Below are 55,314 nucleotides of genomic sequence, written 5' to 3' on the forward strand. Positions count from 1 at the left end.
GCTCGGACACGGTCTCTGGCGACCTGGGATGACGAGGTACGCTGCCGCAACGCGAACATACAATATTCTCGCGCGATACACAGATAAGGATGACGAAGGAGAAGGGAGGGGGGTGGCGGAAAGAAAAACGGCGGGGCTTAGCCCCGCCGCCCCATTTGACGTGGCTTGGGAAAACTACTCCCGCTCGCCCGTCAGATTCAACAGCAGCTGGAAGATGTTGACGAAGTTGAGGTAGAGGGAGAGCGCGCCGAAGACGGCCATCTTCTGCTGGGATTCCTGGTCGATGTTCTCGGCATACTGCTCCTTGATGTTCTGCGTGTCCCAGGCGGTGAGGCCGACGAAGACGGCGATGCCGATCACCGAGATGGCGAACTGGAGTGCGGTCGAGCCGAGGAAGATGTTGACCACGGAGGCGATGACGACGCCGATGAGGCCCATCATCAGGAAGGAGCCGAACTGCGAGAGGTCACGCTTCGTCACGTAGCCGTAGAGGCTCGTCGTGCCGAACATGGTGGCGGCGATGAAGAAGGTGCGGGCGATGCTCGTGCCGGTGAAGACGAGGAACACCGAGGCGAGCGAGAGGCCCATGACGGCGCAGAAGGCCCAGAAGGTCATCTGCGCGGCGCTTGCCGACATCGTCTGGATCCTGAACGAGAAGAAGAAGACGAAGGCGAGCGGCGCCAGCATCACCACCCATTTGAGCGGCGAGGTGAAGATCGGCACGTAGAGCGCCGGCGTGGAGCCGACGACGAAGGCGACGAGGCCGGTGATGACGAGGCCGGCGCCCATGTAGTTGTAGATGCGCAGCATGTGCTGGCGCAGGCCCTCGTCGAAGAGGGCGGCCGACTGCGCCTGTGCGCCGTGGCCGTATCGCTGCTGGATGGGTTCCATGGTGGTTCTCCTTTGGAAGGGGGGATCAGTAGAGCGTGCGCAGGAGGTCCCGCGCGGTTCCGGCGAGGTCGTCGGCCTTGCGGCTTTCCGAGACCAGCGCATAGGCGACGTCGCCGATCTGCCAGTAGGCGGCGCGGGCATTGTCGGCGTGGAAGAGCAGGACCTGCTGCACGGCGAAGGAGCCGGGGCGCACGGCGAAGAGCGACAGGCGCTCGCCCTTTTCCGGCTCCAGTTCCAGCTCCACGCTCGGGCCGTAGACGGAGGGGTAGACCTGCGCGTCGATCACGCTCCAGCCCTCCGGCAGGTCCGGCAGGACGATGGCCGTCGCGGAGCGGATTTCCGCCGGGTCGAAGCCGTCGGTCTCCGGCTGCGATGCCATGGCGTCGCGCACGAGCGTGGTGCGGTGCGCGCGCACGGCCTCTTCCACGAAGGCGGGCGGCGGGGTGGAGGCGATGACCTCCGTGGCGCCGAACGGGCCGAAGGCGGCATGGGCCGCCCAGCCGGCGGCGACGAAGAGGGCGATGGTGGCGGCGCGGCGCAAGCCCGTGAAGACGCGGCGGCGCGACAGCGAACGCTCCAGGAGCCGCGCGGCCTCGCGCGTCGCCAGTCGGCCCGGCGTGCGGTGGTCGGCGAGCGCCAGGCGCAGTTCGTCGCGCACGCGCAGGTCCTTCATGATCTGCGCGGCGACCTCCGGCCGTTCCGAGAGATAGGCTTCCACCTCGATGCGCCGGCCGACGGCGAGCTGCTCGTCGACATAGGCGTTGAGGTCGGATTCGAGGATGGGATCATTGCTTGTCATCGCCAGTGCCTCCGACGAGTCTGAGATGGGTGCCCGGGCCGGCCCGCTCGCCCTGCTCGAAGGCGCGCAGGCGCTGGCGCGCGCGGGCGACGCGCGACATCAGCGTGCCGACGGGAATGCCGAGCGCCTCGGCCGCCTCCTGGTAGGAAAGCTCCTCGATGGCGACCAGGTGCAGGGCCGCGCGCTGCTCTTCCGGCAGGGCGAAGAAGGCGTTGCGGAGCTGCGTGAGGCGCACCGAGTGATCCTGCCCGGGCGGGGCCACGACCTCGGCGATCTCGGCGGCGGCATCGTGGCGGCGCTCCTGCGAGCGGCGCTGGCGCAGCCGGTCGACATGGGCATTGTGCAGGATCGACATCAGCCAGTTGCGCACATTGGCGCCGGTGCGGAAGGTTCCCTGCCGCTCATAGGCCTTCACGAGCGCGTCGTGCACGAGGTCTTCGGCCTCGTCCGCATTGCGCACGAGCGAGAGCGCATAGCGCCGAAGCGCGCCGAGCTGGCCGATCACGTTGAAGCCGGGTGTCTTTCCGTTCATGCCCCAGTATACGGAACCCGGGCCGCTTCCATTCCATCCCTATCGAGAAAAAATCGCATGGGGATTGCAAACGGGATCGACGGCCGGTCCTCAGGCGAGGGCCGGCCGTGCGATATGCCTTGGAGAATGGATCAGCAGAGCGGCGAGCGGTTCATCAGCATGATGTCGCTCGACGTCAGCGTGACGCGCGACGGCTCGTCGATCTGGTCGAGCACGGCATGCAATGCCTTGTCCAGGCAGAACTCGGCGACCTCCGCGTTCAGCGACTTTGCCGATTCCAGCGCGAAGGCGACAAGCCTTGCCAGCGCCATCAGTTCATGACTGCGGTCTTCACTCTCGATCGTATCGATGTCCATGTCCCTGCCCCCGGAGCGAACGCTCTTTTCTAGCCCTCGCGGCGAGTATAGGCGTGACACTTCCGCTTCGCGCGTGACTTGGGCGTGACACACGCGGAATGGGAAAACGCGCGTTCTTTCAGGTTTCCGGTTGATCTGCCGCCATGCGCCACAGAGATGTCGCCCGAAAGCGCCAGTCTCCCCGTTTTGCAGGGCTTTCCGTGCCGCAATCGCGAAGCGCGGCGAGGAGGGCGAGTGCATCTTCCCGCTTTCTGTCCACATTTTCTGCGAGGATAAGTTGTATCAATTCGGTGCGGTTTTCCGCAAGGCCAGCCCCGCTGAGGATCGCGGGCCAGGTCCGGTCCTTGTAGAAGAGGGCGCGGGCGGCGGTGCGAAGGCGTTCCAGGTCTTTTCCGCCGAGGCGTCCCAGCGTCTCCAGTCGGTCGAGCGTCGCTTCCACGTTGACGAGGGCGAGCGAGAGGGCGGGATAGCCGAGCTCGGCCGGCCCGTGCAGCAGCGCGACATCCGCGTCGTCGACACGGCGGCCGCTTGCATAATCCTCGTAGATGGCGCCGATGCCGATCATGCCGAAGGTGTCGCATTCGGCTGCCCGCAGCGCGCCCATGCTGGCCGCGCCGAAGACGGCGACACCCGCCTCCAGCGCATAGAGGATCTCCTTGTGCCAGACGGGCGCGACATGCTCGAAATTGCCGTCGACGATGCCGATGGCCGTTGCGCCTGCGCGCACCGCGGCAAGAACGTCGCCATGGGCGGCCGGCGGGCGGGCTTCGACCGCGCCGGCGCAAAGGCGGGGGGCATCGGGCAGGCTGGGGCCGGCGAAGAGGATCTTCATGGCGTTCCGAACACCATGCGGGACAGCGCGCGGGGGCCGACGGCATGGCGGCGTGCGCCTTCGGGATTTTCAAGGGCGGGCACGACCATCTTGACCACCGAGACGGGAAGGGAGGCATCGCCGAGCGGCACCGCGACGACCGGGCCGATGCCGGCCGCCGCCAGCCGCTCCAGGCACCAGGCGAGCAGCGCGGCCGCATCGCCCGACGGAGCGGGGTAGGCCTTCGCCGGCCGGGGCCGGGCCTCGAAGAGCGCGAGCGTCTCGGCCGGCAATGGCCGGGTGAAGGTCTCGGCGAAGAGGTCGTCGCGCGCCCCGCTGATGAAGGTCAGCCGCGACTGGGCGACCTCGGTGAGCGCGCGGATGGCGGCCCGGGCGGCGACGGGATGGGTACCGTAGCCGATCGTCGCATCGTGGAAGAGCGGGCGCTGCCGCTTCAGGATGCCGTTTTCGGCAAGCACGGCGGCATAGGTGGGAACGGCGAGGTCGCTGGTGATGTCGAAGAGGCGAAGGTCGAGGCCGCTGCCGTGGAAGCGGGCGGCAAGGTCGTTGACGACGGGACTGGCAAGGCTCGCGGGATCGATGGCGGCCGCGAGGCGGCTTTCGCGTGGCAGGAGGCGCCACAGCCGGTCGGCATCCCGCTCGATGCGCTCCAGCAGGCCGTGCAGCATGGCCTCCGTCTCGCAATTGCCCGAGGCGAGGCCGTCGGAGGATTGCCAGAAGCGCGGGGCCGTATCCGTGCGGTCGAGGCAGACGGCCTCCTGCGGCACCCAGACGCGCGCGCCCGTCACCACGTCGCGGCCGGCCAGCCAGTCGAGCGTCTCGCCCTCGCCGACGAAAGGCTGGCCGGCGGCGATGAAGACGTCGAGCGGAAGGCACGTTTCGCCCGTCGCGGCGAAGTCGCGCCGGGCGGCGGAACGGGCGGGAACGAGCGGATCGCCCGCCACTGCCCGCTCCAGCGCCTCCATGGCGGCGGAGACCTTGGCGTCGATATCCGTGATGCCCTTGCCCTGGTTGATGACGATCGAGCGGGCATTCGGGCTCACGGCGTTCCAGACGGGAATGCCGGGACGGTCGAGCCCCGTCAGGCGCGACAGCCGGGTGATGCCGAAGCGGGGCAGCAGCGCCGCGATCCGGCGCCAGGTCTCATCGGGGCCGCAGATGCGGTCCGAACAGGCTGCCGCCGTTTCCGCGGTGCCGCGGCTCATGTGTCCATGAAGCCGCCGGATACGTCCATGAACCCGCCGGACACGGCGTCCGCCGAGGAGGCGAGCGCGGCGAGATTGACGCCCTTGACCACAGACGCGCCGGCCTTGCGCAGGTCGTCCGCCGCCTTCAGCGCGCCGGTCGTCGGCGCGGCGATCTGCGTGACGGTGCCGGCATCGAGATCGGCGACCCAGAGGCCGTCATCGCCTTCGATCCCCAGAACTACAAGCCTTGCCATGTTCAGTCCTCCCTTGGAAAATCAGAAACCGGCCTTCTTCAGGCCCTCGTAATAGTGCGCGCGCTGCCACTCCTCCTTGAAAGGCACGATCGCCATCCAGGAGTCGAGGTCGAAATCGGGGTGCACCTCGTAGGTGCGGCGAATGAACTGCCGGGCCTTCTTCATGTCGCCGAGCATGCTCCAGCTCGCCGCCGAAAGGCGGTCGGCGGGCGTGCGGTCCTTCATGCGGCCGATATAGTCGAGCGCCTGGCTGTAGTGCCCGAGCGAATAGCTGGCGCCGGCGGCCGTCCAGAAATATTCGTCCGGCGGCAGGGGGTTGAGCTCGATCGCGTGCTCGATCTTCTGCAGGCCCACATCCGGCCGGGAGGCCTGCACGAGCGTGTCGGCATAGCTCGCGATCACATTGGCATAGTGCGGGCTCAGCGCCTCGGCCCGGTCGAGATAGGCCGCGCTGTCGTCGAACTGGCGGGCGTAGAGTTTCACGACGCCGAGTTCGCGGTAGCCGGCGGGCAGGCGCTCGTCGGCGCGGATGGCCATCTCCGCGTGCCGCTCGGCCTGGCGCAGGAGGTCGGCGTCGCCGCGGGCCGTCACCAGCCATTCGAGAAAATAGCTGCGGGCAAGGCCGCCGATGGCCGGGGCGAAGCCGGCATTGGCCTGCAGGGCCTCGCGGAAGCTCTTGCGGGCGCGGCGGATATCCGGCAGCGCCAGGTTCTTCAAGTGCCCCTGGCCGATCAGGAAGCTGCGATAGGCATCCGCATCGCGCTCGTAGTCGCCGCGCACCAGCTCGTTGCGCTCGATCTGCGTGGCGATGGCGCCGGCGACATGCTGGGCGATCATCTGGCGGGAGCGCGCAAGGCCTTCCGCCGAGATCGGGAAGCGGTCGGCCCAGATGACCTCGTCGCTGCCGAAGAAGATGAGCTGGGCGAAGAGCGTATGTCCTTCGCCCTCGTCGCGCAGCCGCGTCTCCAGGATATAGCTGATCTTGTGGCGTTCGTAGGTGGCGGCGCGGTCGGCCTGCAGCGAGATCTGCGCGGCGGTGTGCGGCGCGATGATGGAGATGGAGCGCAGCGCGCAAAGGCCGATCGTCACGTCCTCGATCAGCGCTTCGGAAAAGCGGACCGCCGCACGCGAGGCAAGGCTGGTGACGGGCGGCAGGAGGACGAGGCGCGGCGGGTTGCGGCGCGGCGGCGGCGCCTCCCCGGTCGGCGGCAGGAGGATCTGTGCCGGCGGCTCCCGCGTCATCAGGCCGACGGCCGCCGGGCGCCCGATGAGGAGCGCGCGCACCTCGTCGTCGTCGGGCGTCCTTTCCAGAAGGCGGAGGGCGGCGGCGGAGCGGACCTGCCGCGGGGCGCCGTCTTCCCCGCCGTCGACAAGGGCCCGGCGCAGAAGCGCCATGTGGCCTGCGCGCTGCAGGGCGATCCAGTTTTCGAGGCTTCGGTTGCGGGGTTTTGCCGATTTCAGGAAATCCTCGGCGAGAAGCTCGACCAGAAGGCCGAGACCGGCGCCCTCGCGGACCTGCTCGACGTCGCATTCCACGGGCTCGCGCCCAAGGGCGATGGCGCTTTCGGTGAAGGCGAGATAGGCCCGGCCGAGCTCGTTCTGGCGTTTCTGCACGCGCGAGACGGTCTGGCGGAGGCTGGCGAAGGCGGCGGGGCTCGCCTCGTCCCAGAAGAGGCCGGCCGCATCGGCGCGCGACATTTCGGAAAGGCCGCGCGTGCGAAGGTAGCAGAGGATCAGCAGCGCCTTTTCGGGAAAGGCGACGTCGTTTCCGCCCTCATCGAGCAGGCGCAGCTGGCCGAACGTCTGCAGCCGTGCCGGCATTTTGGGTCAGATCCGCAGTTCCGGAGCGTTTTCCGCGCGGTCGCCGGCTTCGGTGGCGCTGGCCCGCGAAAGGGCGGTGGCGAGCTGGATGATCGACTTGCGCACGCCAGCATCCTCGATCTTCAGGAAGGCGCGGTTGAGGTCGAGGCCCTCCTTGGAGGAGACGAAGGTGGAGACGTCGCCGGTTTCCTGCCCGACGGCCGTGCTCGGCCCGGCGCTCTCGTCGTCCTGGAAGAAGAAGCTCGGCGGCACGCGGAAGACGTCGGAGATCGCCTGCAGGCGGCTGGCGCTGATGCGGTTGGTGCCCTTCTCGTATTTCTGCACCTGCTGGAAGGTCACGCCCAGCCGGTCGGCGAGCGCTTCCTGGCTCATGCCGACCATGAGGCGGCGAAGGCGGACGCGGGAGCCGACGAAAACGTCGATCGGATTGGGTGTTTTCTTGGTCATGAGGCTTTCTCCCCTGAAGGCATGCCGGGGCATGGCGGGACACGAACACGCCGTCACTGTGCTTGAATCGCCCGGATGATGCAACTGCCGCGACCCGTATTTTCACCGTGCCGCGGCATCCGGCGGCCTAGATGTCGTAACTCTGGGGCGCGCTGAGGGACGCGATGAACCTCTTCGTGCGCTCGCGTTCGGGCATGGTGAAGATGGCGCGCGGCGGCCCTTCTTCGACGACCACGCCACCGTCGAGGAAGACGACGGCGTCGGCGACGCGCGAGGCAAGGCGCAGGTCGTGCGTCGCCATCACCATGGTCGTGCCCTCGCGCGCAAGGCGGCTCAGCACCTCGACGACTTCCTCGGCGAGCTCCGGATCGAGCGCGGAGGTCGGCTCGTCGCAGAGCAGCACGCGCGGCGAGGGGGCGAGCGCACGGGCAATCGCCACGCGCTGCTGCTGGCCGCCGGACAGCGTCGCCGGCCAGGCTTCGGCCTTGTGCGCCATGCCCACTTTCTCCAGCAGCTCCATGGCGCGGGCGCGCGCCTTGCCGGCCGGCCATTTGAGGACGGTCACGAGGCCTTCCATGACGTTGCCGATGGCCGTCTGGTGCGGGAAGAGCTGGAAATTCTGGAAGACCATGCCGGTCTGGCGGCGCAGCTTCTGGATCGCCTCCCAGCCGACCTTGCGGCCGGGGGCGAACTCGATCCGCTCCTCGCCGAGCCGGATGGCACCGGAGGTCGGCACTTCCAGGAGGTTGATACAGCGCAGGAGCGTGCTCTTGCCGCCGCCGGACGGGCCGACCAGCGCGGTCACGGTGCCTTCGGCCAGCGTGAGGCTGATGTCGCGCAGCACATGGTTGTCGCCGAAGCGCTTTTCGATATGGGACAGCTCGATCATGTGCGGGCCTCCAGGAAGCCGCCGTAGCGGGCGAAGCGCCGCTCGAGTCGCACCTGCAGCGACGAGAGCACCGAGCTCAGCGCGAGATAGATCAGCGCCGCCTCGATATAGAGGATCAGCGGCTCGTAGGTGGTGGCGACGATGCGCTGAGCGGTCTGGAAGAGCTCCGGCACGGTGACGGCGGCGGCGAGCGAGGTGTCCTTCACCAGCGAGATGAAGGTGTTGGAGAGCGGCGGGATGGCGACGCGTGTCGCCTGCGGCAGGACGGTGCGGCGCATGGCCTGCGACCAGCTCATGCCGATGGAGTAGGCCGCTTCCCACTGGCCGCGCGGCACGGCGGAGATGGCCGCCCGCACGATCTCGGAGGAATAGGCGCCGACATTGAGCGTGAAGCCGATCAGCGCCGCCGGGAAGGCGTCGAGCAGGATGCCGAGGCTCGGCAGGCCGTAGAAGATGACGAAGAGCTGCACGAGCAGCGGCGTGCCGCGGATCACCCAGACATAGAAGCGGGCGATATCGGAGAGCGGCCGCGGGGCGAAGAGCCGCGCGACGGCGGTCAGGAGGCCGAGCGCAAGGCCGAGCACGAAGGAGGCAAGGGTCAGCGGAATGGTGAAGACGAGCGCCGCCCACAGAAGGGGGGCGAGCGACTCCTGCATCAGTTGAAGCCACGGCGGCACGGGTACGATCCTCCGGAAATGCGGCTGGCCGGGGCAATACCCGGCCAGTTCGTGCGTTTATCTATATGCGAGGAACGGGCCGGCGCGAAGAGCCGCCCGGCAGGACTTACTTGGAGACGTCCTGGCCGAAATACTTGTCCGAGATCTTCTGGTAGGTGCCGTCGGCCTTGATGTCGGCGAGCGCCTTGTTGATCGCGTCCAGAAGCTCCGGCTCGCCCTTGCGGATGATGATGCCGGAATAGTCGGCGCCTTCCTGCTCGGCGGCGATCTTCACGTTGGCGTCGGGCTTGTGCTTCTTGAAGTCGAGGAAGGACAGGCTGTCGTTGATCGTGGCGTCGGCACGGCCGGTCAGCACGAGCTGGATCGACTGGTCGAAGCCGTCGGTGCCGACGAGCTCGGCGCCCGACTGCTGGGCGAGCTTGCCGAAGTTGCTGGTCAGCGACTGGGCGGCCTTCTTGCCCTTGAGGTCGGAAAACCCCTTGATGCTGTCGTCGTCGGCCCGCACGATCAGCACGGCCTTGGAGGCGATGTAGGGCTCGGAGAAGTCGTACTTCTTCTTGCGCTCCTCGGTGATGCCGACCTGGTTGATCACGGTGTCGTAGCGGTTGGCGTCGAGGCCGGCGATGAGGCCGTCCCACTTGCCTTCGAGGAACTCGGCCTTGACGCCGAGCTTTTCGGCGACGGCTTCGCCGATCTCCACGTCGAAGCCGACCAGCTTGCCGTCGGCGTCATGGTAGGTGAAGGGGGCGTAGGTGCCTTCCGTGCCGATCTTCAGCGCGCCGGCGCTCTTGATGGCGGCGAGGTTTTCGCCCGCATGGGCGGGGGCGAGGACGGCGGCCTGGAGGGCCGCTGCGGCGGCGAGGGTCTTCAACCAGTTCATTTGGAACTCCGTTTCCGGTTGTGAATTCGATGGCCGATCATTCGCAGAAATCCATGCGAAACGATGGGCAGAAAACTGCGATTTATTTGGGCAAAGGCAAATATTTTTCTCATTTTTTGCGGCTTTCTACGGCCAAAGCCGGCATTTCGCCTGTCCTTCGGGGCCATGCGAGGCCTGTGCATTTCCTGTTTGCGGGGACTTGCCAAGCCGGCAAACTAGGACAATTGATGTGGCACCCAAAAACAACAACGGGGAAGGAAAAACAAATGGCAAACAGAATTCTTGGCTTGCGTGCGGCGCTTCTGGCCGGTGCGATCCTCATCGGCGCGAGCCCGGCATTCGCCGAGGCGGTGCTTCACCGCGGCAATGCCGGCGAGCCGCAGACGCTCGACCAGGCGCATACCTCCATCAACATCGAGGAGTTCATCCTGAAGGACCTCTACGAGGGCCTGACGGTCTATGACGCTGCCGGCAAGATCGTTCCCGGCGCCGCGGAGAGCTGGACGGTTTCCGACGACGGAACGGTCTACACCTTCAAGCTGCGCGAGAACGCCAAGTGGTCGGACGGCTCCCCGGTGACGGCGGACGACTTCGTCTTCTCCTTCACGCGCGTCGAGGACCCGAAGACCGCCGCCGGCTACGCCAATATCCTTTACCCGATCAAGAACGCCGAGAAGGTCAACAAGGGCGAGGCCGGCCTCGACCAGCTCGGTGTGAAGGCCGTCGACGCCAAGACCGTGGAAGTCACGCTGGAGCGCCCGACGCCCTTCTTCCTGGAGCTGCTCGCGCACCAGACGGCGCTGCCGGTCTCCAAGGCGAGCGTCGAGAAGAACGGCGCGGACTTCGTCAAGCCCGGCACGATGGTCTCCAACGGCGCCTTCAAGCTCGTCAGTCACGTTCCGAACGACAACCTCGTCGTCGAGAAGAACCCGAACTACTGGGACGCCGCCAACGTCAAGCTCGACAAGGTGGTCTTCTACCCGATCGACGACCAGGCCGCGTCCGTGCGCCGCTTCGAGGCCAAGGAAATGGACCTCGTCTACAACTTCTCCGCCGACCAGATCGAGCGGCTGAAGAAGAGCTATGGCGACGAGGTCCACGTCTCGCCGACGCTTGCTACCTATTACTACGCCTTCGACACCCGCCAGGAGCCCTATAGCGACGTCAACGTGCGCCGGGCCCTTTCCATGGCCGTCGACCGCGACTTCCTTGCCAAGGAGATCTATTCCGGCTCGCAGATCCCGGCCTATTCCATGGTGCCTCCGGGCATCCAGGGCTATGAGCCGGCCAAGGCCGATTTCGCCGACCTCTCCCAGCTCGACCGTGAGGACAAGGCGCTCGAACTGATGAAGGAGGCCGGCTACGGCGAGGGCGGCAAGCCGCTGAAGATCGAGATCCGCTACAACACCAACCCGAACCACGAGCGCGTGGCGACGGCCGTTGCCGACATGTGGAAGAACACGTTCGGTGCGGACGTCTCGCTCGTCAATCTCGACGTCTCCTCGCACTACGCCTACCTCCAGGAGGGCGGCAAGTTCAACGTGGCGCGCGCCGGCTGGGTCGCCGACTATGCGGATGCGGAGAACTTCCTTGCCCTTTCGACGAGCGGCAACAAGACCTTCAACTACGGCCAGTTCAACAACGCCGACTATGACGCGCTGATGAAGAAGTCGTATGAGGAGCGCGATCCGGCGGCCCGCGCCAAGGTGCTGCACGATGCCGAAGCCCTGCTCATGAAGGAGCAGCCCATCGCCCCGCTCCTCGCGCAGGCCGACCTGTGGCTGGTCTCCAGCAAGGTTCAGGGGTGGCAGGACAATGCCGCCGACCAGCACCTGAGCCGCTTCCTCAGCGTTTCTGAATGATCCGCGGCCGGTGCGCGGCCTGACCGGCCGCGCACCGCGCTTCAGGGAGTGCCAGCCATGCTTTCCTTTGTTCTGCGGCGCCTTGCCAGCGCCGTGCCGACGCTGTTCATCGTCGTCACCATCTCGTTCTTCCTCATGCGCTTTGCGCCCGGCGGACCGTTCAACCTCGAGCGTCCCCTTCCGCCCGCCACGATGGAAAACCTGATGCGGGCCTACCAGCTCGATCAGCCGCTCTGGCGGCAATATCTCACCTATATGGGCAACGCCGTGACCGGCGACTTCGGCCCGAGCTACGTCTACAAGGACAATTCCGTCGCCGAGCTCATCGGCAAGGGCCTGCCCTATTCGATGGAGCTCGGCTTCTATGCCCTGCTGCTGGCGCTCGTCGGCGGCGTCATCGTCGGCACCATCGCGGCGCTGCGGCAGAACAGCCTCCTCGATTTTTCCGTCATGTCGGTGGCGACCATCGGCGTGACGGTGCCGAACTTCGTCGTCGGCCCGGTGCTGACGCTGATCTTCGCCATCATGCTCTCCTGGCTGCCGGCCGGCGGCTGGGGCGACGGGTCGCTGCGCTTCCTCATCCTGCCGATGATCGCGCTCGCCTTGCCGCAGCTTGCCGTCTTCGCGCGGCTGACCCGCGGCTCGATGATCGAGGCGCTGCGCACCGACCATATCCGCACCGCGCGGGCCTACGGCCTGCCGGCAAGGTCCGTGGTGGTGGTGCATGCCATGCGCGGCGCCATGCTGCCGATCGTCTCCTATCTCGCACCCTGCGCGGCCGCGCTCCTGACGGGCTCGGCGGTGGTCGAGACCATCTTCACCATTCCCGGCGTCGGGCGCTATTTCGTGCTCGGCGCGATCAACCGCGACTATACGCTCGTCATGGGCACGGTCGTCTTGATCGCCATCTTCGTCATCGTCTTCAACCTGGCTGTCGACATTCTCTATGGCCTGCTCGATCCGAGGGTTCGCCATGACTGACGCCGCCGTCTCCCCGTCCCCGGCGGCCGAGGTGAAGGGCCGCAGCCTCTTCCAGCTCGCGCTCCTGCGCTTCCGCCGCAACCGCCCCGCCATGGCGGGTTCCGTCATGCTGGTGCTGATCGCCTGCTTCTCCTTCCTTGGGCCGTTCGTCATCAGCCACAGCTACGATCAGGTCTTCTCCTCCTACGTCACCACCCCGCCGAACCTCGAGCCGCGGCCGGGCGCCGATGCGCTGGAGGAGGCGACGAAGCGGGTCGCGGCCCGTGCGCGCGTCGAGTTGCAATCCTTCTCCGTCGAGGGCGAGACCTTCACGGCCGTCGTCACCGCCAGGGATCCGATCGATCCGCGCGCGGCGCGCTATTTCGACCGCGCCAACGAGTTCGACAAGACCGAGGTCGCGGCCAGCGAGGACGACGGCCGCAAGCTGACGCTCACGGGCGTGGTCGACCGGGAATATTTCCTGTTCGGCACCGATACCAACGGGCGCGACCTGATGGCGCGCGTCATGCTCGGCGGGCAGATCTCGATTGCGGTCGGCCTCCTCGCCAGCCTCGTCTCGCTCGGCATCGGCGTCGTCTACGGCGCGATCTCCGGCTATATGGGCGGGCGCATCGACAATGTGATGATGCGCTTCGTCGAGATCCTCTATTCGCTGCCCTTCGTCTTCCTCGTCGTGGTGCTGGTCGTCTTCTTCGGGCGCAGCTTCGTCCTGATCTTCATCGTCATCGGCGCGGTGGAATGGCTGGACATGGCCCGCATCGTGCGCGGCCAGACGCTGTCCTTGAAGCGGCGGGAGTTCATCGGCGCGGCGGAAGCGCTCGGGCTCACCGACTGGCAGATCATCCGCCGGCACGTCATCCCCAACACGATCGGCCCGGTCGTCATCTTCATCACGGTCATCGTGCCGAAGGTGATCCTGCTCGAAAGCTTCCTCTCCTTCCTCGGCCTCGGCGTTCAGGCGCCGCTGACGAGCTGGGGCTCGCTGATCGCGGAAGGCGCCAACAACATGCAGTCGGCGCCGTGGCTGCTCGTCTTCCCCGCCATCTTCTTCGTCGTCACGCTCTTTTCGCTGAATTTCGTCGGCGACGGCCTGCGCGACGCATTCGACCCGAAGGACCGCTGACATGACGGAGGAAACGAAAGCCATGGAGCCGATCCTGTCCGTCCGCGACCTCAAGGTCTCCTTCACGACGCCGGACGGCGACGTGAACGCGGTCAAGGGCATCGACCTCGACGTGCGCCCCGGCGAGACGCTGGCGGTGGTGGGCGAGAGCGGCTCCGGCAAGAGCCAGACCATGATGGGCATCATGGGCCTTCTTGCCGCCAACGGCACTGTCACGGGCTCGGCGACGTATCGCGGGCAGGAGATGGTCGGGCTCGATCCGAAGGCGCTCAACGCCATCCGCGGCGCGAAGATCACCATGATCTTCCAGGAGCCGATGACCTCGCTCGATCCGCTCTATCCCATCGGCAAGCAGATCGCCGAGGTGATCGTGCATCACCGCGGCGGCACGCAGAAAGCGGCGCGCCCGCGCGTCCTGGAGCTCCTGAAGCTGGTCGGCATTCCCGATCCCGAACGCCGCATCGACAGCTATCCGCACGAAATGTCCGGCGGCCAGCGCCAGCGCATCATGATCGCCATGGCGCTCGCCAACGAGCCGGACATCCTGATCGCCGACGAGCCGACGACGGCGCTCGACGTGACGATCCAGGCGCAGATCCTCAAACTCCTGCGCGACCTGCAGAAGCGTTTCGACATGGCCATCGTGCTCATCACGCACGATCTCGGCATCGTCCGGCACTTCGCCGAGCGGGTCGTCGTCATGCGGCGCGGCGAGGTGGTGGAGCAGGGGGCGACGGGCGAGCTCTTCGAGACTCCCAAGGCCGACTACACGCGCATGCTGATCGAGGCCGAGCCCTCCGGCCGCAAGGCAGCGCCGCCGGACAATGCGCCGATCATCCTCGAAGGCCGCAACGTCGTCGTCGACTACAGGATCGACGGCGGGCTCCTGAAGAAGCGGGCCTCCACCTTCCGCGCCGTCGACGATGTCACGATCAGCCTGCACGAGGGCCAGACCATCGGCGTCGTCGGGGAATCGGGCTCCGGCAAGTCGACGCTCGGCCGCGCGCTGCTGCGCCTCATCGCCAGCGAGGGCGCCTACCGTTTCGGCAGGACGGACATTTCCGGGCTCGATCGTGCCGGCATGCGCCCGCTTCGGCGCAGCATGCAACTCGTCTTCCAGGATCCCTACGGCTCGCTCTCGCCGCGTCAGACGGTGGGCGAGATCATCACCGAGGGGCTTTACGTCCACGAGCCGCAGCTTTCGCGCGCAGAGCGCGACAAGCGGGCCATCGAGGCGCTGAAGGAGGTCGGCCTCGATCCGGCGGCGCGCAACCGCTATCCGCACGAATTCTCCGGCGGCCAGCGCCAGCGCATCGCCATCGCCCGGGCGATGATCCTGAAGCCGCAGGCCGTGGTGCTCGACGAGCCGACCTCGGCGCTCGACCGCTCGGTGCAGGGCCAGGTGATCGAGCTCCTGCGCGATCTCCAGGCCCGCTACGGCCTTTCCTACGTCTTCATCAGCCATGACCTTTCGGTGGTGCGCGCCATGTCCGACTATGTCGTGGTGATGAAGGACGGCAGGATCGTCGAGGAGGGGCCGACGGACGCCATTTTCAGCGCGCCGCGGGCGGCCTATACCAGAACCCTGATCGGGGCGGCCTACAACATCGCGCCATAATTTCGGAGAGACGGAATGGCCGAAGGCCGCTTGCCGCATATCGTGCTTTTTTCGGGCGGCACCGCCTGCCGCTCGACCAATCTTGCGCTCTGCTCCAAGCCGGTGCGGCTGACGCGCATCGTGCCGGCCTGGGACAGCGGCGGCAGTTCCAAGGTCATCCGCGAAAGCCTCGGCGTGCTGGCCGTCGGTGATATCCGGCAGGCGCTGATGACCATGGCACATGGCGAGGGGCGGGCGGGCGACGTCGTCAAGGTCTGCAACGCGCGGCTCACCAGCGGGGCGGAGGCAGATGCCCGCACCGAATTCTCGCTCTATGCGGAGGGCCGCCATCCGCTCCTGGAGCGCATGGAGCCGGGCCTTCGCGGCGCGATCCTCAATTACCTTCGCACCTTCCGGGCGGCCATCGGGGCGGATTTCGATTTCCGCAACGGCAGCATCGGCAATTTCATCCTCACCGGCGCGCATCTCGCCCATAACAGCGACATCAACACCGCCATCTTCGTCTTCCGCAAGCTCTGCGACGTGACGGGCCATGTCTGGCCATCGACGGCGGCGGACGGTGTGGCGCTCTCCGCCGTGCTGAACGACGGCAGCCGCGTGGAAGGCCAGCATCGCGTGACGGGGCTCGACGACGGGCAGAGCCGGACGGGTATCCGCGAGGTATCGCTTACGGCCGCTGGCGGAGGCGTGCCGGCCAACGAGGCGGTGATCGAGAGCCTTGAAAGCGCCGATGCCATCGTCTTCGGACCGGGCAGCTTCTTCACCAGCGTGCTGCCGCATTTCCTCGTCGAGGGCGTCGTGCCGGCCATCGCACGCAACATCCATGCCCGGCGCATCTTCATCGGCAACATCCTGCAATGCCGCGAGACGCGCGGGCTGGACCTTGCACGCATGCTGGAGATCGCCGCCGGACTCTGGCGCGCGCGGGGTGGGGCGGACGTGCGGCCCTTCACCCATGTGCTCGCCAACCGCCAGCTCCTGCCCTTCGAGAAGACGGTCGGGGCCTTCGCCTATCTCGGCAACGGCGCGCTGGAGGAGGCCTCTGCGCATCTCGGCGCGGAGGCGCTGATCGGCGAATTCGAGGACCCCTGGCAGCGCGGCAACCACGACGGCCGCGCCGTCGCCGACGCCCTCAGCCTGCTGCTGCAGCGCTAGCGGCCGGCTTCCAGTCCCGCGCCTTTGCGAAGGAAAGGAAGTCTTCCGCGCTCATCGGCCGCGCGAAGGCGTAGCCCTGCAGGGCGTGGCAGCCGAGGCGGCGCAGGAGATCGGCATGGGCGAGCGTTTCCACACCCTCGGCCACCGTCTCGATGCCGCGTACCTTGCCGATCTCGACGATGGAGCGCACGAGGCTCTGCTGCGCGGTGGATTCGAGCAGCGGCAGAACGAGCCGGCGGTCGATCTTCAGCCGCTTGGGCGACAGTTCCAGGAGGCTGACGATGGAGGCATGGCCGGTGCCGAAATCGTCGATCTCGATATCGATGCCGAGCGCCTTGATCTCCTCGATCGCCTGTTTCAGCGCGTCGTCGGCCGTGTCGAAGGAGATCGATTCCAGCAGTTCGAAGGTCAGCGTGCCGGGCCGCAGGTTCATCGATCTCAGCTTGTCGACGAGGCCTTCCTCGTGCAGGCGCTGGCAGGAGACGTTGACCGAGACGCACGGGATGCCGAGATCGTGCGCCTCCCAGCGCGCGGCCTGGAACAGCGCCTGGTCGAGAATGGTCTCGTCGATCTGCGAAACGACGTTGAGGCTTTCGGCGACGGGCAGGAAGACGTCCGGCGGGATGAAACCGCGCGTGGGATGCTCCCAGCGGGCAAGCGCTTCCACGCCGACGATCTCGAGCGTCTGCGCATCGAACTGCGGCTGGAAGAAGGGCCGGAACTCGCCGCGCTCGAGGCCGCGCAGGATAGCGTCGCCAAGCCTTTTGGCCTCCACGGTGCGCAGGCGCAGGTCGTCGTTGAAAGCCTCCACGCGGTTGCGCCCGCGGCGCTTGGCCTCGTAGAGCGCGATGTCGGCGTTGACGAGAAGCTGGTCGGCGGATTCGTCCGGCTCGCCGCGGGTGGCGATGCCGATGCTGGCGCCGATGCGACAGTCGTGGCCGTCGATCGCCATCGGCTCGCTGATCGCCTGGATCAGGCAGGCCGAAAGGGCGGAGAAATCGGCATCGGCCGGGTCGCGGCGCGAGAGCAGCACGAACTCGTCGCCGCCGATGCGGGCGATGAAATCCTCCTGCGGCGCCTTGGCGCGCAGCACCCGGGCGGCCTGCTTGAGCACCTCGTCGCCGGCGGCATGGCCGAGCGTGTCGTTGATGTCCTTGAAGCGGTCGAGGTCGATGTGCAGCAGGGTCAGCGGGCGGCCGTCGCCGGCAAGCGCGAGCTGCTGGTCGAGGAAGCGCCGGTTCGGCAGGCGGGTGAGCGCGTCGTGCAGCGAATTGTGCTCCAGCACGAGCCGCGCGTCCTCCAGCGCCCGGTTCTGCGCCTCGGCGGTCAGCTTGGCCTGGAGCAGTTCGGCCCGAAGGAGGGTGTCTTCCGTCACATCCCAATTGGCGCCGACGATGCGCTTGGTGCCGGAGGAGGAGCGGTAGGTCATGCCGTGCGCGCGGATATGATGGACCTTGCCGTCCCGGTTCAGCACGCGGAATTCGGTGATATAGGGCCTTTCCGTCTCGATGGCCTCGGTGAAGACGCGCTCGGCCTCCTCGATATCCTCTGGGTGGAGCGCCGCGCGCCAGTCCTCGTATTTGCAGACGGGCCGGCCGGCCGGCACGCCGTAGAGGGCGCGCATGCGCGCGTCCCAGGAGAGGGTGCCCGTCTCCGTATCGTATTCCCACACGCCGACGCGGGAGGCGTCGAGCGCAAGCTGCAGGCGCTGCGAGACGGCTTCCAGCCTGTCTTCACGGTCCTGCAGCGCCAGGATATGCCTATGGCGATCCTTCATCAGATAGCCGACCCAGAACATCGGCGCGACGATGATGAGGGCAAGGAGCGCCAGCCCGCCGCGGAAGAGGCCGAGGCCGGCGGTCGTGTGGGCCCAGCCATTCACCGGCGCCGCGGCCATGGTCCAGACCTCATGGCCGATGTCGATCGTCATCACCACCGGGTCGGCGTCGACCGGCGCCCGCGTGCTGAAGAACAGGCGCGCCCTGCCGCCGTCGCGCGCGCGGCTGGAAAGCGAGACGGCGATGCGCATGTCGTCCTTGAAGCCGCTGGCGTCGAGCAGCCTGTCGAGGTCGATCACCGCCGATGCGATGCCGTAGAAGGCGTTGTCTCGGCCCGCATGGATGGGGTAGCGCGCGATGACGCCGCGCCCGCCCTGCACGAGATCGACCGGGCCGGTGACGATCAGCTTGTCGAGGTCGCGCACCTGGAGAGCGGCGGCGCGCTGCTGCGCATTCTTGCGGTAGTCGAGGCCGATGCTGCGCTCGTTGCCCTTGAGGGGATAGGCGAGGGAGACGACGAAATCCGGCGCGATGGCGAGGTTGCGAAGCTGGTTCTCCTCACCGAAGATGCGGCCGGCAAGATCGGCGAAGCGGGCCGGCGACATGTCCGGCTCGGTCGAGAGCGTCGCGACGAGCCCCTGCACGAGCTTCACGTTGCCGAGGATGTTGCCCTGCAGGCGCGAGCGCAGCAGGCCGATCTGCTCGGTGGTGAAGGAGCGCAGGTACTCCTCTTCGAGCCGCCGCTTCTGGACGTCGGCGAGGAGGGCGGCGACCAGGACGGCGACGGCCGTGACGATGGCGGGGATGTAGTATCCCAGCCCGCGCAGGGATAATGAGGCATTCCGGTCGGTCATCGTGCTTCGTTCGTCCCGCACTTTTCCCTCTGCCGGGCAGGCCTGCCCAGGATCGGCTCTTGCAGGACGATGGCAGACACGGCTTAATATTTGCTGACGAGCCGGCTGAAAGCGAAAGCCGGCTCGCCGCACGGCGCCGCGGTCTATTTTTTGCGGTTTGCTGCAATATATGGAATGCTTTGCCCGGACGGGGTTTGCCGAATGTGATGTGAATGCCGCCACGGGTTCCCGCACAACGAAAGGTTTTTTCATGCGCCCAGCCGTCAAATTCCTCGGAGCAGCCCTGGCGCTCGGCCTTGCCGCCGGCGCGGCCAATGCCCAGGTCGTCGTTTCCTCCAAGATCGATACCGAGGGCGGCGTCCTCGGCAACATCATCCTCGCCGTGCTCAACGCCAACGGCATCGAGACGACGGACCGCGTGCAGCTCGGCGCGACGCCCGTCGTGCGCAAGGCGATCACCGCCGGCGAGATCGACATCTACCCGGAATATACCGGCAACGCCGCCTTCTTCTTCGAGAAGGCCGACGATCCGGCCTGGAAGGATGCCACCAAGGCCTACGAGCTTGCCAAGACGCTCGACTACGACGCCAACAAGATTGTCTGGCTGACGCCCTCGCCCGCCAACAACACCTGGGCGATCGCGCTGCGCAAGGACGTCGCCGAACCGAACAAGCTGGTGACGCTGACGGACTTCGGCAAATACGTCTCGGGCGGCGGGAACGTCGTGCTGGCGGCCTCGTCGGAATTCGTCAATTCCGCAGCCGCCCTTCCGGCCTTCCAGACGACCTACGGCTTCACGCTCAAGCCGGAACAGCTCATCACGCTTTCGGGCGGCGACACGGCCGCGACCATCGCGGCGGCCGCCAACCAGACGAACGGCGCCAATGCCGCCATGGTCTACGGCACGGATGGCGGCATCGCGCCGTCGGGCCTCGTCGTGCTGGACGACGACAAGGGCGTGCAGCCTGTCTACCAGCCGACCCCGATCATCCGCGAGGAGGTGCTGAAGGCCAATCCGCAGATCGAGGACCTCTTGAAGCCCGTCTTCGAGAAGCTCGACCTCGTCACCCTTCAGGACCTCAACGGCCGCGTGCAGGTCGGCGGCGAACCGGCCAAGGCCGTCGCCGAGGACTTCCTGAAGAAGAACGGCTTCCTGAAATAGGCCGCTTGTGCCCTTCGCCCGCCGGGCGGAGGGCCATTCCCGAAAGGCGTTCATGACGTTGCGGATCGACAAGCTCGGCGTGGTGATCGCCGCATTGCTGGCCTACGGCGCCTTCGTGGCGCCGTTCGCCAATTTCAGGGCCAACCGCATCGTGCCGGGCGAGGCACGGACGATCCTTGAAGCGCTTCCCTCCGGCCTCGGCGCGGCGCTGCTCGTCTTCGTTGCCGTCTCCCTCGTCGTCATCGTCCTCAAGACGCCGACGCTCCTGCGGCTCGTGCTCGGCCTTGCCGCCACGCTGGCGCTTGCCCTCCTCATCGGCCTTTCCGCCCGGTACCTGACGCCGCCGGAAAACACCTATGCCCGCGTCGCACCGGCCTCCGGCTTCTGGCTGACGAGCTTCGCCTTCGTGCTGCTGACGGCCGATGCGCTGACGCGGCTGAGGCTCTCGCCCTATGCCCGCATCGCTCTGCTGGCCGCCGTCGCGGCGGCCGCGGCGGGGCTCCTGCTCTCGGGCGCCTGGGACGGGCTGTCGATCCTCAAGGAATATGCGAGCCGCGCCGATACGTTCTGGCTGGAGGCGAGCCGGCATGTCGTGCTGGCGCTCGGCTCGCTGGCGGCCGCGGCACTTTTCGGCCTGCCGATCGGCATCCTCTGCCATCGGGTGGAGGCGCTGCGGGCCGGCGTGCTCAACGTCCTCAACATCATCCAGACCATCCCCTCCATCGCGCTCTTCGGCCTCCTCATCGCCCCGCTCGGCTGGATCGCCGTCCATGTGCCGGGGGCCTCGGCCATCGGCATCCGCGGCATCGGCGCGGCGCCGGCCTTCGTCGCGCTCTTCCTCTATTCGCTGCTGCCGGTCGTCGCCAACACGGTGGTCGGCCTTGCCGGCGTGCCGCGCGATGCGAACGAGGCGGCCCGCGGCATCGGCATGACGGACCGGCAAAGGCTCTTCGGCGTCGAACTGCCGCTCGCCTTCCCGGTCATCCTCACCGGCATCCGCATCGTGCTGGTGCAGAATATCGGGCTTGCGACCATCGCCGCGCTCATCGGCGGGGGCGGCTTCGGCGTCTTCGTCTTCCAGGGCATCGGCCAGACGGCGATGGACCTCGTGCTGCTCGGCGCGGTGCCGACCGTGGCGCTCGCCTTCGCGGCGGCCGTCGTGCTCGACGCCGCCACCGAACTTTCCAATTCCAAACCCGGCAGGGCCGCATGATCGAGATCGAAGCCATCACCAAGCGCTACGGCGACACCACGGTCGTCGACGACGTCTCGATGACGATCGCGCCGCACACGATCACCGTCATCGTCGGCACCTCCGGTTCCGGCAAGACGACGCTGATGCGCATGATCAATCGCCTCGTCGAGCCGAGCGAGGGCACGATCCGCATCGACGGCGCGGACAACCACGCCATCCCCGGCCACGAGCTGCGCCGGCGGATCGGCTACGCCATCCAGGGCCACGGCCTCTTTCCCCACCGCACGGTGGCGCAGAACATCGCGACGGTCCCCACCCTGCTCGGCTGGGAGAGGAGGCGCATCGACGCCAAGGTCGAGGAGCTCCTGTCGCTCTTCCAGCTCGACGCCGCCGCCTTCGGCCCGCGCTACCCGCACGAGCTCTCCGGCGGCCAGCAGCAGCGCGTCGGCGTTGCCCGGGCGCTTGCCGCCGAGCCGAACATCCTCCTGATGGACGAGCCCTTCGGCGCGCTCGACCCGGTCATCCGCGCCAAGGCGCAGGACGACCTGCTGGCGATCCAGAGGCATTTCGGCACCACCATCGTCCTCGTCACGCACGACATGGAGGAGGCCTTCCACCTCGCCGACAAGATCGCCGTCATGGACAAGGGGAAGATCGTGCAATACGCCGCGCCGGAAGAGATGCTGGTGAACCCCGCCACCGATTTCGTCGAGACGCTGATCGGCGCCGGCGAGCGGCCGTTCCGGCTGCTGTCCGTCGGCACGACCGGCGAGGCTGCCGAAGCCGGCACCGCCGATGGTGAGCCGCTTGCCGCCGATGCCAGCCAGCGCGACGCGCTCTCGGCCCTCCTCTGGTCGGGGCGGGATGCCCTGCCGGTCGTCGGGGCGGACGGCGAGCCCATCGGCCGCGTCACGCTTGCCGGCCTTGCCCGCCGCGCCGCGAGGCCGCAATGAGGCGTTTCCTGCCCAATCTCCTGCGGCTGGCGACGCTCGCCGTCCTCGTCGTCTTCCTCTTCAGGCCGGAGCTGTTCGAGCCGCTTTTGAAGCCGCTGGTGCAGGCCAATGCCCCGGCGATCTACAACCAGGGCAGCCTGCTCTCGCTGACGCTGTCGCACCTTGCAACGGTCTTCGCCGCGACGCTCGCTGCGACCATCGTGGCGGTGGGGCTCGCCATCCTCGTCACGCGGCCGATCGGGGCGGAGTTCCTGCCGCTCTCGCGCAGTCTCGTGAATATCGGCCAGACGTTCCCGCCCGTCGCCGTGCTGGCGCTTGCCGTTCCGGCCGTCGGCTTCGGCGAGAAGCCGACGCTGATCGCGCTCTTCCTCTACGGCCTCCTGCCGATTTTCGAAAATGCCATGACCGGGCTTTCCACCCTGCCGCCCGCCATCGTGGAGGCGGCGCGCGGCACGGGCATGACGGGCTGGCAGCGGCTCACCAAGGTGGAATTGCCGCTCGCCCTGCCGGTGGTGCTCGCCGGTATCCGGCTTTCCGTCACCATCAGCCTTGCGACGGCCACCATCGGCTCGACGGTGGCGGCCAAGACCCTCGGCGAGGTCATCATCGCCGGCCTGCAATCCAACAACCTTGCCTTCGTGCTGCAGGGCGGCCTTGTCGTTGCCGTGCTGGCGGTGCTGATCTACGACGCCTTTTCCGCGCTGGAGCGCGTGCTGGCGCGCCGAGCGGGCCGAGGCTAGTCGTCGGTTTCCAGATCGTAGACGAGGATGCCGGCGATCCCGCCTTCGGCCGCGGCGACGAGGCGCGCGCCCGTCTCCCTGTGCTCCGGGTCCGCCAGATAGGCATCCCGCGAGAAACTGTCCTCGAAATCGACGATAAAGCCGTCGCCGAACCCCTTGTCCATGCCTTCCTCGGGGCTGACATTGGTGCCGATATGCACGGCGGCCATGCCCGGAAGACGGTCCTTCAGGGAATCGATCTCGTTGAAGAGCTCGGCCTTGTAGGCGGGCGAAATGGTCGGCTTGAAACGGATGAAGACGCAATGGCGGATCATGGCTTCTCCTATCGGACGTTGGCGCGGGCACGCGGGCGCGTGTCGTTGCGCTCGTATTGGAACACCTGGGCCGGCAGCGCCGGCAGGCCGCGGATGATGTCGGCGCCCTTCTCGCCCACCATGATGGTCGGCGCATTGGTATTGCAAGAGGGAACGCGCGGCATGACGGAACTGTCGCAGACGCGCAGCCCGTCAAGTCCAAGCACTTTCAGGTCCAGCCCGACGACGGCATCCGCCCCCGTGCCCATCTTGCAGGTACCGACCGGATGGTGGTCGGTCTTGGCATTGGCGCAGCCGTAGTCGAAGAGGTCCTCGTCGGTGACGGCCTTCGGCCCCGGCAGGCGTTCGGCCAGGACGAAGGGCTTCAGCGCGGCCTGTTGCATGATCTCGCGGGCGATCTTCAGGCCTTCGATCGACATCTTCCGGTCGTGCGGGTCCTCCCAGTAGTTCGGGTCGATCAGCGGCGCGGCGGATGGATCGGCGGAGGCGAGGCGCACCGTGCCCTTCGAGCGCGGATGCAGGTAGGCCGAGTTCAGCGTCACGCCGGCATTCTTCAGCCGTTCCACGCCCGCCTCGATGCCGGAGCCGAGGCCGAGATGGAACTGGATGTCCGGCGAACGGGCATCCGGATCGGCATACCAGAAGCCGCCCGTCTCGAAGAGCGAGGATGCGACGGGGCCGGAGCGGAACAGCACATATTCGAGACCGGCCCAGAGCGTGCGGTGCAGCTTCGCCACGCCGTCATAGGTGTGGTCGCCGGTGCATTCGCAGATGACGAAGAGGTCGAGATGGTCCTGCATGTTGGAGCCGACGCCCGGCAGGTCGTGCCTCACCGGAACGCCCACGGATTTCAGGTGATCGGCCGGGCCGATGCCCGATTGCAGGAGCAGCTTCGGCGAGCCGATGGCGCCGGAGGTGACGAGCACCTCGCGCTCCGCCCGGATCGTCTCGGCGCCCTTGCCCGTCACCACCTCGACGCCCACGGCACGCGTTCCCTCCAGCACGATGCGGGCGACGCGGGCGCCGGTACGGACGGTGAGGTTCTTCCGATCCTTGATCGGCGAGAGATAGGCAAGCGAGGCGGAGGAGCGGCGGCGGTTCCGCTGGGTGAGCTGGTAGAAGCCGATACCGGCCTGCTGGCGGCCGTTGAAATCGGGGTTGTAGGGAATGCCGAGTTCCTGCCCGGCACGGATATAGGCGTCGCAGATCGGCAGCGCCGAGACCGGCATGGAGACGCCGAGCGGCCCGCCATAGGCGTGGTAGTCGTCGGCAAAGCGCTGGTTGTCCTCCGCACGCTTGAAATAGGGCAGAACCTCCCGGTAGCTCCAGCCCTCGCAACCGTCCTCGCTTGCCCACAGGTCGTAGTCCGCCGCATTGCCGCGCGTATAGAGCTGCGCGTTGATCGAGGAGCCGCCGCCGATCACCTTGGCCTGCGTATAGCGCAGCACGCGGCCCTTCATGTGCTTCTGCGGCACGGTCTCCCAGCCCCAGCTCGCCACGCCCTTCGTCATCTTGGCAAAGCCCGCCGGCATGTGGAACAGCGGATTCCAGTCCCCGCCGCCGGCCTCCAGCAGCAGCACCCGTACGGAAGGGTCTTCCGAAAGCCGGTTCGCCAGCACGCAGCCGGCAGGACCTGCGCCGGTGATGATGTAGTCGTAGGTCATTGCGTGTTCTTCCTCACATTCCGCACTTGCGCCTGACATCGGCTGAAGCTGTGCCTTTTTGCGATCTCCCCCCCTTGAGGGGGAGATGCCCGGCAGGGCAGAGGGGGGTGTCGCCGCGACCCGAAGCGCCTGCTTTGCCGCACCGTTGCAACCCCCCTCTGTCGCCTTCGGCGACATCTCCCCCTCAAGGGGGGAGATCATGGGGAGCCTGCCGCACCGCTCCCCTCTCTCAAAGCCGCCCGATCGACAGTCCGCCGTCGAGGTTGATCACCGAGCCGGTGGCGAAGGCGAATTTGCCGGTGGCAAGTGCTGCTGCGGCGGCGCCGATGTCGTCCGGCTCGCCCCAGCGCCTCATCGGCACCAGCCCGTCTTCGATCAGTGCGTCGTATTTCGCCGAGACGCCGGCCGTCATGTCGGAGCGGATGATGCCGGGGCGGATCTCGAAGACGGAGATGCCGGTCTCCGCAAGCCGGACCGCCAGCCCTTGGCTGAAGGCGGCGAGCCCCGCCTTGGTCATGCAATAGTCGAGCCGCTCGGGCGAGGTAAGGCCCGCCGAGACGGAGGTGATGTTGATGATCGCGCGCGGGCCCGGCGTCTCGGAACGCAGCATCGCCTTCAGCACGGCCTGCGTGAAGAAGACGGTGCCGCGCAGGTTGGTGGCGACGATGGCGTCGAAATTCTCCGGGAGGAGGTCGAGGAAATCGCCGCGCACGACCGAGGCGATGCCGGCATTGTTCACGAGGCAGGAAATCGCTCCAAGCTGCTCCTCGACGGCCGCGACGGTCGCCGCATGGGCGGCGATATCCGCAAGGTCGCCCTCCAGGTAGATCGCTTGCCCGCCATGGGCGGAAAGGCCGGCGAGCATCGCGTCCGTCGCCGCATCGCCCGCGCCGATGCCGGTGATCGCGATGTCGAAGCCTTCCGCCGCGAGCGCCCGGGCGATGCCGAGGCCGATGCCGCGGCGGCCTCCGGTGACGATGGCGACGGGACAGGGCGGGCGCGTCATGGCCGGCTCACGCGATGCGAAGCTGGCTTGCGGGATCGAAGAACACCGCCTTGTCGAGGTTGAAGGCAAGGCGCGCCGTCTGGCCGGCGGCGATGGGCACGTCCGCCCGCAGGCGCGCGACGATCTCCTTGCCGCCGAGATTGGTGACGGCGAAGGTGTCGGCGCCGGCCGGCTCCACCACTTCGATCAGGCAATCGCCTTCCGCGACGGTGCGCGCATTGCGGTCGGCCCCGTCCGGGTCCGTCAGCGCCTCCGGGCGGATGCCGAAGATCACTTCCTTGCCGGCATAGGCGGAAAGGTTGCCGGGCGCGTGCGGCACGGCGAGCACCAGCGGCTCGGCCTCGTGGCGGGCGAGCGAGACGGCAAGCCCGGTCCCGTTGCCCTCGACCCTGCCCTTGAGGAGGTTCATGGCGGGCGAGCCCATGAAGTCGGCGACGAAGGTATTGGCCGGGTTGTTGTAGATCTCGGAAGGAGAGCCGAACTGCTGGAGCACGCCGTCCTTGAGGACGGCGATCTTGCTGGCGAGCGTCATCGCCTCGATCTGGTCGTGCGTCACATAGACGATGGTGGTCTTCATGCGGTGGTGCAGGCGCTTGATCTCCGTGCGCATGTCGACGCGCAGCTTGGCGTCGAGGTTGGACAGCGGTTCGTCGAAGAGGAAGAGCTTGGGGTCGCGCACCAGCGCCCGGCCCATGGCGACGCGCTGGCGCTGGCCGCCGGAAAGCTGGCCGGGCTTGCGATCGAGGAGGTGGCCGATCTGCAGCATGTCGGCGACCTGCTTGATCGCCCTGTCGCGTTCCTCCTTCGGCACGCCGCGAATCTCCATGCCGAAGGCGATGTTCCCGGCGACCGTCATGTTCGGGTAGAGCGCATAGGACTGGAAGACCATGGCGATGTCGCGCTTGGAGGGGTGCAGACCGGCGACCGAGCGGCCGTCGATGGCGATGTCGCCCGAGGTGATCGGCTCCAGCCCGGCGATGGTGTTGAGCAGCGTGGACTTGCCGCAGCCGGAGGGGCCGACGAGCACGAGGAAGCCGCCCTCTTCGATCTCCAGATTGATGTCCTTCAGGATTTCGAGCGCGCCGTAGGACTTGCGCAGGTTGCTGATCTTGAGGAACGACATGAGGCTATCCTTTCACGGCGCCGGACATCAGGCCGCGCACGAAATAGCGTCCGGAGACGATGTAGACGATAAGGGTGGGCAGCGCCGCCAGGATCGCGCCCGCGAAATGCACGTTGTATTCCTTCACGCCGGTGGAGGAGGAGACGAGGTTGTTGAGCGCCACGGTCATCGGCGTCGTCGCCGCGCCGGAGAAGGAGGCGCCGAACAGGAAGTCGTTCCAGATATTGGTGAACTGCCAGATGACCGAGACGACGATGATCGGCCCGGAGGAGGGCAGGAGGATCCGGTAGAAGATCTGGAAGAAGCTCGCCCCGTCGATCTGCGCCGCGCGCACCAGCTCGGTCGGGAAGTTTTCGTAATAGTTGCGAAAATAGAGCGTCGTGAAGCCGATGCCGTAGACGACATGGACGAGGATGAGCCCCCAGAGCGAGCCGGCAAGCCCCAGCATGCCGAGGATGCGGGCCATCGGGATCAGCACGATCTGGAACGGGATGAAGCAGGAGAGCAGCAAAAGGCCGAAGAAGATGTTCGAGCCCCGGAACTGCCATTTCGTCAGCACGTAGCCGTTGAGCGCGCCGATGACGGTGGAGATGGCGACGGCCGGAACGACCATCAGGATGGAATTGATGAAGAAGGGGCGAAGGCCCGTCGGCTGCACGCCGATCTGCGCCGTCGACCAGGCGGAAAGCCACGGCTCGACGGTCCACACCTTCGGCAGGTTCAGCATGCCGCCCTGGCGGATTTCCTCCAGCGGCTTCAGCGAGTTCACCAGCATCACGTAGAGCGGCAGCAGGTAGAAGACCGCGAAGAGGATGAGCGCGGCATAGATGAGCGCGCGCGTCAGGCGGCCGTGCGAGATGATGTTGTCGGGGCTTTGCGCGCTCATCGGCCTTTGCCTCCGCGGATCTCGGAATAGAGGTAGGGGATGATGATCGAGAAGATCATGACCAGCATGATGATCGCCGAGGAGGCGCCGATGCCCATCTGGTTGCGGGTGAAGGTGTAGGAATACATGAAGGTCGCCGGAAGCTCGGTCGCCTGTCCCGGCCCGCCGCCCGTGAGCGCCACGACGAGGTCGTAGGCCTTGATGGCAAGGTGCGCCAGGACGACGAAGGCGGAGAGGAACACCGGGCGCATCAGCGGAATGATGATGCGGCGGTAGATGGTGGCCGTCGTCGCGCCGTCGATCTGCGCGGCCTTGATGATCTCGTTGTCGACGCCGCGAAGGCCGGCGAGGAACATGGCCATGACGAAGCCGGAGGATTGCCACACGGCGGCGAGCACCAGGCAGTAGATGGCGTAGTTGCGGTCCTTGATCCAGTTGAAGGAGAAGCTCTCCCAGCCCCACAGATGCATGGTGTTCTCAAGGCCGATGCCGGGGTCGAGGAACCATTTCCAGGCCGTGCCCGTGACGATGAAGGACAGCGCCATCGGATAGAGGTAGATCGGCCGCAGCAGGCCTTCCGCCCGGATTTTCTGGTCGAGCAGGATGGCGAGCGAAAGGCCCAGCACCGAGCAGATGGCGATGTAGAGCGAGGCGAAGATTGCAAGGTTGGAGATCGCCCGCCACCAGTGCGGCAGCGCCCAGAGCTTGGTGTAGTTGCTCAACCCCACGAAATTGTAGGAGGGCAGCATCTTGCTGTCCGTCAGCGACAGGAAGCCCGTATAGGCGATGAAGCCGTAGACGAAGACGAGCACGATGAGAAAACTGGGCGCCAGCACGAGCTTCGGCAAAAGCTCCTGCAGCCGGCTTCGGCTATCCATGGTCGTTACCACCGTTTTTGTGTTTGGTCGGCGACGGGGCCGCGCCCCTCATCCGCCTGCCGGCACCTTCTCCCCGCGGGCGGGGAGAAGGGTTATGCCGTGACCTCTCCATCTGCCTCTCCCCGTTTACGGGGAGAGGGCCGGGGTGAGGGGCAGCCTCGTTCGCTTACTTCGCAGCCTCGACGGCGGCCTTGAGTTCCGTGACGGCTTCCTCGGAGGAAAGCTCGCCGTTGAACTCGCGCGTCACGACGTCGTAGATGGCGTTCTTGACGGCGGCCGGGTTGGCGTGGCCGTGCGCCATGGAGCCCATCAGCGTGCCATTGGCATTGGCTTCGGCAAGGTCCTTGATGGCCTTCTTGCCGCAATCGTCGAAGGCTTCGTCGGAGACGTCCGTGCGGGCCGGGGCCGAGCCCTTGACCACGTTGAAGGCCGACTGGAAGGTCGGGCTTTCGATGGCCGAGGCCATGGTGAGCTGGGCCGGAACCTTGTCTTCCGAAACCTTGAACATCGCGAACTGGTCGGAGTTGAAGGTGACGGAACCCTGCGTTTCCGGATAGCGCATGCAGACGAAGTCCGTGCCCGGCTTCTTGCCGGCCTTGATGAACTCGCCCTTCGCCCAGTCGCCCATGAACTGCACGCCGGCCTTGCCCTCGATGACCATGGCGGAAGCAAGGTTCCAGTCGCGGCCCGAGAAGTTGTCGTCGACATAGGTGCGCAGCTTCGTCATGCGGTCGAAGGCTTCCTTCATCTTGTCGCTGCCGAGCGTGTCGGGATCGAGGTCGATGAAGGCCTTCTTGTAGAAGTCGTTGCCGAGCGAGAGCACGACAGCGTCGAAGATCGTGGCATCCTGCCAGGGCTGGCCGCCATGGGCGATCGGCGTGATGCCCTGTGCCTTGAAGTTGTCGAGAAGGGCGATGAGCTCGTCCCAGTTCGCCGGCTCCTTGCCGCCCGCCTTGTCGAGCGCGGCCTTGTTGATCCACATCCAGTTGGTGGAGTGGACGTTGACCGGCGCGGCGATCCAGTGGCCGTCATACTTGGAGAACTGCTGGAGGGCCGTCGGGATCACCTTGTCCCAGCCTTCCTTGGCGGCGACTTCGTCAAGGTTGCCGAGCGCGCCTTCCTTGGCCCAGTCGAGAATGTCGAAGCCGAGCATCTGCACGGCGGTCGGCGCGTTGCCGGCCGTGACGCGGGCGCGCAACACGGTCATGGCTTCCGTGCCGCCGCCGCCGGCAACCGGCATGTCGGTCCAGGTGATGCCCTTGGATTCGAGGTCCTTCTTGAGCACGTCAAGCGCTGCGGCCTCCCCGCCCGAGGTCCACCAGTGCAGGACCTCGACGTTTTCCGCAGCGTGGACGACTGTCCCGCCCATGCCCATCATCGTCACCGCTGCGATTGCGGTGGTTGTCAGAAACTTGCGCATCGTTTTCCTCCCGTTTGCAAGTTTTCGGGCGGAAGCTTCCTTCCGCCAATCTCCCCGAGGCCCTGAGGGCATCGGAATTCCGTTCTTGGCTCAAAGCGCCGGGTCAATTTAAAACGTTGTAAATTTGCGAAGTCAAGCCGCGACGGTGGGCAGCGGCGCCTCTTTGCAATAACGCGGTAAATTCGGCAAATACCGGCCCGCTTCCGCAAGGAACGGCCTTTGTGCAGCGCACGGAAAACGTTTTAAATTCTGTGCGGCGCAAGATTGCCGAACGGGCGGTGCGCCGATATGGTGCCGCGTATCGCCTGCCGCCATCCGAAGAAGCGTATCCGTGTCCCGCATCGAAAAGCCCGCCGACAGTGAACCCGCCCGCAGCCCCCGCGCCGGCAAGCCGACGCTGAAGACCATTTCGGAAATCACCGGGCTTGCGATCACCACGGTCTCGCGCGCGCTCGGCAATGCGCCGCAGATATCCGAGGCGACGCGTCGGCGCGTCCACGCGGTCGCCGCCGAGATCGGCTACCTGCCGGACCGCGCCGCCCAGCGCCTCAAGACCGGCCGCACCAACGTCATTTCCGTGCTGCTCGATCCGCACGAGGAAATCCTCGGCTTCGGCACGTCCGTCATGCACGGCCTTGCGCGCGCGCTCCAGGCGACGCCCTACCATCTCATCGTCACGCCGAACTTCCTCGACGGCAGCAATGTCGAGGCGGCCAACTACATCATCCGCAACGGCATGGCGGACGGGCTCATCTTCTCGCGCACCGAGCCTTTCGATCCGCGCGTGCGGCTGCTGCTGGAGAACGGCTTTCCCTTCGTCACGCACGGACGGACGGAGTTTTCCACGCCGCATGCCTTCGTCGACTACGACAATTTCGCCTTCGCCTATGCCGCGACGCGGCGTCTCATCCAGAAGGGCCGGCGCAAGGTCACGATCATCCTGCCGCCGAGGCGCCTCACCTTCTACCAGCACATGCTGCACGGCTTCATGACCGCGGTGCGCGAGGCCGGGGCCGCCTACGAGATCCCGGAAGGCCTCGACCTCGACAGCCCTGCCGACATGATCCGCGACTATGTGCGCCGGCGCAGCGGCGAAGCCGATCCGCCGGACGGCTTCACCTGTCCCGGCGAGGTCTCGGCGCTCGCCACCATCACCGGCATGAGCGACAACGGCCTTGCCCTCGGCGGGCAATACGACATCGTCGCCAAGCAGACCTCGCGGCTCCTCAGCCAGATTCAGCCGAAGGTCGAGACGATCTACGAGGACCTGACCGCCGCCGGCGAGGCCATGGGCCGCCTGCTGCTCAGGCGCATCGCCGGGGAGGCGGTGGAGGAGCTGACGCTGCTGCAAGGCCCGCAATTGGGGTTTCCGGCGGCGTAGGGCAGGGCGGCCTCCGCCTGCCGATGAAGGCCCCTCCCCAACCCCTCCCCACAAGGGGGAGGGACTTAACCCGCCGCTCCCTCTGTGGGAAAATGGGAAGGAAGAGCAGGCGTCCAGCGTTCTCCCCCCTTGTGGGGGAGATGCCGGCAGGCAGAGAGGGCCTTCCCCGCTGCGTCGTTTCGCCACCACATCGCTCATCGCTGCATCCACCAGCCGGTGCGTGCGCCGATATGCATGTTGAACGTCTTGGTCTCGGTGTAGTCCTCCACGGCATGGCGGCCGAGTTCGCGGCCGAGGCCGGACTGGCGGTAGCCGCCGAAGGGCAGCTCCGATGCGCCGTCCATGAAGGTGTTCATCCAGACGGTGCCTGCGCGCACCCTGCGGCCGATGGTCAGGCACGTATCGAAGTCGCGGCTCCAGACGCCGGCCGATAGGCCGTAGTCGATGGCATTGGCGATGCGGACCGCCTCGTCCGTCGTCTCGAAGGTCAGGACGGAGAGGACCGGGCCGAAGACTTCCTCGCGGGCGACGGCCATGTCCGGGGTCACGCCGGAAAGGATCGTCGGGGCCATGAACTGGCCGAGGCCGAGATCGAGCGCCGCCCCGCCGAGCGCCACCGAGGCGCCGGCCTTCGCCGCGCCGTCGACATAGCCGCCGATTTTTTCGAGGTGCTGCGGCGTGATGATCGCGCCGACCTGCGTTGCCGGGTCGAGCGGATCGCCGACCTTCACCTTTTTCGACAGCTCCGCGATGCGCGCCGTCACCTCGCCCGCGATGGACCTGTGCAGGATCAGCCGCGAGCCGGCATTGCAGCATTCGCCGGCATTGAAATAGGCGCCGAACACGGCGGCGTCGACGAAGGCGTCGAGATCGGCCTCGGGGAAGACGATCTGCGGGTTCTTCCCGCCGAGCTCCAGCGAGACCTTCTTCAGGGTCTGCGCCGCATTGGCCATGGTGAGGCGGCCGACGCCCGTGGAGCCGGTGAAGGACACCATGTCGACATCGGGATGCGTCGTCATCACGCTGCCGACTTCCGGGCCGGTGCCGGTGAGGATGTTGACGACGCCCGCCGGCACGCCCGCCTCGATGAGGATCTCGCCGAGCACCAGCGTGGAGCCGGAGGTCAGCTCCGAGGGCTTCACAACCGCCGTGCAGCCGGCGGCGAGCGCAAAAGGTAACTTCTGGCTTACGATCAGGAAGGGGAAGTTCCATGGCGTGATGATGGAGACGACGCCGATCGCCTCGCGCAGCACGACGCCGAGTGTGCCCTGCCCAAGCGTGTTGTAGCTCTCGCCGTGGAGGTCGCGGGCAAGCGCCGCCGCATAGCGCCAGATATCGGCCGCGCCGGCAAGCTCGCCCTTCGCCTGGCTGATCGGCTTGCCGCTCTCGATGCAATCGAGGAAGGCGAGGTCGTCGGCGCGCGCGGCGATGATATCGGCGGCCTTGAGCAGGATATTGGAGCGCTCGGCGCCCGTCATGCGCGGCCACGACCCGTCGTCGAAAGCATGCCGCGCGGCGGCGATGGCACGCCCGGCATCGGCTTTCGTGCCCGCCGGATAGCGGCTGACGGTGACGCCGTGGCCGGGCGCGACGCGCTCGATCACATTGCCCGCGCCTTCCGTCCAGGCGCCGTCGATCAGCATGCGGAAATCGCGTGCCGTGAAATCGGTGAGGGGCTTCACATGCGCGGTCATCACCATTCTCCCTTGAACTCTGCGGGGCGCTTCTGCGTGAAGGCGGAAACGCCCTCCCTGAGATCGCCGGTCTTGGCGACGAGGATGGAGCCGAGCGCTTCCACCGCCGCGCCGTTGTCCTCGCCGTTCGCCACCGCGATCATCAGCTTGGACACTTCCGTCGCTGCCGGCCCGCGCGCAGCGATGCGCGCCGCATAGGCCTTCGCGGCCGTCACGGCCGTTCCCGCCTCGACGACCTTGTCGATAATGCCGAGCGTTTCCGCCTCCGCCGCCGTCAGCACCTCGCCGCCCAGCAGCATGCGGCGCACGGCCTGCGCGCCAAAACGCTTCACCAGCCGCTGCGTGCCGGACCAGCCGGGCACCATGCCGAGGCCGGCTTCCGGCAGGCCGATCTTCACCTGTTCTTCCGCGATGCGGATATCCGCCGCCGCCGCCAGTTCCAGCCCGCCGCCCAGCGCATGGCCGTTGACGGCGGCGATCAGCGGCATGCGCAGCGTCGCCAGCCGCTCGAAGACGCGATGGCCGAAGCGCACCCAGGCATGGCCGAATTCATTGGCTTCCATGCCCGCCCAGGCGCGGATATCGCCGCCCGCGGAGAAGGCCTTGCCCTCGCCGGTGAGGATTGCGGCGCGCACGGCGGCATTCGCCTCGATCTCGTCGCAAGCCGCCGACAGTTCCTTCAGCATGTCGATGTCGAAGGCGTTCAGTTTTTCCGGCCGCGCGACGGTGATCGTCGCGATGGCGCCTTCGACGGTCGTGCGGATGCGCTCAGCCATGATGGCCTCCCGTCGCCAGCGTCAGGCCGATCGGCGCGTCCCGGAAGAGCGCGGCGTCCATCACCTTCAGGTCCGGCGAAACGATCAGCGGGAATTCCGACTGGTCGAGGATATGGGTTTGCAGGTCGGCGCCGGGCGCGATCTCCGTGAGCATGATGCCCTCGGGTGTCAGCTTCAGGACGCAGCGCTCGGTGACATAGGTGATGTCCTGCCCCTGCGCGATGCCGCGCGGGCCGGAGAAGGTGACGTGCTCGACCGCGTTCACCAGCTTCTTCAGCTTGCCTTCCTTCTCGATGACGAGCCTGCCGCCCTCGACGGCGAGCTTGGCGCCGGCATTGAACATGCCGGAGAAGACGATCTTTTTCGCCCGCGCGGTGATGTCGACGAAGCCGCCGCAGCCGGCCGTCACATGCGGGCGGAAGGCGAGTTTCGAGACGTTCACCGAGCCGTCCCTGCCGATCTCCAGGAAGGAGAGCAGCGAGGCATCGAAGCCGCCGCCCTGGAAATAGGTGAACTGGTAGGGCGAGGGCATGAAGGCATCGGCATTGGAGGCGCAGCCGAAGGCGAAGTCGAGCAGCGGCACGCCGCCGACCGCGCCCTGCTCGATCACCCAGGTGACGGCCCCGTGCAGGCCCTCTTCCATGAGGATGCGCGGCACGTTGGCGGAAATGCCGAAGCCGAGGTTGACGGCGCTGCCAGTGGAAAGCTCTTGCGCCACCCGGCGGGCGATGACCTTCTGGATGTTGAACTCCGGCACGCGGAAGCTGTCGAGCGGGCGGAAGATCTCGCCGGAAATGGCAGGGTCGTAGAGCGTCTGCGTCGTCTGCTTCTGCTCGGGATCGACCACGATGTAATCGACCAGCACGCCGGGCACGCGCACGTCATGCGGCTTCAGCGAGCCCTCCTTGGCGATGCGCTTGACCTGCGCGATGACGATGCCGCCGTTGTTGCGGGCGGCGAGCGCCTGGTCGAGCCCGCCAAGGGTGGCGCCCTCGTGCTCGTAGGTGAGGTTGCCGCGCTCGTCCGCCGTGGTCGCGCGGATGATCGCAACCTCAGGCGCAATCGCCTTGAAATAGAGCCAGTCCTCGCCGGCGAAGGCGATCTTCTCCACCACCGGCTCGGCGGCGGCGGATGCATTCATCGCGCAGCCCTCGCGGCGCGGGTCGACGAAGGTGTCGAGCCCGACCTTGGTGATGACGCCGGGACGCTTTGCGGCGGCCTCGTGGTGCATGTCGAAGAGGATGCCGGAGGGGATGTTGTAGGCGGCAACCTCGTCATTGCCGATCATCTGCCAGATCAGCGGCGGCTCGGCGGAGGAGGGGCCGGAGGGATAGGAGCCGGCAAGGATCTTCTTCAAAAGCCCCTTCTTCGCAATATGGTCGACGCCCTTGATGCCGCTCATGTCGCCGGCGGCGATGGGGTGCAGCGTCGTGAGGTTTCGCGGGTGCCCGGTCTCGTCGAACCGCTCGCCGATCGCCTTCAGCGTCAGGTCCGGGCAGCCGAGGCCGGAGGAAGAGGAGACCGAAACGACGGCGCCGTCCGGGATAAGGTCTGCGGCCTGGCGCGGGGTGATGTGCTTGCTCATGGTTCTTCCGTCGTGTCGTTCAGGGGCAGGGCGCGATCTTCACCGCATTGCCGGTGCGCGCCGCTTCCATCGCCGCAAGGCCGGTCGCCAGCGACCAGACGCCGTCCTCGCCGGTGCAGAGCGGCCTGCCTTTGCCGGCAATCGCCGCATCGAAGGCGGCAAGCGTCGTCTCGTAGAGGTTGCGGTGGTCGAGCGTCAGGTCTTCCTCGCCGGCGGCGGTGCGCAGCGTCACCGAGCCACCCGGCTTCTGGATCATGCAGTTGCGGGCGATCAGCGAGCCCTCGCTGCCGTGCACCTCGAAGCCGGTCACGGCATAGGGCGTGGTGAAGCCGTCGTGGAACTGGGCGATGAGGCCGGATTTGAAGCGCATCGCGCCCATGGCCGCGTCTTCCAGCCCGCTTGTGGCCATGCCGCTTTCCTGGCCGAAGGCGATCACCTCGGCCGGATCGTCGCCGAGCACGAAGCGCAGCGCATCCGTGTCATGCACGGTGATGTCGAGAATGACCCCACCGCCGGCCTCCGGCCTGTCGAGCCGCCAGCCCTGAAGATGCGCCGGTAAGAGGCCGGCATGGCAGACGCGGGCGGCGAGCGGCCGGCCGATCCTGCCGGCCGCGATGGCGTCGCGCATCGCCCGGTGCGTCGCCGCCCCGCGCAGGTGATGGTTCGTCGCCAGAATGACGCCGGCCTCCTTTGCCGCCTTCACCATGGCGCGGGCATCGTCGAGCGAGGTGGCGAGCGGCTTTTCGCAGAGGATGTGCTTGCCGGCCTTCGCTGCGGCGAAAACCTGGTCGCGGTGCAGCTCGTTCGTCGTGGAGATGTAGACAGCGTCCACTTCCGGATCGTTCACGAGGGCGTCGAGCGTCGTGACCGCCTTGGGGACCGCGTGGTCGTCCGCATATTTGCGGCCGCGCTCGGCGCTGGTGCTCATCACGGAGGCAATCTCGCCGCCGACGGCGCGGATCGCGTCGATCACCCATTCGTGGGCGATCGTGCTCGCCCCGATCAAACCCCATCGCGTCATGCCGGTTTCCTCCCGGTTTTCAGGCCGGCGCCGCAGCTCTGGCGCACGACGAGGCGCACGGAGCCGACGATGGCCTCGGGCTCCACCCGGCCCGCATTGATCTGTTTCAAGAGCAGTTGCGCCGCCCGCCGGCCCATGCCCTGCGGGTCGACGGACACCGTCGTCAGCGCCGGCACGGCGGTCTCGGCCTCGATCACGTCGTCGAAGCCGACCACGCCGAAGTCGCGGCCCGGCTCCATGCCGGCGGCGCGCAGCCCGTCGCAGACGCCGAAGGCGGCCGCGTCGTTGAAGCAGAGCGCGGCGGTCGGCCGGTCGGGAACGAGAAGCGCCCGCTCGATGGCGGCGACGCCCCCGGCGCGCGAGGCCGTGGTACCGATGACGAGCGCATCCGGCGCCTCCAGCCCGGCTTCGGCCAAGGCATCGCGCCAGCCGGCGACGCGTTCGCCGAAGACCGTGGTGTTGGCTATCCCGCCGAGGAAGGCGATGCGGCGGTGGCCGAGCGAAACGAGGTGGCGCACCGCATCCTTCGCGCCGGCATGGTTGTCGGAGGAAAGGCTGGAGACCTTCGCGCCGACGACGTTGCGCACCACGGCGACGACGGGAATGCCGCTCGCGGCAAGCGGCTTGAGGTCGGCGGCTTCCGTGCCGCGGGCGGGCGAGAGGATGAGGCCGGAAATGCCGTGCTCGCGCATCGAGGCGATGACCTCGCGCTGGCGGTCGACGCTCTCGGCGGAGTTGGAGAGGAACTGCACGTAGCCGGCCGATTGCATGACCATGTCCATGCCGACGGCAAGCTCGGCGAAGAAGGAGTTGGTGAGGTCGTTGACGATGATGCCGATGATCCGCGAAGAGGCAGACTGGCGCAGGTTCGCCGCGCCGCGGTTGTAGACATAGCCGAGCTCGCGGATGACCGCGTTCACCTTCGCCCGCGTCGCCTCGTTGACGAGCGGGCTTGCCTGCAGGACGAGCGAGACGGTCGACTTCGACACGCCGGCGGCGCGCGCAATATCGACGACGGTCACCCGGCCCTTGTTCACGACGGCTCCTCCCTGAGCGGGCGTGGTTGCCCGCTTGTTGGTGGGTAATTAATTGGATCGTTCCAAATTTGTCAAGCAGGTTTTGATTGAGTTCGGGAGCGCGCGTTCTTCATATTCTTGCCATGACCCCTCTCTTCTCCTTCGTCATGGTCGGGCTTGACCCGACCATCCATGCGACACGCGCGGCATTGCGGATGCGTGGATCCTCGGGTCGAGCCCGAGGATGACAATGGAGGGTGGAGTGGGCGCTTTCCGCCTTCCTGTGTGATTGGCTGCGTCCCGTCGCTGAAGGTTGCTCTTCAAAATCACCCTTGAAATTTGGAACGATCTAAATTATCCCCTCCGAAACCCACCGGGAGGATGCCATGCCGATCAGCCTTTTCCTGCCGCATGCCGATGGCGGCGTCGAAGCCTATGCGCTCACAGGCACGCCCACCCCGCGCCCCGCCGCCGTGCCGCGTTTCAGCCGCATCGCCTATGCGGCGGCCCATGTGGTTTCCGATCCGCGCCGCGACACGCGGCCGTGGGAGCGACCGGCGGTCGACTGGGAGGCGACGCTCAAGTTCCGTCATCATCTCTGGTCGCTCGGCTTCCGCATCGCCGAGGCGATGGACACGGCGCAGCGCGGCATGGGGCTCGACTGGTCCGGCGCGCAGGAGCTGGTCCGCCGCTCGCTCGCCGAGGCGCGGACGGTGCCGGGCGCCGATCTCGCCTGCGGGGCGGGCACCGATCACCTGGATCCCGCCGACGCCCGCTCGCTGGACGACGTGATCCGCGCCTATGAGGAGCAGGTCGGTTTTGTCGAGAAGCACGGCGGCCGGGCGATTATGATGGCGAGCCGCGCGCTTGCCCGCGTCGCGGCCTCGCCGGACGATTACCGCAAGGTCTATGGCCGCATCCTCTCCCAGGCGAAGGACAAGGTCGTGCTGCACTGGCTCGGCGACATGTTCGATCCGCAGCTTGCCGGCTATTGGGGCGCGGCGGATTTCGAGCGGGCGCTGGAGACGGTGCTGTCGATCATCGAGGAGAACCGCGGCAAGGTCGAGGGCATCAAGATCTCGCTGCTCGACAATGCGAAGGAAGTGGCGCTGCGCGACCGGCTGCCGGAAGGCGTGCTGTGCTTCACCGGCGACGATTTCAACTATGCCGGACTGATCGAGGGCGATGGTCGGAAGTACAGCCACGCGCTGCTCGGCATCTTCGATGCGGTGGCGCCGCAGGCCTCGGCGGCGCTTTGCGCGCTTGCGGCCGGCGATGCCGCCACCTTCCGCGCGGTCATCGCGCCCACCGTGCCGCTGTCGCGAAAAATCTTCGAGGCGCCGACGCAGTATTACAAGGCAGGCGTCGTCTTCCTCGCCTGGCTGAACGGCCATCAGGACCATTTCACCATGCCGGCCGGCCTGCAGTCCGCCCGCGGCGTCCTGCATTATGCCGATGTCTTCCGCCTTGCCGACCGGGCGAATGTGCTCGACAGGCCGGAATTGGCGGCGACGCGCATGAGAAGCCTGATGACGGTGCTCGGTGTAGCACAGGATTAGCTGTGGATGACCGGCGGTTCTGCCGGTCCATGCCGCTTTCCGGGGCTAAACTCCCGCCCTGACGGAAGGGAGCGGACGATGACGGCAAGCGAAGTGAAGATCGGCGAAAGCTGGAAGGCGCCGCTGGCGGCGGAATTTTCCGATCCCTACATGGCGGACCTCAAGCGCTTCCTCCTCGAACAGAAGCAGGAGGGGCGGCGCATCTTCCCGAAGGGGGCGGAATACTTTCGCGCCCTCGACCTGACGCCGCTCGACGAGGTGCGCGTCGTCATCCTCGGGCAGGATCCCTATCACGGCGAGGGGCAGGCGCACGGGCTCTGCTTTTCCGTGCAGCCGGGCGTGCGCATTCCGCCGTCGCTTGTCAACATCTACAAGGAAATGCAGGAGGACCTCGGCATTGCCCCGGCCCGCCACGGCTTCCTGGAGCATTGGGCGAAACAGGGCGTGCTGCTTCTCAACAGCGTGCTGACGGTGGAGATGGGCCGCGCCGCCTCGCATCAGGGCCGCGGCTGGGAGCGCTTCACGGATGCCGTCATCCGCGCGGTCAACGAGCAGGAAAAGCCCGTCGTCTTCATCCTCTGGGGCTCCTACGCGCAGAAGAAGGCCGCCTTCGTCGACCGCAGCCGCCACCTCGTCCTGCGTTCGCCCCATCCCTCGCCGCTCTCCGCGCATAACGGCTTCTTCGGCTCGCGGCCGTTCTCCAAGGCGAATGCGTTTTTGGTAGAGCATGGCCGCAAGCCCATCGACTGGCAATTGCCGGCGGTGGCGGGATAAAGAGGCCCGGATAGCCCCTCATCCCCCTGCCGGGACCTTCTCCCCGCAGGCGGGGAGAAGGGGCAGAACGGTGAGCCCATCGTTCCTCGCCCCGCTTGCGGGGAGAGGATGCCGGCAGGCAGGTGAGGGGCAGGCTTCCCTTACCGCACCAGCGTCTCGTCCAGCAGCGCCATCACCTTTTCCGCGTCGATGCCGATGCAGGCGTGCTGGCTCGGCAGGCCGTCCCAGTTGCCGGGCGGGAAGCTGCGGGCGTCGGGTTTCTGGATCGTCTGGCCGTCGGCGATGCCGCCGCAGACGACGCGGATCGCGCCGCTGCGCGTTTCGAAGAGTTCGGGGGCGACGAGGTAGATGCAGGCGCAGCTATCGTGAACCACCATGCCCTCGCCCTCCACATGCCGGCCGTAGAAGTCGATGTAGAACTGCGAGACGGCGGAGAGCAGCTTGAGGCTCCGGCCATTCTGCGCGGTGAGCTCGGCAAGGCGCCTGCGCGTCATCACCGTCTTCATCGTGACGTCGAGGCCGACGACGACCACCTTCCACGGCGCTGTCATCACCGCGTCGGCGGCTTCCGGGTCGCCGTGGATATTGGCCTCGGCGGCGGGCGTGATGTTGCCCGGCACGTCGAAGGCGCCGCCCATGATGATGACCTGCCTGACGAGGCCGGCGATCTCCGGGTCCTCCTTCAGCGCGTAGGCAAGGTTCGACATGCGGCCGACGGCGATCAGCGTCACCTCGCCGGGGTTCGCCCGCACGGTCTCGATGATGAAGCGGTGCGCCGGGCGCGGGTCGACCGGCAGGTCGATCGCCTCCGGCACGTCGATATTGCCGAGCCCGTCATGGCCGTGGATCATCACCGGCCAGTCGGTCGGGTTGCGCATGGGATTGTAGGTCTTGCCCTCGCCGCGCGCGACAGGCGCGGCGATGCCCCATTCGCGCTTGAGGAACAGCGCGTTGCGCGTCGTCGTCTCGATGGCGGCATTGCCGAAGACGGTGGTGATGCCGATGAGGTCGATTTCGGGGTGGTTGTGCAGGAAAAGCAGCGCCATGGCGTCGTCGACGCCGGGGTCCGTGTCAAAAATGACCTTGTGCATGTTCGTCTTTCTATGGTGATGGGCGATCCGCTTACTGGAAGCGGGCGATGGAGAAGGGGGCGAGCGCGCTGTCGTCCTCGCCGGAAACGAGCCGGGCGACGTGGCGTCCGGTGGTGGCCGAGAGCGTCAGGCCGAGATGGCCGTGGCCGAAGGCGAAGGCGACGCGCGGGTCGCGCGGATGAAGGCTGATGACGGGAATGGAATCCGGCGTCGAGGGCCGGCGGCCCATCCATTCCGTGCCGCCTTCTTCCTGAAGGTCCGGCACGTAGCGGCGCATCTTCCGGCGCATGGCGGCGGCACGCCTGTAGTTGGCGGGTGCGTCCGGAGAGGCGAGCTCCACCGCCCCGCCGATGCGCAGCGCGTTCTCGAAGGGCGTCGCGACGAAGCCGTGCTCGGAGAAGAAGACCGGCATGTCCAGCACGGTCGAAGGGTTCATGAAGGTCGTGTTGTAGCCGCGCTCGGTTTCGAGCAGCACCTTCAGGCCGAGATCGGCGACGAAGCGGCGCGACCAGACGCCGGCCGCGACGACGAGCCGGTCGAAGATGAACTTGCGCCCGCCCTCCGTGCGCACCGCGATGCCGTTCTCCCGCTGGCCCACAGCGGCGACGTTGGCGTCTGTGAAGGCCTCCCGCTCGCGCAGCGCGGCCTGCAGCCGGCGCAGGAAGGTCAGCGGATATTCGAAGATCTTGTAGCCGTCGTTGAAGACGGCACCGGCAAAGGCTCCCTTGAGGGCCGGCACGCGGCGGCGGGCCTCCCCGGCGTCCAGCTTTTCGACGTTGTGGCCGATCAGCCTCGCATTTTCCGCTTCATGGGCGAAGACCTTGTCACGGGCGGCAACGCTGTCGAAGACGGTCAGAGCGCCGGTATCGCGCATATGGCCGGAAACGCCGGCAAGAGCGCCGAGGCGCACATGGTCGGCCTCGGCGGTCCTCATGAGAAAGAGCATCGCCTCCCGGCTTTGCGCCGCCTTGCCCGGCCGCGCGGAGAAGAGGAATTTCATGAGCCAGGGCGTCAGGGCGGGCAGATCCTGCCAGCGCACGGTGAGGGGGCCGAGCGGATCGAGCAGCCATTTCGGCACGGAAAGCAGCATGTCGGGCCGGGCGAGCGGGTCGATTTCCGGCACGGCGAGAATGCCGGCATTGCCGACGGAAGCCGGCAGGCCGCCGGCATCGCGCTCCAGCACTGTGACGCTGTGGCCCTGTTCCAGAAGATGGAGCGCTGTGGCGCAGCCCATCAGGCCGCCGCCGACGATACCGATATGCGCCATGCCGTCCCGTTGCGTTCGTGTCGTTGTCGTTGCGGCCGCAGAGGCCGGTTGCGCCGGACGATAGACGCAAACCGGCCGGCTGTCGACAGAGTGCGACGGCGCCGGTCAGATGCTTTCCAGAGGCTTTCTGTCGCGGATCATGCGGGAGAGGAAGGCAAGGACGAAGAGGCCCGCCATCAAAAGGACGATGGTCGGCGCCGGGGCACTGTCGAGGAGAAAGCTCAGCCAGATGCCGAAGAAGGAACAGCTGAGCGCAACGCAGACGGCGACCGCCAGCATGGTGGGAAAGCGCCGGGTGAGGAGGGCGGCGATGGCGCCGGGCGCCACCAGCATGGCGACGGCGAGGATGATGCCGACCGCCTTCAGCGCGCCGACCACGACGAGCGAGAGCACGGCGAGCAGGCCGTAATGCAGGACTTTCACCGGCAGGCCGATGGCCGAGGCGTGCTGCCGGTCGAAAGCCTGTACCAGAAGATCCTTGCGGAAGGCGAGGATGAAGCCTGTCGCGGCAAGCGCGATCACGGCGGTTTCGATAAGATCGGCAGCACCGATGCCGAGCATGTCGCCGAAGAGGATATGGTCGAGATGCACGTCCGGCTGGATCTTCACATAGAGCACGACGCCGAGGGCGAACATGCCGGAAAAGACGATGCCGAGGACCGTGTCCTCCTTCACCCGGCTGTTGTCCTTGAGATAGCCGGCCGCAAGTGCGCAGACGAGGCCTGCGACGAATGCCCCCGCCGCGAAGGGAAGGCCCGCTACATAGGCGAGGACGACGCCCGGCAGCACGGCATGCGAGACCGCATCGCCCATCAGCGACCAGCCCTTCAGCACGAGATAGCAGGAGAGCAGCGCCATGGGTACCGCGATGGTCAGCGTTACCAGGAACGCGTTCTGCATGAAGGCGAGCTGGAAGGGCATAAGGGCGAGTTGCAGCGTCTCGTTCATGGCCGGCCCGCCTCTACCGCCGCGGAAAGCGCCTGTCGTCCCCTCCGCCGCGCGGCGATGAGCCCGTGCTTGGGTGCAAGCAGGAACGCGACAAGGAAGAGCGCGGTTTGCAGCACGACGATGATGCCGCCCGTCGCGCCGTCGAGGAAATAGGAAAGATAGGCCCCGACGAGGCTGGTGCCGGCCCCGAGCGCGGCGGCGATCACCACGAGGCGCTGGAAGCGGTCGGTCAGGAGATAGGCGGTGGCGCCCGGCGTCACCACCATGGCGACGACGAGGAAGGCGCCGACCGTCTGCATGGCGGCGACCGTGGAGGCGCTGAGCAGCGTGAAGAACAGCACCTTCAGGCCCGTCGCGTTGAGGCCGATGGAGCGGGCATGGCTCTCGTCGAAGAAGGTCACCATCAGGTCCTTCCATTTCAGGAGGAGGACCACGAACGTCACCGCGCCGATGATGGCGAGCTGGATCGTGTCTTCCGGCGTGATGGCGAGGATATTGCCGAGCACGATGGTCTGGATGTTCACCGGCGTCGGCGAGAGCGAGACCATGAAGAGGCCGAGGCCGAAGAAGGAGGAGAAGATCATGCCGATGATCGCATCCTCCTTGAGCCGCGTCTGGCGGTTGAGGAAGAGCATGGCGCCGGCGGCGAGCCCGCCGGAAAGGAAGGCGCCGGCCGCGAACGGCAGGCCCAGCATGTAGGCGCCGGCAACGCCCGGCACGATGGAGTGCGAGAGCGCGTCGCCGATCAGCGACCAGCCCTTGAGCATGAGATAGGCGGAAAGGAAGCCGCAGATGCAGCCGACCAGCGCGCTCACCCACATGGCGTTGACCATGTAGCCGTAGGAGAAGGGCTCGAGCAGCGCCCCGGTCACGGCCGCTTCTCCGTCTCGCGCTCGCCGTAGATGACGAAGGGGCGCTCGTCGTCGGTGATGACCTTGACGGAGCGCCTGTCCTCGTCGTCGTGGAGGTCCGGGCCGCCGAGGATGAAGTGGCGGAGCACGCCGCCGAAGGCCTTTTCCAGGTTGGCTTCGGTGAAGGTCTCGGCCGTCGGGCCGGAGGCGATGACCGTGCCCTTGACGAAGACCGTGCGGTCGCAGAAGTCCGGCACGCTGCCGAGATTGTGGGTGGAGACGAGCATCACGCGGCCTTCCTCGCGCAGCGTGCCGAGCAGCTCGACGATCTGCTCTTCCGTCGTGACGTCGACGCCGGTGAAGGGTTCGTCGAGCAGGATCACCCGGCCCTCCTGCGCGAGCGCCCGGGCGAGGAAGACGCGCTTTCTCTGCCCGCCGGAAAGCTCGCCGATCTGGCGCTTGCGATAGGCGGACATGTTCACGCGTTCGAGGGCCTCGTCGACCATCTCGTGGTCGCGCTTCGTCGGGATGCGCAGCCAGTTCATGTGGCCGTAGCGGCCCATCATGACGACGTCCTCGACGAGGACCGGGAAGGTCCAGTCGACCTCCTCGGCCTGCGGCACATAGGCGACGAGGTTCTTCTTCAGGGCCTCGCGCACGGAAAGGCCGAGGATCGTCACCTTGCCGCCGGCAACCGGCACGAAGCCCATGATCGCCTTGAAGAGCGTCGACTTGCCCGAGCCGTTGACGCCGACGAGCGCGGTGATCGTGCCCGTCGGCACGGAGAAGCTGGCATGGCGCAGCGCCGTGAGGCCGTTGCGGTAGGTGACGGTCACGTCCTCGGCGACGATGCCGGCCACCGTCTTCGCCTTGCTGCCCATCATCATTGCGACAGCCCCTTCACGATGGTCTCGGAGGTCACGCGCAGGAGATCGAGATAGGTCGGCACCGGCCCGCCGGCCTCGCTGAGGGAATCCACATAGAGGACGCCGCCATAGGCCGCGCCCGTTTCGGCCGCCACCTGCTCTGCCGGCTTGGCCGAGACCGTGCTTTCGCTGAAGACGACGTGGATATTGTGCTCGCGCACCGCGTCGATCACCGCCTTCACCTGCTTGGGCGTTCCCTGCTGGTCGGCATTGATCGGCCAGAGGAAGAGTTCCTTGAGGCCGAAGTCGCGGGCGAGATAGGAGAACGCGCCCTCGCTGGTCACCAGCCAGCGCTTTTCCTCCGGCAGCGCGCCGATCCTCGCCTTCATCTCCGCGCCGAGCGCCTTGATCTTCTCGCCATAGGCCTTGGCGTTGGCGTCGTAGGTCGCGGCGTGGGCGGGGTCGAGCGTGCCGAGCGCCTTGCGGATGTTCTCCACATAGATCAGCGCGTTGTCCGGCGACATCCAGGCATGCGGGTTCGGCTTGCCCTCGTAGGGGCCTTCCACGATGCTCATCGGCGTAATGCCGTCGCTGACGACGACGTTCGGCACGTCGCCGAGATTGGCGAGGAACTTTTCGAACCAGAGCTCGAGGTTGAGGCCGTTGCGGAGCACGAGCTGGGCGTCCTGCGCCTTCAATATGTCGCGCGGCGTCGGCTGGTAGTTGTGGATCTCCGCGCCGGGCTTGGTGATGGATTCCACGGTCGCGGCATCACCCGCCACATTCGCCGCCATGTCGGCGATGATGGTGAAGGTCGTCACCACCTTCGGCTTTTCCTGCGCGAGCGCCGGGGCGGCCGCGACGAGCGGCAGGCCGAGAAGGAGGGCATTGAACGAGCGGCGGAGCATGGGAAACCTGATCTGCTTTTGCGAATGAGTTGCAATTGACTATAGGGCCCTTTTGTTCCCTGTCAACGCTATTGCAAATCATTCGCAAGAATGGATCGAAACGGCACGCTGCGGTTTAAAACTTCGGAAACGCACGGCCTGTAGAGTGCGGGCGTTCGCGTGCTCTCGGCGCGTTCGTGTTCTGCGTTCAAAGAGAAGTTCGACGCCCGTGAAGTTCCTGCCGACCTCGTTCCGCCTGTCCCGGAAGATCCTGATCATTGCCGCCGGCGTTCTCGTGCTCACCGGCGCCTCGGGCGCCGCCGCGATCTTCGTCGGGCGCGATGTGCTGCTCGGGCCACCGTCCGAGACGATCTCGGGCGTCGCCTGCACCACCGTCTCCACCGTGCGCATCGAGCAGGACGGCCAGCAATGGCTGCGCAGATACGTGCGCTCGGCGGCGAAGGACGGCGATATCCGCGTGAAGACGGCGCTGCGCGTGGCCGGTGCCCTCTCCAATGCGGAAGAAGCCGATCTCTACCAGGTCATCCTCCTCGATGCCGCCGGCCCCGTGAACCGCGCCGACATGCGCGGCCGGGCGATCGGCGCCGAAGTGCTCTTCGCGCGCGATCCCGCCGCCGTTCCCGGCATGGCCGCCCCCTTCGTCGCCCGCTACACGGACGGCCAGCCCGCCGAGAACGGCGATTTCTACGGCGAGCGCAAGGAACTCTCCCTCGATGAGATCAAGTCCATCGTCACGGCGATGACGGAGCGGGAGGATTGCGTCGACCCGAATGCCGTCATCGAGGCGGAAGGGGAGACGAAGCCCGAAGCGGGCGGCGCGACGGCGGAAGGCGAGGGCGCGGCGGCGGAAACGCAGGAGGTCGCCGCCAGCGGGCACTGACGGCCTTTCCGTCGGCGGGGCGGCATATTTGCCGTTGTACAGCACCGCCCAACTTTGCTAGCAGAGGCACACGATTTTCACCCCATACCGGCACGCCGTGCCGACCCTTGCCGCGTGGCGAGGGTGAGGAAAGTTGACATGCCCGATCTTCTGCTTGAACTCCGCTCCGAGGAAATTCCCGCCCGCATGCAGCGCAAGGCGGCGGGCGACCTGAAGAAACTCGTCACCGACGCGCTGGTGGAAGCGGGCCTGACCTACGAGGGCGCGCGCGAATACTGGACGCCGCGCCGCCTGACGCTCGACATCCGCGGCCTCAACGCCCGTTCGGTCGATATCCGCGAGGAGCGCAAGGGCCCGCGCACCGACGCCAACGAGAAGGCGATCGAAGGCTTCTTGCGCGGCGCGGGGCTTTCCTCGATTTCCGAGGCGCATGTCCATTCGGATCCGAAGAAGGGCGATTTCTACGTCGCCCATATCGTCAAGCCCGGCCGCCCCGCCGAGGAGATCATTGCCGAGGCGATGCCGGGCATCATCCGCAATTTCCCCTGGCCGAAATCCATGCGCTGGGGCGCCGCCTCGGCAAGGCCCGGCGCCATGCGCTGGGTGCGCCCGCTGCAATCGATCCTGTGCACCTTCGGCGCGGAGACCGAGGAAACGCGCGTCGTGCCCTTCGAGGTCGACGGGCTCGTCGCCGGCAACGTCACCTACGGCCATCGTTTCCATGCGCCGGAGGCCATCACCGTGCGGCGCTTTGCCGATTATGCCGCAAGCCTCGAAAAGGCGAAGGTCGTGCTGGACGCCGAGCGGCGCAGGCAGATCATCGCCACCGACGCTAACAACATCGCCTTCGCCAACGGCCTCGAACTGGTCGAGGACGAAGGCCTGCTGGATGAAGTGTCCGGCCTCGTCGAATGGCCGCAGGTCCTGCTCGGCACCTTCGAGGAAGAGTTCCTGGCGATCCCCGCCGAGATCATCCGCCTTACCATCAAGACGAACCAGAAATGCTTCGTCACGCGCAGGCCGGGCACCGAGGCGCTTTCCAACCATTTCATCCTCGTCTCCAACATCGAGGCGAAGGACGGCGGCAAGGAGATCGTGCACGGCAACGGCAAGGTCGTGCGTGCGCGCCTTTCCGACGCCAAGCATTTCTGGCTGCGCGACCAGGGCGACCTGCCGGACCTCGACACGCTGAAGGTATCCGCCGAGAAGTTCGGCCTCGACCTTGCAAAGCCGCTCGACCAGCGCATGGCCAAGCTCGACGCGCTCGACGTGACCTTCCACGCCAAGCTCGGCACGCAGGGCGAGCGCGTCGCGCGCATCCGCACGCTGGCCGCCGAACTGGCGAAGGTCACCGGCGCCGATGCCGCGCTCGTCGACCGCGCCGTGGTGCTCGCCAAGGCTGACCTGCGCACGGAGGCCGTCGGCGAATTCCCCGAGCTCCAGGGCATCATGGGCCGCAAATACGCCGCCCTCCAGGGCGAGGACGCCGCCGTCGCCGAGGCCATCGAGGACCATTACAAGCCGCAGGGGCCCTCCGACCGCGTGCCGTCCGGCAAGGTCGGGCTCACCGTGGCGCTCGCCGACAAGCTCGACACGCTGATCGGCTTCTGGGCCATCGACGAGAAGCCGACCGGCTCGAAGGACCCCTATGCGCTGCGCCGCGCCGCCCTCGGCGTCATCCGCATGCTGCTGGAAAAGAACATCCGCCTGCCGCTGCTGTCGGTCGTCAGGGACCCGGATCTCATCGCCTTCTTCCATGACCGGCTCAAGGTGTACCTGCGCGACATGGGCGCACGGCACGACCTCATCGACGCCGTGCTGACGCCGGACGCCGACGATCTGCTGACGGTTGCCCGCCGCGTCGAGGCGCTGACGGCCTTCATCACCTCCGAGGAGGGCCAGAACCTCCTCGCCGGCACGAAGCGCGCCACGCAGCTCCTCGCCGCGGAAGAGAAGAAGGGCACCGTCGTCGAAGGCGCCGTCTCGCCCGCCCTCCTGAAGCTCGATGCGGAAAAGGCGCTGCACGCCGCCGTCGAAACCGCCGCCAGGGACGCCTCCGCCGCCGTCGCGAAGGAAGACTTCCGCTCCGCCATGGCAGCCCTCTCGGCACTGCGCGCCCCGGTCGACCGCTTCTTCACCGACGTCCTCGTCAACGACGACGACCCCGCCATCCGCACCAACCGCCTCGCCTTGCTCTCCGCCATCCGCGCGGCAACCGGCACGGTCGCGGATTTCTCGAAGATCGCGGGATGAGAGGTCGGCGCTGATGACCGGGAAAATCCTCATCAGCGCCTGTCTAGCCGGCCGGCCGGTCCGTTACAACGGGTCGGCCAAGCCGCTCGTGCATGAGGCGGTTGCGCGTTGGCGGGCGGAGGGGCGGCTGGTGGAGCTCTGTCCCGAGCTTGCGGGCGGCTTTGCCGTGCCGCGGCCGCCGGCGGAAATCGAGGGTGGGCGCGACGGCGACGACGTGCTCGACGGGCGGGCGCGGGTGCTGGAGATTTCCGGCGGCGATGTCTCGGCGGCCTATATCGAGGGCGCGCGCATCGCGCTGGACGTCGCGCAAGAGAACGGCTGCCACCATGCCCTGCTCATCGACGGCAGCCCGTCCTGCGGATCGGGCTTCATCCATGACGGCACGTTTTCCGGTGCGCGCCATGCGGGGCAGGGGGTAACGGCGGCGCTGCTTCGCCGCGCCGGCATCGCCGTCTATTCGGACCGGGAGGTCGACAACCTCGTCAGGGATCTGGGGGAAGAGGGCGGCTGACACGTTTGCGCCCCCGCCTGAGGGCCAGGGGCGCATCCGTCCGCTTTCGCGAATTCCCGTCAGCCTGGAGGGACTGAGAGGCAGGGACCACCAATATGGGGTCAATCGAGCCTGAGTTCAAATTTTCCGGGATCAAACTCCCGTGAGGCCGTCATGCCGGCCGTCACCGTCGCCTGGGCCGCGTCCTTGCCAAGGGCGCTCGTCCTGGCGCTCGTATCGACGGGCTGCTCCGTCTCGGCGCTGTCGACCGTCTCGGCGGGCGCCTTGCTGACGAAGAGGACGGGCGAGCCGCCCATCCAGGCTTCCGTGCGGAAGAGCTTGCGCTCGCCGTTCTCCTCGCGGATTTCCACCTTCTGCGTGCCGGGCGCGATCGCGTCGACATGGTAGGTCTCGGCGACGGGCTTCGGCTTCAGCGCCGGGCAGGCCTCGCAGGTGATGGTCGAGATGCTGTCCGCGGCGGTGGCGCCGGTCACGGGTTCGATCGAGCCCGCAAGGGCGGGGCCGGCAAGAAGTGCCAAGGCGAAGGTCGGCAGCAGGATACGCATCAACGGTTCTCCCTCATCGTTGGGAGCAACCTAGCGCCTGCCGGTTACGGTCCCGTCAGGAGAAATGGTAAAATTCGATCTATCGGGCGATTTCGCCGTCCCGCCTCAAGCCTTTTCGCGGGCGACGGCGCGCCAGCCGATATCGCGGCGGGCAAAGCCGTTCTGCCATTCCACCTTGTCGAGCGCCCGGTAGGCGGCCTGTTGCGCCTCGCCGACGGTCCTTGCCACGGCCGTGACGTTGAGCACGCGCCCGCCCGTCGCGACCAGTTTTCCGTCTTTCAGGGCTGTGCCGGCATGAAACACCTTGGTCGCGGCGTCGTCTGCCGGCAGCGAGAGGATGGGCGTGTTCTTCTCGTAGGCGCCGGGATAGCCCTTCGAGGCCATGACGACGGTGAGCGCCGGGTCGTCCCGCCATGTCGCGGAGACCTTGTCGAGCCGGCCGACGGCGGCGGCGTGCAGGATCGGCAGGAGGTCGCTCTCGAGGCGCATCATCAGAACCTGGCATTCCGGATCGCCGAAGCGGACATTGTATTCGATGAGTTCCGGGCCCTTTTCGGTGATCATCAGGCCGGCGAAGAGCACGCCCTGGAAGGGATGGCCGTCCGCCGCCATGCCGCGGATCGTCGGCTCGATGATCTTCTTCATCGTGCGCTCGACCATTTCGGGCGTCATCACCGGGGCGGGCGAATAGGCGCCCATGCCGCCGGTGTTCGGGCCGGTGTCGCCGTCGCCGACGCGCTTGTGGTCCTGGGCGGAGGCGAGCGGCAGGGCGTTCACTCCGTCGCACAGGCAGAAGAAGCTCGCCTCCTCGCCGTCGAGGAAGGCCTCCACCACGACTTCCGCGCCTGCCGCGCCGAAGGCGCCATCGAAGCAGTCGTCGATGGCCGCGAGCGCCTCGTCGAGCGTCATGGCGACGGTCACGCCCTTGCCGGCGGCGAGCCCGTCCGCCTTGATGACGATCGGCGCGCCCTGTTCGGTGACATAGGCCTTCGCCGCGGTCGCGTCGGTGAAGCGCCTGTAGGCGCCTGTCGGGATATCGTATTTGGCGCAGAGGTCCTTGGTGAAGCCCTTGGAGCCTTCTAGTTGCGCGGCGGCGGCCGAGGGACCGAAGACGTCGATGCCGTCTGCGCGCAGCGCGTCGGCAAGGCCGGCGACGAGCGGGGCTTCCGGCCCGACCACCACGAAGCCGACCCCGTTCTCCTTGCAGAAGGCCGAGACGGCGGCGTGGTCCTCGACATTCAGGGAAACGAGCGTGGCGCATTCGGCGATGCCCGGATTGCCGGGGGCGGCGTAGAGCGTATCCAGAAGCGGGGACTGCGCCATTTTCCAGGCAAGGGCATGCTCGCGTCCGCCCGATCCGATCAACAGAACCTTCATGCCCGTAACCCCTGCTGCGTCCTTGTTGCTGGCGGGTTAAGGGCGCGGGGCGGAAAGGTCAAGAGATGCGGTGTGACAGAGCGTCGAGATGTCGGCGGTGGGTAGGGGCGACCTGCCCTAACCCCCGGCCACTTACGGACCGGGAGGGTCGAAGACGGGTCGGACGGGTGGGAAGCTCGCCTGCCGTTTCGTTGGCCACGGGGAGAAACCGGAAAAATCCCCGTGTTCTTCATCTCCGTCGCGTCCGGTTGACACGACCCGTCTTCTCTTGGCAAATCTTCGGACGGTTGGATTGTTCCGCGAAAGTTCTGGACGGCTGCGCCGCTTGCGGCGGAACCGGCAGGACCTGCAGGGAATTCACGCCGAGCATCGCCCCGCCGCACGGACAGCTCCATGACGCTTCAGCAGACCTTCGCCTTCGTCGTCATCGCTCTGATGATGGCGGCGTTCATTTGGGGACGGTTCCGCTACGATGTCGTGGCGTGCTGTTCGCTGCTTCTGGCGCTCGCGCTCGGCATCGTTCCCTTCAACAAGGCCTTTTCCGGTTTTTCCGACGACATCGTCATCATCGTCGCAAGCGCCCTGATGGTGAGCGCGGCCGTCGCGCGCTCGGGCATCGTCAACCTCGCGGTCAAGCGCTTCTTCCCGAACCTTGCCTCCAGGCGCAGCCAGCTTGCGCTGCTGCTCGTCTCCGTCGCGGTGCTTTCGGCCTTCATCAAGAATATCGGCGCGCTCGCCATCATGATGCCGCTCGCCTTCCAGTTCGCCAAGAAGTCCGGCACGCCGGCCTCCAAGTTCCTGATGCCGATGGCCTTCGCCGCGCTCCTCGGCGGCCTCATGACGCAGATCGGCACCTCGCCCAACATCGTCGTCTCGCGCCTGCGCCAGGAGATCGGCGGCGAGAGCTTCAGCATGTTCGATTTCACGCCCGTCGGCGCGGTGCTGACGGTCTGCGGCATCCTCTTCCTCCTCCTCTTCAACCGCATCGTGCCCGAGCGCACGAACAAGAGCGCCAATATCGAGGAAGCGCTGGAGGCGGCCGCCTATTCCTCCGACGCGACGATCGAGGCCGGCTCGCCCTCCGTCGGCAAGTCGCTGAACGAGGTGCTGCGCAACGGCGATGGCGACGTGATCGCCACCGCCATCATCCGCGGCCATGTCCATATCGCGCCGCTGCCGGACGTGCGGCTGACCGCGGGCGACACGATCCTGATGGAGGGAACGGCAGGGGCGCTCGACAAGGTGGTCTCCGCCGCCGGCCTCACGCTCTCCGGCCAGCCGATCCGCGCCGGGCGCGGCGAGGAGGGCGAGATCAGCGCCATAGAGGCGGTGGTGGGCAAGGATTCGCGGCTCATCGACATTTCCGCCCGCAGCATCGCGCTCTTCCATTCCTACGGCATCAACCTGCTCGCCGTCAGCCGGCAGGGCGAGCGGCTGCGCGAAAAGCTCTCCGCCGTGCGCCTGCGCCCCGGCGACATGATCGTGGTGCAGGGCAACAACCGCACGCTGCCGACGCAGCTCACCGAACTCGGCCTGCTGCCGCTCGCCCAGCGCGAGATCCTGCTGGGCGCGCCGCGCCGGGCGATCATTCCCGTCCTGATCCTCATGGCGGCCATGGTCGCCACCGCCTTCGGCGTCGTGCCGGTGGCGACGGGCTTCTTCGCCGCCGCCGTCGCCATGGTGGTCTTCCGCGCCGTGCCGCTGCGCGAGGCCTATACGGCGCTCGACGGGCCGATCCTCATCATGCTCGCCGCCCTCATCCCCGTTTCCGACAGCCTGCGCACGACGGGGGCGAGCGAGCTCGTCGCCGGCTGGCTCGGCGACATCGCCGTGCACCTGCCGCCCTTCGGCGCGCTTGGCCTCATCCTTCTTACCGCCATGGCCGTGACGCCCTTCCTCAACAATGCGGCGACCGTCCTCGTCATGGCGCCGATCGCCGCCAGCTTCGCCAATGCGCTGCACTACAAGCCGGAGGCCTTCCTGATGGCCGTGGCGATCGGCGCGGGCTGCGATTTCCTCACCCCCGTCGGCCACCAGTGCAACACGCTGGTGATGGGCCCGGGCGGCTACAAGTTCGCCGATTATCCGCGCGTCGGCCTGCCGCTCTCCATCCTCATCGTCATCGTCAGCGTGCCGACGCTGCTTTATGTCTGGCCCGTGCGCTAGCCGCCGATCGACATTCCCTTGACGCGCCGGGCTGAATATGGTCTCACCCAGCCCAACGGAGAGCCCCTTTCTCCCGCAAATCCGGGCACTCCCTTCCAAAGTCGAGACGGGCCACATCCATGAGCACTTCCGGAACCGCATCCGGCGTTCGCGTACGCATCGCACCTTCCCCCACCGGCGAGCCCCATGTCGGCACCGCCTATATCGCGCTCTTCAACTATCTCTTCGCCAAGAAGAACAACGGCACCTTCATCCTGCGCATCGAGGACACGGACGCCACGCGCTCGACGCCGGAATTCGAGCAGAAGGTGCTGGACGCGCTGAAATGGTGCGGCCTCGAATGGTCCGAAGGCCCCGATGTCGGCGGCCCCTACGGCCCTTACCGCCAGTCCGACCGCAAGGCCATGTACTGGCCCTATGCCGAGGAGCTGCTGCAGAAGGGCCATGCCTTCCGCTGCTTCTGCACGCCGGAACGGCTGGAGAAGATGCGCGAGGCGCAGCGCGCCGCCGGCAAGCCGCCGGGCTACGACGGCCACTGCCTCAACCTTTCCGCCGAGGAAGTAACGAGCCGGGTCTCCGCGGGCGAGCCCTCGGTCGTGCGCATGAAGATCCCGGCGGAAGGCTCCTGCGACTTCCACGACGGCGTCTACGGCGACGTGTCGATCCCGTGGGAAAGCGTCGACATGCAGGTGCTGATCAAGGCCGACGGCATGCCGACCTATCACATGGCGAACGTCATCGACGACCACCTGATGAAGATCACCCATGTGGCGCGCGGCGAGGAATGGCTTGCCTCGGTGCCCAAGCACATCCTGCTCTACCGCTATTTCGGCTGGCAGGAGCCGGTCTTCATGCATCTGTCGTTGATGCGCAACGCCGACAAGTCGAAGCTCTCCAAGCGCAAGAACCCGACCTCGATCTCCTACTATTCCGCGCTCGGCTACCTGCCGGAAGCGCTGATGAACTTCCTCGGCCTGTTCTTCATCCAGATTTCCGAGGGCGAGGAACTGCTGACCATGGATGAGCTTGCCGAAAAGTTCGATCCGGAGAACCTTTCCAAGGCCGGCGCGATCTTCGACATCCAGAAGCTCGACTGGCTGAACGGCCGCTGGCTGCGCGAGCAGCTTTCCGAAGAGGACTTCATGAAGCGCGTCCTCGACTGGGCGATGGAGAACGACCGCATCCGCGAGGGGCTGAAGCTCTCGCAGTCGCGCATCTCCAAGCTCGGCGAGCTGCCGGACCTCGCCGGCTTCCTGCTGAAGTCCGACCTCGGGCTGACGCCGGAGTCCTTCGCCAAGGTGAAGTCGGCGCCGGAAGAGATTCTCGAAGTGCTGAACCAGGTGCAGCCGGACCTTGAGAAGATGCCGGAATGGACCGTGGAAAGCATCGAGGCGGAACTGCGCGCGAGCGCCGACAAGCTCGGCAAGAAGCTGAAGGTCGTCGTCGCGCCGCTCTTCGTTGCCGTCTCCGGCTCGTCGCGCTCGCTGCCGCTCTTCGATTCGATGGCCATCCTCGGCCGCTCCGTCGTGCGCCAGCGCCTGAAGGTCGCCGCGCAGGTCGTGGCCTCC

50 protein-coding genes (1 of these 50 only partly in view) are annotated in these 55,314 nt (G+C 66.9%); 17 read left to right on the plus strand and 33 right to left on the minus strand.

Annotation, left to right across the window (positions count from 1 at the left end; genetic code table 11):
* Positions 1-174 precede the first annotated feature (174 nt).
* From HNQ66_RS20030 to HNQ66_RS20085, 12 genes are all read right to left on the minus strand, one after another.
* Entirely contained in the window at positions 175-891 is a 717-nt protein-coding gene (locus tag HNQ66_RS20030; RefSeq protein WP_184145978.1) for a Bax inhibitor-1/YccA family protein, read from the minus strand.
* A 25-nt stretch (positions 892-916) separates the two neighbouring features.
* Positions 917-1,690: an anti-sigma factor family protein gene (locus HNQ66_RS20035; protein WP_184145980.1), complete on the minus strand. Its 774-nt coding sequence runs from the start codon at positions 1,688-1,690 to the stop codon at positions 917-919.
* Positions 1,677-2,222 (minus strand): sigma-70 family RNA polymerase sigma factor, encoded by a 546-nt coding sequence (locus tag HNQ66_RS20040; protein WP_184145982.1) that lies wholly within the window; start codon positions 2,220-2,222, stop codon positions 1,677-1,679. Before HNQ66_RS20040 ends, HNQ66_RS20035 begins: the two co-directional genes overlap by 14 nt.
* Before the next feature lie 131 nt (positions 2,223-2,353).
* Positions 2,354-2,578 (minus strand): hypothetical protein, encoded by a 225-nt coding sequence (locus HNQ66_RS20045; RefSeq protein ID WP_184145984.1) that lies wholly within the window; start codon positions 2,576-2,578, stop codon positions 2,354-2,356.
* A gap of 118 nt (positions 2,579-2,696) precedes the next feature.
* Positions 2,697-3,410 carry a TfuA-like protein gene (locus tag HNQ66_RS20050; protein ID WP_184145986.1) on the minus strand — a complete coding sequence of 238 codons (714 nt, stop codon included), beginning with the start codon at positions 3,408-3,410 and terminating at the stop codon, positions 2,697-2,699.
* Positions 3,407-4,615, minus strand: coding sequence for a YcaO-like family protein (locus HNQ66_RS20055; protein WP_184145988.1), 1,209 nt, complete (start codon positions 4,613-4,615; stop codon positions 3,407-3,409). The genes HNQ66_RS20050 and HNQ66_RS20055 overlap by 4 nt, the downstream gene beginning before the upstream one ends.
* A complete protein-coding gene (locus HNQ66_RS20060) occupies positions 4,612-4,851 on the minus strand; it encodes a hypothetical protein (protein WP_184145990.1) in 240 nt (79 codons plus the stop codon). The genes HNQ66_RS20055 and HNQ66_RS20060 overlap by 4 nt, the downstream gene beginning before the upstream one ends.
* A gap of 21 nt (positions 4,852-4,872) precedes the next feature.
* The gene (locus HNQ66_RS20065; protein ID WP_184145999.1) at positions 4,873-6,672 is read right to left on the minus strand and encodes a hypothetical protein; all 1,800 of its coding nucleotides are present in this window, start codon (positions 6,670-6,672) and stop codon (positions 4,873-4,875) included.
* A 6-nt stretch (positions 6,673-6,678) separates the two neighbouring features.
* Entirely contained in the window at positions 6,679-7,119 is a 441-nt protein-coding gene (locus tag HNQ66_RS20070) for a helix-turn-helix domain-containing protein (RefSeq protein ID WP_184146001.1), read from the minus strand.
* Positions 7,120-7,246: 127 nt separating this feature from the next.
* The gene (locus HNQ66_RS20075; protein WP_184146003.1) at positions 7,247-8,008 is read right to left on the minus strand and encodes an amino acid ABC transporter ATP-binding protein; all 762 of its coding nucleotides are present in this window, start codon (positions 8,006-8,008) and stop codon (positions 7,247-7,249) included.
* On the minus strand, positions 8,005-8,685 hold the full coding sequence (locus tag HNQ66_RS20080; RefSeq protein WP_184146005.1) for an ABC transporter permease subunit: 681 nt from the start codon (positions 8,683-8,685) through the stop codon (positions 8,005-8,007). Before HNQ66_RS20080 ends, HNQ66_RS20075 begins: the two co-directional genes overlap by 4 nt.
* Before the next feature lie 106 nt (positions 8,686-8,791).
* Complete coding sequence (locus HNQ66_RS20085; protein WP_184146007.1) at positions 8,792-9,565, minus strand: amino acid ABC transporter substrate-binding protein; 774 nt, start codon at positions 9,563-9,565, stop codon at positions 8,792-8,794.
* A 266-nt stretch (positions 9,566-9,831) separates the two neighbouring features.
* Between HNQ66_RS20085 and HNQ66_RS20090 the strand changes: the two genes are divergently transcribed.
* Genes HNQ66_RS20090 through HNQ66_RS20110 form a run of 5 tightly spaced genes read left to right on the plus strand, consistent with a single transcriptional unit; the run spans position 9,832 to position 16,304 of the window.
* Positions 9,832-11,427 carry a peptide ABC transporter substrate-binding protein gene (locus HNQ66_RS20090; protein WP_184146009.1) on the plus strand — a complete coding sequence of 532 codons (1,596 nt, stop codon included), beginning with the start codon at positions 9,832-9,834 and terminating at the stop codon, positions 11,425-11,427.
* 57 nt (positions 11,428-11,484) lie between these two features.
* Complete coding sequence (oppB, locus tag HNQ66_RS20095) at positions 11,485-12,408, plus strand: oligopeptide ABC transporter permease OppB (protein ID WP_184146011.1); 924 nt, start codon at positions 11,485-11,487, stop codon at positions 12,406-12,408.
* Entirely contained in the window at positions 12,401-13,531 is a 1,131-nt protein-coding gene (locus HNQ66_RS20100) for an ABC transporter permease (RefSeq protein WP_184146013.1), read from the plus strand. The genes oppB and HNQ66_RS20100 overlap by 8 nt, the downstream gene beginning before the upstream one ends.
* 1 nt (position 13,532) lies before the next feature.
* Positions 13,533-15,149 carry an ABC transporter ATP-binding protein gene (locus HNQ66_RS20105; RefSeq protein WP_184146015.1) on the plus strand — a complete coding sequence of 539 codons (1,617 nt, stop codon included), beginning with the start codon at positions 13,533-13,535 and terminating at the stop codon, positions 15,147-15,149.
* A 15-nt stretch (positions 15,150-15,164) separates the two neighbouring features.
* Positions 15,165-16,304: a gluconeogenesis factor YvcK family protein gene (locus HNQ66_RS20110; RefSeq protein WP_246434364.1), complete on the plus strand. Its 1,140-nt coding sequence runs from the start codon at positions 15,165-15,167 to the stop codon at positions 16,302-16,304.
* On the opposite strand, the gene HNQ66_RS20115 is transcribed toward HNQ66_RS20110, so the two are convergent.
* A complete protein-coding gene (locus HNQ66_RS20115) occupies positions 16,282-18,936 on the minus strand; it encodes a bifunctional diguanylate cyclase/phosphodiesterase (RefSeq protein ID WP_184146018.1) in 2,655 nt (884 codons plus the stop codon). The genes HNQ66_RS20110 and HNQ66_RS20115 overlap by 23 nt on opposite strands.
* A gap of 250 nt (positions 18,937-19,186) precedes the next feature.
* Between HNQ66_RS20115 and osmF the strand changes: the two genes are divergently transcribed.
* From osmF to HNQ66_RS20135, 4 genes are read left to right on the plus strand one after another with little or no spacing between them, the layout of a single operon-like run.
* The gene (gene osmF, locus HNQ66_RS20120) at positions 19,187-20,098 is read left to right on the plus strand and encodes a glycine betaine ABC transporter substrate-binding protein OsmF (RefSeq protein ID WP_184146020.1); all 912 of its coding nucleotides are present in this window, start codon (positions 19,187-19,189) and stop codon (positions 20,096-20,098) included.
* Positions 20,099-20,150: 52 nt separating this feature from the next.
* On the plus strand, positions 20,151-21,311 hold the full coding sequence (locus HNQ66_RS20125) for an ABC transporter permease (RefSeq protein ID WP_184146023.1): 1,161 nt from the start codon (positions 20,151-20,153) through the stop codon (positions 21,309-21,311).
* Positions 21,308-22,246, plus strand: a complete 939-nt coding sequence (locus HNQ66_RS20130; RefSeq protein WP_184146026.1) for an ABC transporter ATP-binding protein — start codon at positions 21,308-21,310, stop codon at positions 22,244-22,246. Before HNQ66_RS20125 ends, HNQ66_RS20130 begins: the two co-directional genes overlap by 4 nt.
* A complete protein-coding gene (locus HNQ66_RS20135) occupies positions 22,243-22,986 on the plus strand; it encodes an ABC transporter permease (protein WP_184146028.1) in 744 nt (247 codons plus the stop codon). The genes HNQ66_RS20130 and HNQ66_RS20135 overlap by 4 nt, the downstream gene beginning before the upstream one ends.
* On the opposite strand, the gene HNQ66_RS20140 is transcribed toward HNQ66_RS20135, so the two are convergent.
* The 7 genes from HNQ66_RS20140 to HNQ66_RS20170 all read right to left on the minus strand — a co-directional run bounded on the left by HNQ66_RS20140 (position 22,983) and on the right by HNQ66_RS20170 (position 30,235).
* Positions 22,983-23,300 (minus strand): Dabb family protein, encoded by a 318-nt coding sequence (locus HNQ66_RS20140; RefSeq protein ID WP_184146029.1) that lies wholly within the window; start codon positions 23,298-23,300, stop codon positions 22,983-22,985. The genes HNQ66_RS20135 and HNQ66_RS20140 overlap by 4 nt on opposite strands.
* A gap of 8 nt (positions 23,301-23,308) precedes the next feature.
* Entirely contained in the window at positions 23,309-24,964 is a 1,656-nt protein-coding gene (locus HNQ66_RS20145; RefSeq protein ID WP_184146031.1) for a GMC family oxidoreductase, read from the minus strand.
* A 229-nt stretch (positions 24,965-25,193) separates the two neighbouring features.
* Entirely contained in the window at positions 25,194-25,970 is a 777-nt protein-coding gene (locus HNQ66_RS20150) for a 3-ketoacyl-ACP reductase (RefSeq protein WP_184146033.1), read from the minus strand.
* A gap of 7 nt (positions 25,971-25,977) precedes the next feature.
* Entirely contained in the window at positions 25,978-27,093 is a 1,116-nt protein-coding gene (locus tag HNQ66_RS20155; protein WP_184146036.1) for an ABC transporter ATP-binding protein, read from the minus strand.
* Between the two features lie 4 nt (positions 27,094-27,097).
* Positions 27,098-27,979, minus strand: coding sequence for a carbohydrate ABC transporter permease (locus tag HNQ66_RS20160; protein WP_184146038.1), 882 nt, complete (start codon positions 27,977-27,979; stop codon positions 27,098-27,100).
* Positions 27,976-28,857 (minus strand): carbohydrate ABC transporter permease, encoded by an 882-nt coding sequence (locus HNQ66_RS20165; protein ID WP_184146041.1) that lies wholly within the window; start codon positions 28,855-28,857, stop codon positions 27,976-27,978. Before HNQ66_RS20165 ends, HNQ66_RS20160 begins: the two co-directional genes overlap by 4 nt.
* Before the next feature lie 166 nt (positions 28,858-29,023).
* Entirely contained in the window at positions 29,024-30,235 is a 1,212-nt protein-coding gene (locus HNQ66_RS20170; protein WP_246434365.1) for an ABC transporter substrate-binding protein, read from the minus strand.
* 373 nt (positions 30,236-30,608) lie between these two features.
* Between HNQ66_RS20170 and HNQ66_RS20175 the strand changes: the two genes are divergently transcribed.
* Positions 30,609-31,658 (plus strand): LacI family DNA-binding transcriptional regulator, encoded by a 1,050-nt coding sequence (locus tag HNQ66_RS20175; protein WP_184146046.1) that lies wholly within the window; start codon positions 30,609-30,611, stop codon positions 31,656-31,658.
* A 194-nt stretch (positions 31,659-31,852) separates the two neighbouring features.
* Here HNQ66_RS20175 and HNQ66_RS20180 read toward each other — a convergent pair whose 3' ends face one another.
* From HNQ66_RS20180 to HNQ66_RS20200, 5 genes are read right to left on the minus strand one after another with little or no spacing between them, the layout of a single operon-like run.
* On the minus strand, positions 31,853-33,358 hold the full coding sequence (locus HNQ66_RS20180; RefSeq protein ID WP_184146049.1) for an aldehyde dehydrogenase family protein: 1,506 nt from the start codon (positions 33,356-33,358) through the stop codon (positions 31,853-31,855).
* Positions 33,352-34,128 carry an enoyl-CoA hydratase/isomerase family protein gene (locus HNQ66_RS20185; protein WP_210308838.1) on the minus strand — a complete coding sequence of 259 codons (777 nt, stop codon included), beginning with the start codon at positions 34,126-34,128 and terminating at the stop codon, positions 33,352-33,354. The genes HNQ66_RS20180 and HNQ66_RS20185 overlap by 7 nt, the downstream gene beginning before the upstream one ends.
* Positions 34,121-35,713 (minus strand): acyl CoA:acetate/3-ketoacid CoA transferase, encoded by a 1,593-nt coding sequence (locus HNQ66_RS20190; protein WP_184146052.1) that lies wholly within the window; start codon positions 35,711-35,713, stop codon positions 34,121-34,123. Before HNQ66_RS20190 ends, HNQ66_RS20185 begins: the two co-directional genes overlap by 8 nt.
* A gap of 19 nt (positions 35,714-35,732) precedes the next feature.
* Positions 35,733-36,734: a Gfo/Idh/MocA family protein gene (locus HNQ66_RS20195; protein WP_184146055.1), complete on the minus strand. Its 1,002-nt coding sequence runs from the start codon at positions 36,732-36,734 to the stop codon at positions 35,733-35,735.
* Positions 36,731-37,771: a substrate-binding domain-containing protein gene (locus HNQ66_RS20200; RefSeq protein WP_184146057.1), complete on the minus strand. Its 1,041-nt coding sequence runs from the start codon at positions 37,769-37,771 to the stop codon at positions 36,731-36,733. The genes HNQ66_RS20195 and HNQ66_RS20200 overlap by 4 nt, the downstream gene beginning before the upstream one ends.
* Before the next feature lie 365 nt (positions 37,772-38,136).
* Between HNQ66_RS20200 and HNQ66_RS20205 the strand changes: the two genes are divergently transcribed.
* Together HNQ66_RS20205 and ung are read left to right on the plus strand one after the other, a co-directional pair.
* Positions 38,137-39,309, plus strand: coding sequence for a dihydrodipicolinate synthase family protein (locus HNQ66_RS20205; RefSeq protein WP_184146060.1), 1,173 nt, complete (start codon positions 38,137-38,139; stop codon positions 39,307-39,309).
* Between the two features lie 78 nt (positions 39,310-39,387).
* Positions 39,388-40,083, plus strand: a complete 696-nt coding sequence (ung, locus tag HNQ66_RS20210) for a uracil-DNA glycosylase (protein WP_184146063.1) — start codon at positions 39,388-39,390, stop codon at positions 40,081-40,083.
* A 140-nt stretch (positions 40,084-40,223) separates the two neighbouring features.
* On the opposite strand, the gene HNQ66_RS20215 is transcribed toward ung, so the two are convergent.
* The 6 genes from HNQ66_RS20215 to HNQ66_RS20240 all read right to left on the minus strand — a co-directional run bounded on the left by HNQ66_RS20215 (position 40,224) and on the right by HNQ66_RS20240 (position 46,014).
* Positions 40,224-41,174: a nucleoside hydrolase gene (locus HNQ66_RS20215; RefSeq protein ID WP_184146065.1), complete on the minus strand. Its 951-nt coding sequence runs from the start codon at positions 41,172-41,174 to the stop codon at positions 40,224-40,226.
* Between the two features lie 31 nt (positions 41,175-41,205).
* Entirely contained in the window at positions 41,206-42,441 is a 1,236-nt protein-coding gene (locus HNQ66_RS20220; RefSeq protein WP_184146068.1) for an NAD(P)/FAD-dependent oxidoreductase, read from the minus strand.
* A 105-nt stretch (positions 42,442-42,546) separates the two neighbouring features.
* Positions 42,547-43,389 carry a metal ABC transporter permease gene (locus HNQ66_RS20225; protein ID WP_184146071.1) on the minus strand — a complete coding sequence of 281 codons (843 nt, stop codon included), beginning with the start codon at positions 43,387-43,389 and terminating at the stop codon, positions 42,547-42,549.
* Complete coding sequence (locus HNQ66_RS20230) at positions 43,386-44,222, minus strand: metal ABC transporter permease (protein ID WP_184146166.1); 837 nt, start codon at positions 44,220-44,222, stop codon at positions 43,386-43,388. Before HNQ66_RS20230 ends, HNQ66_RS20225 begins: the two co-directional genes overlap by 4 nt.
* Positions 44,223-44,257: 35 nt before the next feature.
* A complete protein-coding gene (locus tag HNQ66_RS20235; protein ID WP_184146074.1) occupies positions 44,258-45,127 on the minus strand; it encodes a manganese/iron ABC transporter ATP-binding protein in 870 nt (289 codons plus the stop codon).
* Positions 45,124-46,014, minus strand: coding sequence for a metal ABC transporter substrate-binding protein (locus HNQ66_RS20240; protein WP_184146077.1), 891 nt, complete (start codon positions 46,012-46,014; stop codon positions 45,124-45,126). Before HNQ66_RS20240 ends, HNQ66_RS20235 begins: the two co-directional genes overlap by 4 nt.
* Positions 46,015-46,222: 208 nt before the next feature.
* On the opposite strand from HNQ66_RS20240, the gene HNQ66_RS20245 reads away from it, so the two are divergent.
* From HNQ66_RS20245 to HNQ66_RS20255, 3 genes are all read left to right on the plus strand, one after another.
* A complete protein-coding gene (locus HNQ66_RS20245; RefSeq protein ID WP_184146080.1) occupies positions 46,223-46,894 on the plus strand; it encodes a hypothetical protein in 672 nt (223 codons plus the stop codon).
* Positions 46,895-47,032: 138 nt separating this feature from the next.
* Entirely contained in the window at positions 47,033-49,147 is a 2,115-nt protein-coding gene (glyS, locus tag HNQ66_RS20250; RefSeq protein WP_184146083.1) for a glycine--tRNA ligase subunit beta, read from the plus strand.
* Positions 49,148-49,160: 13 nt separating this feature from the next.
* Positions 49,161-49,658 carry a 2-thiouracil desulfurase family protein gene (locus HNQ66_RS20255; protein ID WP_184146085.1) on the plus strand — a complete coding sequence of 166 codons (498 nt, stop codon included), beginning with the start codon at positions 49,161-49,163 and terminating at the stop codon, positions 49,656-49,658.
* A 101-nt stretch (positions 49,659-49,759) separates the two neighbouring features.
* Here the strand turns inward: HNQ66_RS20255 and HNQ66_RS20260 are convergent, their stop codons facing one another.
* The gene (locus HNQ66_RS20260; protein ID WP_184146088.1) at positions 49,760-50,203 is read right to left on the minus strand and encodes a plant virulence effector HPE1-like domain-containing protein; all 444 of its coding nucleotides are present in this window, start codon (positions 50,201-50,203) and stop codon (positions 49,760-49,762) included.
* Between the two features lie 105 nt (positions 50,204-50,308).
* Positions 50,309-51,580 carry a phosphoribosylamine--glycine ligase gene (purD, locus tag HNQ66_RS20265; protein WP_184146091.1) on the minus strand — a complete coding sequence of 424 codons (1,272 nt, stop codon included), beginning with the start codon at positions 51,578-51,580 and terminating at the stop codon, positions 50,309-50,311.
* A gap of 393 nt (positions 51,581-51,973) precedes the next feature.
* On the opposite strand from purD, the gene HNQ66_RS20270 reads away from it, so the two are divergent.
* A complete protein-coding gene (locus HNQ66_RS20270; RefSeq protein WP_184146094.1) occupies positions 51,974-53,746 on the plus strand; it encodes an SLC13 family permease in 1,773 nt (590 codons plus the stop codon).
* A gap of 119 nt (positions 53,747-53,865) precedes the next feature.
* Positions 53,866-55,314 carry the 5' portion of a glutamate--tRNA ligase gene (gene gltX, locus HNQ66_RS20275; protein WP_184146096.1) on the plus strand. 21 nt of this gene lie beyond the right edge of the window, so only the first 1,449 of its 1,470 coding nucleotides appear in the window; its start codon is at positions 53,866-53,868; its stop codon lies off the right edge, out of view.

This window comes from Shinella fusca, assembly GCF_014203155.1.
GTDB classification, from domain to species: Bacteria; Pseudomonadota; Alphaproteobacteria; order Rhizobiales; family Rhizobiaceae; genus Shinella; species Shinella fusca.

What these genes read in the sequence shown, in the direction of transcription:
- HNQ66_RS20270 (WP_184146094.1), top strand. Translation starts at nt 51,974, where the DNA reads ATGACGCTTCAGCAGACCTTCGCCTTCGTCGTCATCGCTCTGATGATG.
- HNQ66_RS20190 (WP_184146052.1), bottom strand. Translation starts at nt 35,713, where the DNA reads ATGAGCAAGCACATCACCCCGCGCCAGGCCGCAGACCTTATCCCGGAC.
- HNQ66_RS20130 (WP_184146026.1), top strand. Translation starts at nt 21,308, where the DNA reads ATGATCGAGATCGAAGCCATCACCAAGCGCTACGGCGACACCACGGTC.
- osmF (WP_184146020.1), top strand. Translation starts at nt 19,187, where the DNA reads ATGCGCCCAGCCGTCAAATTCCTCGGAGCAGCCCTGGCGCTCGGCCTT.
- HNQ66_RS20115 (WP_184146018.1), bottom strand. Translation starts at nt 18,936, where the DNA reads ATGACCGACCGGAATGCCTCATTATCCCTGCGCGGGCTGGGATACTAC.
- glyS (WP_184146083.1), top strand. Translation starts at nt 47,033, where the DNA reads ATGCCCGATCTTCTGCTTGAACTCCGCTCCGAGGAAATTCCCGCCCGC.
- HNQ66_RS20170 (WP_246434365.1), bottom strand. Translation starts at nt 30,235, where the DNA reads ATGATGGGCATGGGCGGGACAGTCGTCCACGCTGCGGAAAACGTCGAG.
- HNQ66_RS20085 (WP_184146007.1), bottom strand. Translation starts at nt 9,565, where the DNA reads ATGAACTGGTTGAAGACCCTCGCCGCCGCAGCGGCCCTCCAGGCCGCC.
- HNQ66_RS20060 (WP_184145990.1), bottom strand. Translation starts at nt 4,851, where the DNA reads ATGGCAAGGCTTGTAGTTCTGGGGATCGAAGGCGATGACGGCCTCTGG.
- HNQ66_RS20055 (WP_184145988.1), bottom strand. Translation starts at nt 4,615, where the DNA reads ATGAGCCGCGGCACCGCGGAAACGGCGGCAGCCTGTTCGGACCGCATC.
- HNQ66_RS20070 (WP_184146001.1), bottom strand. Translation starts at nt 7,119, where the DNA reads ATGACCAAGAAAACACCCAATCCGATCGACGTTTTCGTCGGCTCCCGC.
- HNQ66_RS20030 (WP_184145978.1), bottom strand. Translation starts at nt 891, where the DNA reads ATGGAACCCATCCAGCAGCGATACGGCCACGGCGCACAGGCGCAGTCG.
- HNQ66_RS20110 (WP_246434364.1), top strand. Translation starts at nt 15,165, where the DNA reads ATGGCCGAAGGCCGCTTGCCGCATATCGTGCTTTTTTCGGGCGGCACC.
- oppB (WP_184146011.1), top strand. Translation starts at nt 11,485, where the DNA reads ATGCTTTCCTTTGTTCTGCGGCGCCTTGCCAGCGCCGTGCCGACGCTG.
- HNQ66_RS20215 (WP_184146065.1), bottom strand. Translation starts at nt 41,174, where the DNA reads ATGCACAAGGTCATTTTTGACACGGACCCCGGCGTCGACGACGCCATG.
- HNQ66_RS20040 (WP_184145982.1), bottom strand. Translation starts at nt 2,222, where the DNA reads ATGAACGGAAAGACACCCGGCTTCAACGTGATCGGCCAGCTCGGCGCG.
- HNQ66_RS20255 (WP_184146085.1), top strand. Translation starts at nt 49,161, where the DNA reads ATGACCGGGAAAATCCTCATCAGCGCCTGTCTAGCCGGCCGGCCGGTC.
- HNQ66_RS20160 (WP_184146038.1), bottom strand. Translation starts at nt 27,979, where the DNA reads ATGAGCGCGCAAAGCCCCGACAACATCATCTCGCACGGCCGCCTGACG.
- HNQ66_RS20205 (WP_184146060.1), top strand. Translation starts at nt 38,137, where the DNA reads ATGCCGATCAGCCTTTTCCTGCCGCATGCCGATGGCGGCGTCGAAGCC.
- HNQ66_RS20090 (WP_184146009.1), top strand. Translation starts at nt 9,832, where the DNA reads ATGGCAAACAGAATTCTTGGCTTGCGTGCGGCGCTTCTGGCCGGTGCG.
- HNQ66_RS20035 (WP_184145980.1), bottom strand. Translation starts at nt 1,690, where the DNA reads ATGACAAGCAATGATCCCATCCTCGAATCCGACCTCAACGCCTATGTC.
- HNQ66_RS20065 (WP_184145999.1), bottom strand. Translation starts at nt 6,672, where the DNA reads ATGCCGGCACGGCTGCAGACGTTCGGCCAGCTGCGCCTGCTCGATGAG.
- HNQ66_RS20135 (WP_184146028.1), top strand. Translation starts at nt 22,243, where the DNA reads ATGAGGCGTTTCCTGCCCAATCTCCTGCGGCTGGCGACGCTCGCCGTC.
- HNQ66_RS20180 (WP_184146049.1), bottom strand. Translation starts at nt 33,358, where the DNA reads ATGGTGATGACCGCGCATGTGAAGCCCCTCACCGATTTCACGGCACGC.
- HNQ66_RS20165 (WP_184146041.1), bottom strand. Translation starts at nt 28,857, where the DNA reads ATGGATAGCCGAAGCCGGCTGCAGGAGCTTTTGCCGAAGCTCGTGCTG.
- HNQ66_RS20150 (WP_184146033.1), bottom strand. Translation starts at nt 25,970, where the DNA reads ATGACGCGCCCGCCCTGTCCCGTCGCCATCGTCACCGGAGGCCGCCGC.
- HNQ66_RS20050 (WP_184145986.1), bottom strand. Translation starts at nt 3,410, where the DNA reads ATGAAGATCCTCTTCGCCGGCCCCAGCCTGCCCGATGCCCCCCGCCTT.
- HNQ66_RS20100 (WP_184146013.1), top strand. Translation starts at nt 12,401, where the DNA reads ATGACTGACGCCGCCGTCTCCCCGTCCCCGGCGGCCGAGGTGAAGGGC.
- HNQ66_RS20145 (WP_184146031.1), bottom strand. Translation starts at nt 24,964, where the DNA reads ATGACCTACGACTACATCATCACCGGCGCAGGTCCTGCCGGCTGCGTG.
- HNQ66_RS20075 (WP_184146003.1), bottom strand. Translation starts at nt 8,008, where the DNA reads ATGATCGAGCTGTCCCATATCGAAAAGCGCTTCGGCGACAACCATGTG.
- HNQ66_RS20240 (WP_184146077.1), bottom strand. Translation starts at nt 46,014, where the DNA reads ATGCTCCGCCGCTCGTTCAATGCCCTCCTTCTCGGCCTGCCGCTCGTC.
- HNQ66_RS20230 (WP_184146166.1), bottom strand. Translation starts at nt 44,222, where the DNA reads ATGGTCAACGCCATGTGGGTGAGCGCGCTGGTCGGCTGCATCTGCGGC.
- HNQ66_RS20195 (WP_184146055.1), bottom strand. Translation starts at nt 36,734, where the DNA reads ATGACGCGATGGGGTTTGATCGGGGCGAGCACGATCGCCCACGAATGG.
- HNQ66_RS20140 (WP_184146029.1), bottom strand. Translation starts at nt 23,300, where the DNA reads ATGATCCGCCATTGCGTCTTCATCCGTTTCAAGCCGACCATTTCGCCC.
- HNQ66_RS20235 (WP_184146074.1), bottom strand. Translation starts at nt 45,127, where the DNA reads ATGATGATGGGCAGCAAGGCGAAGACGGTGGCCGGCATCGTCGCCGAG.
- HNQ66_RS20155 (WP_184146036.1), bottom strand. Translation starts at nt 27,093, where the DNA reads ATGTCGTTCCTCAAGATCAGCAACCTGCGCAAGTCCTACGGCGCGCTC.
- HNQ66_RS20125 (WP_184146023.1), top strand. Translation starts at nt 20,151, where the DNA reads ATGACGTTGCGGATCGACAAGCTCGGCGTGGTGATCGCCGCATTGCTG.
- HNQ66_RS20220 (WP_184146068.1), bottom strand. Translation starts at nt 42,441, where the DNA reads ATGGCGCATATCGGTATCGTCGGCGGCGGCCTGATGGGCTGCGCCACA.
- HNQ66_RS20185 (WP_210308838.1), bottom strand. Translation starts at nt 34,128, where the DNA reads ATGGCTGAGCGCATCCGCACGACCGTCGAAGGCGCCATCGCGACGATC.
- purD (WP_184146091.1), bottom strand. Translation starts at nt 51,580, where the DNA reads ATGAAGGTTCTGTTGATCGGATCGGGCGGACGCGAGCATGCCCTTGCC.
- HNQ66_RS20105 (WP_184146015.1), top strand. Translation starts at nt 13,533, where the DNA reads ATGACGGAGGAAACGAAAGCCATGGAGCCGATCCTGTCCGTCCGCGAC.
- HNQ66_RS20260 (WP_184146088.1), bottom strand. Translation starts at nt 50,203, where the DNA reads ATGCGTATCCTGCTGCCGACCTTCGCCTTGGCACTTCTTGCCGGCCCC.
- ung (WP_184146063.1), top strand. Translation starts at nt 39,388, where the DNA reads ATGACGGCAAGCGAAGTGAAGATCGGCGAAAGCTGGAAGGCGCCGCTG.
- HNQ66_RS20225 (WP_184146071.1), bottom strand. Translation starts at nt 43,389, where the DNA reads ATGAACGAGACGCTGCAACTCGCCCTTATGCCCTTCCAGCTCGCCTTC.
- HNQ66_RS20045 (WP_184145984.1), bottom strand. Translation starts at nt 2,578, where the DNA reads ATGGACATCGATACGATCGAGAGTGAAGACCGCAGTCATGAACTGATG.